This window comes from Halomonas sp. 141 (assembly GCF_002810305.1).
Taxonomy (GTDB): domain Bacteria; phylum Pseudomonadota; class Gammaproteobacteria; order Pseudomonadales; family Halomonadaceae; genus Vreelandella; species Vreelandella stevensii.
Map to the genome: position 1 here is coordinate 1 of NZ_PINZ01000018.1, position 54,520 is coordinate 54,520.

Genomic DNA, 54,520 nt, shown 5'->3' on the forward strand with positions numbered 1-54,520 from the left:
GGTGAAGGGTGAAGGGTGAAGGGTGAAGAATAGCGCATAGCCTGTGCCACCCTCATCTTATTGAGCCCTGCAAAAAGCCCCTGTGGATGTTATCCACAGGGGCTTTGTCTACTCGGCGCGACTGGCTCTTCACGCCTTGCCCTTCACGACTTACCCTTCACCGTTAGACAGCGTCTTTGCCGGTTTCGCCGGTACGGATACGAATCACCTGCTCCAACGGCATCACGAAGATCTTGCCATCGCCGATCTTGCCCGTATTGGCCACTTGGGTGATCGCATCGATGACCTGTTCGGCCATATCATCGTCCACGGCTACTTCCAGCTTAACCTTGGGCAGGAAATCCACCACGTATTCCGCCCCACGATACAGCTCTGTGTGGCCTTTCTGGCGACCAAAGCCTTTCACTTCCGTCACCGTAATACCCTGCACGCCGATATCGGAAAGCGACTCGCGTACGTCATCAAGCTTGAACGGCTTGATAATGGCTGAGATTAATTTCATGACCACATCCTCTGGTTATGCAACGGTTGTCTTGACCGGATACAAGGCGGCGCGACGTTGACCCTCCTCACGCCCGTTGCACTTAGCATACACCCGCCAGCCCCGAGAATAAAAAGCCCTTGTGCCTGGCACGTATATGCGCCGCTACATACGGCAAAAGGCCTCCCATCGGGGAGGCCTTGAGTAGCAGTGCCGCTTGCTATGGCACGGCGCTTATTTCTTGACGCCAAACTCAGGGTAGGCTTCCAGGCCACACTCTGCGATATCGACGCCTTCGTACTCTTCTTCTTCGCTGACACGGATACCCATGACCGCTTTCAGCACCAGCCACACCACCAGGCTCGCCAGGAACACCCAGCCGAAGATGCCCACGATACCGATCAGCTGTGCACCGAAGGACGCATCGCCATTGTTCAGCGGCACGGCCAGCACACCCCAGATACCCACGACACCGTGAACCGAGATAGCACCCACAGGGTCATCCAGCTTCAGCTTGTCCAGCGTGACGATGGCAGCGACCACGATCAGGCCACCGATGGCACCAATCAAGGCGGCACCCAGCGCAGAAGGCGACAGCGGGTCTGCGGTAATGGCGACCAGGCCTGCCAGCGCACCGTTCAGCGCCATGGTCAGGTCCGCCTTGCGGAACCACAGTTTGGCCAGCACCAGGGCTGCAATCACGCCACCCGCGGCCGCCGCATTGGTATTCACGAACACTTGAGCAACGTTGTTGGCCGACACGGCATCCGACATTTTCAGCTCGGAACCACCGTTGAAACCGAACCAGCCCATCCATAGGATGAAGGTACCCAGCGTGGCCAGCGGCATGTTGGCGCCCGGAATCGCGTGGATAGAACCGTCCTTGCCGTACTTGCCCTTACGGGGGCCCAGTACCAGCACACCTGCCAACGCTGCAGCGGCACCGGCCATGTGGACGATACCCGAGCCCGCATAGTCAGAGTAGCCAACGCCATCCAGCCAGCCACCGCCCCAGGTCCAGTAGCCAGACACCGGGTAGATGAAGGCGGTCATGACCACGGCAAACGCCAGGAAGGCCCACAGCTTCATACGCTCGGCCACGGCACCAGAGACGATCGACATCGCCGTTGCGACGAATACGACTTGGAAGAAGAAGTCCGAACGCATGGAGTAGTAAGGGGCATCCTCACCACCGGCCAGCACCGCATCGACGCTGTTCTCGGCACCGATCAGGAACCCAAGGCTGGGCAGGAAACCGCCTTCGCCGCTGGAGTACATGATGTAGTAGCCCACCAGCAGGTACATGGTGCAGGCAATGGCAAACAGCGCAATGTTCTTGGTCAGAATTTCAGCGGTGTTCTTGGAACGCACCATACCGGCCTCGAGCATCGAGAAGCCGGCGGCCATCCACATGACCAGTACGCCGCAAATCAGGAAGTAAAACGTATCGAGCGCGTAGCTCAATTCTGTAAGCTCGTTCATCAGGTGTTCCCCGTGATCCAAGAGAAGTTATTGGTGGGTCGTCGTTGTGTAGGCTGGCCTATACCGCGTCGGCGCCGCGCTCTCCGGTACGAATACGAATGACATCTTCCAGCGGCGTCACGAATACCTTGCCGTCACCGATCTTGCCGCTGTTGGCAGCGCTGCAGATGGCATCCAGCACGCTCTCCAGACGCGCATCGTCCACGGCCACTTCCACTTTCACCTTGGGCAGAAAGTCCACTACATACTCGGCACCGCGATACAGCTCGGTGTGGCCTTTCTGGCGACCAAATCCCTTGACCTCAGTAACCGTAATCCCCTGCACGCCGTTGTCGGCGAGTGCTTCACGAACGTCGTCAAGCTTGAAAGGCTTGATGATAGCGGTGATGAGTTTCATCCCGGATCTCCCCTGCTGGTTCAGTCCCACTCGGTGGAGAGCGGCGTGGCCGCCCGAATTTAGTGCTTGCCCTACTAATGCTCATACCGTGCCACTGGTTTTTTTCTTATTTAAATTCATGCCCTTAAACATTAAAAAATACGTTTCAAGAGCATCAGCAGGGCGACTATCCACCTCCTCCTACCCGCCACTGCACTAAAAAAGCACATCACCAAAAGCTCAATGCTTCTTTTTGATGCACGAGCGCATTGCAGGAGAAAACGCACGCGGGGCATGCGGATTGCCAAAGGGTTGCGTATCCTTACAGGTAAGCTATCCACATTTATGCGCCACCGTTTAAGGAGAGAGCCATGACGCCCCAGGATCGCATCAGCCGTTTAGCCCAGCAGATAGGCGACCGTTTACAGAACGCTTCCCAGGCCCCGGAAGACATTCAGAAAGGCGTGCAGCAAGTGGTGCGGGGAGCCTTCGACCGCCTGGAGCTGGTATCACGGGAAGACTTTGATATCTTGATGGATGTACTGCAGCGCACGCGCGCGCGCGTCGAGGCGCTGGAGCGTCAGGTAGCCAGCCTGGAAGCCACGGTGGAAGCAGCCAGCGCCGCACAGGCCACGCCCATGGAAGCCGAAGTACCACCAGCCCCCGCAGAGCCTGCCGAGCAAGACAAACCCACCCCAGGCAAGCCAGGCTGAAACAACGCTGGGTGCCTTTCCACAGGCCCCAGCATCTCCCTCCCCAAAAAATGAACAATAATCAATATCATTGACAGCATGAGCGAGCATGCTATCGTGCAGACTCGGCGTTAAATCTATCGGCGCTTTTTAGCACCATCACAGCGCATTTTTCAGGTCATTTAGCCCATCAGCTCATTGCCTCATGCTCCAGCCCTCCTGCGGTGCACCATCTGATATCACGCCATATCACGCCACACGCAGGTATATGACTTGGCTGGGCATCGCCCACCTTCGCCAATCACAAGGCGCTGCAGGCAATTCCGACGCCCCCTTGGTGACCGTTGACCCACTGCCTGCCCTCCGCCCTCCGCCCAGCGCTTTGCCCGCGAGCTGACCAACGCACTGTACGAACCGCGTGGCGAGCCAGGGTCATTGGCGTCTTACCCTAGGCGGCTTTTCCGGCCACTCCGGTAAAAAAATTTCGCCCTCAATCGTATCAATGACCTCATCAAACTGCTCAGGCGCGTGTTTCACCCCACACTCCCACACCACCACGACTCGCCACCCTATGGCCTCCAGCTCAGCCCGTTTACGCGCATCTCTACGCACATTCTCAGCGAGTTTGGTTTGCCAAAACTGCTTGCGGCTCGATGGGGTGGTGGCATAGAAGCACCCTTCATGCCGATGCCAGAAGCACCCGTTGACGAAGATGGCGACCTGATAGAGCGGGATGGTGATGTCGGGCTTGCCGGGAAGCTCAGTCGAATGAACGTCAAAGCCGATATGACGCTGCTCCAGAGCGGCCTGGACAAACCGCTCTGGAGCCGTGTTCTTACCCTGAATGGAAGCCATCATGCGTGATCGAGTCAAGCGATCGACAATATCAGCCAAGGTACTCGCCCTTTCATCTGAAGGATAGAACCGCTGCAAAAGACGATGGCCCGCTCCCCCGGCACCGATCGTTTAGGCCAGGCAATCACAGCGCAAGGGGCATCTCGTACTGTTGCGGGTCGTCATCCGCTTGAAGGGCTACCGTCTTGGCGGCGGCAGCCAGTATCCGTGGCTCCATCAACCTTGCCACGGCTTCGAACACAGGCACCACTACCGAATTGCCAAACTGACGGTATGCCTGCGTATCGGACACCGGGATGACGAAACGGCTTTCTCCCGGCTGGTCAAAGCCCATCAACCTGGCGCACTCCTGGGGGGTCAGTCGTCTGGGCCGATGCTTCTGATTATGGTCACTATAGAAGTCCATGGCGTCATCGAAGCCTCGATCCACCAGAATCTCCGAACCGTCCTTGTGATAACGGGCAGAGAGCGTACGGGCGACATCGTTGGGCCGCGTCAAGCCAAAACCGAAACCGTTGCCTTTTGCACGATGCTTCTGGGCGTACTTGTACAAGTACTCCCATAACTTCGGCGTCAGGATGTACTTGTCGTCGACCTCCGGGTCCAGCAGGTCACCAAAGGCTGGGCGCTCCTTTGGGTACATTTTATGGATATCCCTCAGGGTAAACCCTTCATGAACACCCAGATCTCGACGGAACCCCACCAGAACGATGCGTTCGCGATGCTGCGGCAGAAAGTGCCGCGCGTCGATGACCTTGGGATCCTGCCCTTTGGGCGAGTTCACATCCGCCACGTCATAGCCTAGCTCATCCAGCGTCTCACAGATGATCCTGAACGTTTTGCCTTTGTCATGGCTCTTGAGGTTCTTGACGTTCTCCAGCAGGAAAGCGGCGGGCTGCTTGGCGGCCAGAATACGCGCCACATCGAAGAACAGCGTTCCCTGCGCATCACACTCGAAACCGTGCTTTCGACCAAGGGAGTTTTTCTTCGACACACCGGCCAACGAAAACGGCTGACATGGAAAGCCCGCCAGCAGTACGTCGTGATTGGGAATCTGCCGATCGATGTGCCTGTACGCCGTCTCTTCGTCGATGCTCAGGTCGCCGCTCAGCGTGACTTCACGAATGTCCTCATTGAACCGGTGCTTGCGCGGGTCACAAAAGTGATTGGCCTTGTAGGTACGAACGGCATATTTATTCCACTCCGAGGTAAAGACGCACTCGCCTCCAATCGCCTCGAACCCCTTGCGTATGCCACCGATCCCGGCGAACAGGTCGATAAACCGAAAGGACGGCTGAAGGTCACTGGGCCGGGGAGCAGGCAACATGGACACCATTTGCTGATAAGCCGCACGCGTTACTTTCGGCTCCGCCTTACCCTTGGCCCAGCGGTTGATGGTCTCGCGACACCAGCTCCCCTTGTCAGCCATGGCGAGCGCCTCGGCGATGGCGCCCTGATCATAAATCTCCAGAAGCTTATCCAGCAGTGCTCGCTCGCTGAGCGCCTCGTAAGGCGACGGAGAGGCGCTCGGCAGGCTGGCAACCACGCCAGAACTTGCACCTGTTTGGACATCGATAAGGTGAGACATGCAAACCTCTGGGTCAAATCTGTGACAATGGCGCACGATTGTATCCCAAAAAACGAGATCCGCGAAGCGTTTACGGATGAATTCGGCTGTCGTACAACATCTGCTCCGTCACTGGCTGGTCAAGCTCCCCCATCGCCGCAAGGCGAATGTTTTTGGCGACGTCATCGACCGCATCATCCAGGGTTCCCAGCAGCTGGAACTCGGCGGCATTCACATAGCGAGCCTTCTGGCGGTCCGTGCCGGTAAACGACTGCTCAGCCCCCGTCTGCCATGACGGACGCTCACGTATCTGGCGCAAGGTGGGCGTGTCCAGCAGTTTCGCCAACAGCAACACGCGCTTACGCTCACCGATACGGTTAAGCAGGTAGCCCGTTCCGCGCTGTTTGTCCCAGATCGGTTTGACCATGATCATGTGCAGCGTCTTGATCCCTTTACGCGCCAAGTCCTGCATGACCTGTAACTGGCCATTATTAATCCCAAAGAAGAGGCCGCCACGACCTCGCTCGACGTAGGGAAACTTGTGTTTTACCTCCAACTGCATGAGCGCCCCATTGGGCAGTCGCGCCACACTATCGATATCCCAAACGCCATCGAAAAAAGGCTGTATCGCGCAATTTTTAAACAGTCGATGCAGGACGACATGTTTAAAAATATCGCGGCTGTAATGACTAAAAATGCCTGACCAAAAAGCTTGTTGCGAGCGGTGTTCGTCAATGACCGCGCTGGTTGGCATCCTGAAACGGGGGGAGTCATATCCACGACTTTTCAACATGAACGATTGAATCGGAATATGCGTCCTGCCCTGCCACTCCTTGATGAAGAAGTCTCTGGCGCTCTCGTCGTAATAGCAATCGAATAGAAACTCATCCTTGCCCGACGCAGGGAGCAGGTGGCGACTCAGGTCAGTGGCGGCCTCGCCAGCCCCCGAGTGATCCCATAGCCACCACGCGTTGACGTAGCGGGTGCGGGGCCGTCGCTTGATGGTCAGTGTTCTGACCAGAGACACGGGCAACACGTGCACCTGCTGGGTCATCAACCGGTCCAGATAGTCATTGAAGACCGCTTCAATGACCAACCCTTCCAACATCCGGCTCTTGTCGGACCGAATCAGTATTTCCTTTAATTGTTCAAGATTGTCCAGCGGGATATCCCGCAACGGACCAAAAGGAGTCAGCAAGCTCATGTTGTATCACCTCTGCACTGCCTATCAGAGTTTGATCCTGGCCAGGCAAGGAAAAATTAGCAACGTTGGGCTGCGTTGATCTTGCCGTTGCCCCGTCATGGTAGTCCTCGGCACCCCGAATAAAGTAGGCTTAGCCAACGAGCAGGCTCATTAAACTGAATGAGCCGATTGAGAGACGTTGCGAGGGAGCGCCATGAAATTAGCGATTGTGGCCACGCGGGCGGGCGTGGGGTTGGAAGCCCCAGCGGATCTGCCCAAAAAGATCTAGTATGATTTAGTTATCGTTGTTATCTGCCGCTAAAAGTAAATGGATTCGTTCAACTTCGCTCACTGAGGCTTTCTGTAAGGCTGTCCAACTATCCGGTGGGTTGCCACTGCTGAGCATTTTCTGAAAGACAGAGTAAGCATCATGCTTACTGCCATAAGCACGTTTTGTAGCGTCATCATTGACCCATGCATAAATAATGATTTTGCTCGCAGCATCGTAGCGAAAGAACAGCCGGTACTGCTGGTAGAACTTTGCTCGTTGCCAATGAGTGTGCTCTGTGCCAAGCGTGCTCCCTTGGCGGTATTGAGTGCCTGATGGATCCTGCGGAATATCATTCAAGGCTAGCTTCATGATCGCTGCTAGGCGCTTGGTGGCCGCCTTGTTGCGATAACCGGCAGGATCTTTCGATTGAAGATGTCTCACCTTCAAGGTGAGTGCTTCGACTTGTTCCAAGAACAACGGATGGGCATAAATCGTCCATCCATTAACCTCCAGAGGCTTCATTCGTCGTCATCATCCTCTTCCAGCGCCTCTTCGAGGTCTACCTCAATACCTGCGGTAAGCCGTTCGGCCTCGGCAAAGCTACTGGCAGTCACCGGGCGAATATTTTCTGGATGCGCCAGAAGATCGCGCTCTAGAAAATTGAGGAAGTTGACCATCACAGGGTCGTGCTTGGCCTCATCACTCGCCTTGGAAAGCACCACTTCACCATCAGGACGAACGGTATAATGAATACGGTCTCGGCGCTTCAGCTTTAGTGCCCGGCGAACCGATGCAGGAACAGTCGTTTGATAGCGATCCGTCAGAGTTGAGTCGTCTTCGATAAGCGTGCTCACTGTCGCTCTCCGCTTGATAGCAATGCAAAGGTAATGCATACAAAGGTAATGCAAGCGCATTACTTCGTCAAGCTGTCTCCGCTACTTGAACCGGTTGCTTAATCGCTACCAAAGCCTTCTTAATTACGTTAGGTTAAATACTTAAGCTAATGTAGCTTTATCCTACATTGGAGTAAGTGACAACTGCAGAGGAAAGGCGATGACGCTAGCCATTGTGGCCACGCGGGCGGGCGTGGGGTTGGAAGCACCGGCGGTACATGTCGAAGTACATCTGGCGAATGGCTTGCCGGGCCTGACACTGGTGGGCCTGCCGGAAACCGCCGTAAAGGAGAGCCGCGAGCGGGTGCGCAGCGCCTTGATCAACGCGGGCTTCGATTTCCCCAACACCAAGCGCATTACCCTCAACCTCGCCCCGGCGGACCTGCCCAAAGAGGGTGGCCGTTTCGATTTGCCGATTGCGCTGGGCATTCTCGCGGCGTCGGGCCAAATCCCGGTGGATGCGCTGGAAGGCATGGAGTGCGCAGGTGAGCTGGCCTTGGATGGCAAGCTGCGGGCGGTGCCCGGCATACTCCCCTTTGCCCTGGCCACCCGCCGCGCCAACAAGGCGTTGATCGTGCCCCGCGCCTGCGCCGATGAAGCCGCCCTGGCAGGCGATCTACAGGTGCTGCCCGCCGACTCCCTCTGGCAAGTCGTCGCCCACCTGCTAGGCCAGGAAAAGATCCCACCCCACCAGCTCTCGGCATCGGCCAAATCGACCACGCCCATGGCCGACCTGGCCGATGTGCGCGGCCAGCACCAGGCCCGCCGGGCGCTGGAAGTGGCCGCCGCCGGGGGCCACAACTTGCTGTTTGCAGGCCCGCCCGGCACCGGCAAGACCATGCTGGCCAGCCGCCTGCCCGGCATTCTGCCACCGCTCTCCGAGGACGACGCCCTGGAGGTAGCAGCGGTGCGCTCGGTATGTGGCCTGCCGTTGGAGGCCGACTGGGGCCAGCGGCCCTTCCGCCAGCCCCACCACAGCGCCAGCGCCGCCGCGCTGGTTGGCGGTGGTTCGAAGCCCAGGCCAGGGGAAATCTCGCTAGCGCACCACGGCGTGCTGTTTCTGGATGAGCTGCCGGAGTTTTCGCGCCACGTGCTGGAAGTGTTGCGTCAGCCGCTGGAGACCGGCGAAATTCACCTCTCCCGCGCCAGCCATGAACGCCGCTACCCCGCACAGTTTCAGCTCGTTGCCGCCATGAACCCCTGCCCCTGCGGGCACCTGGGCGACCCGCGAAGCCGCTGCCAGTGCAGCGCCAGCCAGATTCAGCGCTACCAGGCGCGGCTTTCTGGCCCGCTGCTGGACCGCATCGACCTGCAGGTGGAAGTACCCGCGCTGCCACCGGAGCAGCTCACCGCACAAACCCAGGGCGAGCCCTCCAGCGCGGTGCGCGAACGGGTGATGGCCGCCCGGGAGCGGCAGATGGCAAGAGGTGCGCTCAACAGCCAGCTCAGCGGTAAAGCGCTGGAAGCCGCCTGCGCCCTCAACGATGAAGAGCGCGCCTGGCTCGCTGGCGTGCTGGAAAAGCTCAAGCTCTCCGCCCGTGCCTACCACCGGGTACTGCGCGTGGCGCTGACGCTGGCCGACCTGCAGGGTGAACCCAAGCCCTCTCAGCCCCACTTCATCGAAGCCATCGGCTACCGGCAGCTGGATCGTCTGCTGAAGGGGGCTTAACGCTGGAAAATATAACGCGCCACGTTATACTAAATACAAGTGCCAGTGGGATATATTGGGCATGATAAAAAGCTTCAAAAGTCGACAAACTGCTTTGATTTCGGGAGGCAACTCCTCGCGCAAGCTGCCACAAGATATGCAGCGTAATGCGCTCAAAAAATTACGCCAGCTTGATGCTGCCGCCACAATTGATGACCTACGGATTCCACCAGGTAATCGTTTGGAAGCGTTGCGAGGCGACCGCGAAGGCCAGTACAGCATACGCATCAATGATCAATGGCGTCTGTGTTTCCGCTTCCACAATGGCGACGCTTTCGATGTCGAAATCGTCGATTACCACACATAAAGGGAGGCCACAAAATGGCCAAACTTCCTAACATCCACCCCGGTGAAATTTTGTACGAAGATTTCATGCAGCCAATGGCAATGAGTAAAAATGCACTGGCCAAGCAGATGGGCGTCCCAGCGACCCGCATTGGTGAAATCACCCTGGGCCGCCGAGCGATTACCGCAGATACTGACTTACGCTTAGCCAAGGTCTTCGGCACCAGCGAAGGTTACTGGTTACGCCTGCAGAACGCCTACGACCTGGAAGAGGCCCGCCGTCACCAAGTGGCGTGACCCACTATCTCATTTAACGACTCAAGCAACTGTACCTATATCGAAACCCTCGGCTACCGGCAGTTGGATCGTCTGCTGAAGGGGGCATAAGCCCCCTGTGGTCAGTGCGTTGCCGCGAGGGAATCCACCAGTCGTTGGCACAGCGCATCCAGCTTCTGGCCCGTGGCGTCATCGCTGAGCGCACCGCTGTCGTCGAACGCACTGCCCGCCTTGGGGAGCGAGAGCGGCTGAGGCAGCACGGTGAGGCTTAAGTTTGCCAATAGCTGCTGGCCCAGCGGCAACGCGCGAATGCCGCCTAAACTACCGGGGGAGGCAGCCACCAGGGCGGCCCATTTACCGGCAAACAGTCCCAAGCCGGGGGTATCGCCGTAGGGGCGGGACAGCCAGTCCAGGGTGTTTTTCAAAAGCGGGGTGATAAAGCCGTTGTACTCTGGCGAGGCGATCAAAAGCGCCTGGTGCTCTGCCAGAATCTCGCGCAGCTTCAGTACGTTCTCCGGCATACCCTGGGCTTCGATGTCTTCATCGAACAGTGGGCAGGGGTACTCTTTCAAGTCGATGAACGTGGCCTGACCACCAAGCGCTTCGATGCGCTGGGCGGACAGTTTGGCCAGCTGTTTATTCAGCGAGCCTTCACGGGCGCTGCCCGCAAAAACCAGTACTTTGGGCGATTGAGTGGCGGTCATGGCTGCTCCTTGGTGGGGGCTTCAGGTACGTTCTCGATAAAGTGGTCCAGGGCTTCGAACAACACCTGGCGAATCGGCTCGGCTTCGTTCACCAAATGATGGCGCGCCTCCGGGTGGCGGTGTATCTCGGCGTTGGGAAACTTCTCCGCCAGAATGGTGAGATTCCACTCCCAATCGACGGTGAGGTCCTGCTCGCCTTGAAGAATCAAGGTGGGTAGCGGGCTGGGCTCCAGCGCCAACAGCCGGGGCATCCAGCGGCGCATGGCGGTAATCCACGCCACGCTCAACCGTTCAGGTTGCAGCGGGTCCTGGTCACGCAGGAATTCGGTGAACTGCTCATCGGTAGAGTTGGGCCGATACTTGCGCGGCAGCTCCTTGACGAACGGACTGGCGATCAAGTGAAGCCAGCTGGATTGGCTCCAGCGCCAGGGCCGCACCAAAGGTGCCAACAGCACGATGCCTGCCCAGCCTGCCTCGTCCTGGCGCGTCAACGCATCCGTGGCCAGAATGGCCGCGCCGGTACTCTGCCCGACGCCTAGCCACGGCGTAGGCGCCATGCCATACACCTGCAGCGCTTCTTGCAGGTAAGTCAGGCAGTGCTGGTAGTCGTCGAAGTCTTCGATCTCGGCCCGGGGGCCGCTGGAGAGCCCATGGCCCGGCAAGTCCCACAGCACCACGCGCCAGCCCTTGGCCAGCAAGCAGCCCAGCAAATGGCGATACAGCCCCAGGTGGTCGAAATAGCCGTGAATCACAAACGCCGTGCCCACCGGTGCAGGCGGGCTCCACACCTGGCACCAGAGCGCAAACCGGCCGGTATCGATGAAACCAGCGTGCACCTCGTGGTTGTCACTCAATAAGGCCGCCAGACCGTAATGGCAGAAGTAGTCGTGCATGGCGTCCATGAGTGCCTCGCCCGGCCTCAAGAGAGAGAACGGCGAATCGCCGGATGCCTGGCGAAACAGGCCTTCCAAATGCTGGAAATTATGCATCAACGTCTCTCCGTGAACATGACACATCCATGGGCTGCCGAAACAGCGCTTGATCGCAGCGGCAGCGGGGCCACTCTCATCATTTGGTCGAGCATTTTACCGCTTTCGGGTCTACCCTGTTTACATGCCACCGCAGGTGTGGAAGTATTTTCCATAAATCACCTTTCACCCGAACCGTGGCACTAGAACAATCCACGGGCACCTTCACAGGAGATCCCCATGAGCGAGCGTATCACGCGCCACCGTTTACAGGTGGCAGCCGACCTGGACCGTTTCATCAACGAGCAGGCTCTGCCGGGCACCGGCGTCGACGAAAGCGCCTTCTGGGCCGGTGTCGATGCTCTGTTCCACGAGTTGACCCCCAAAAACCGCCAGCTGCTCGAAGAGCGCGACACCCTGCAAGAGAAGCTGGACGCCTGGCATCGGGAAAACCCAGGCCCGGTCAGCGACATGCCCGCCTACCGTCGCTTCCTGAAAGAAGTGGGCTACCTGGTAGAGCCACCGAACAGCGTGAAGGCCACCACCGCCAACGTCGACCGTGAAGTGGCCATTCAAGCGGGCCCACAGCTGGTCGTCCCGGTGAGCAACGCTCGTTACGCCCTGAACGCGGCCAATGCGCGCTGGGGCAGCCTGTACGATGCGCTGTACGGCACCGATGCCATCTCAGAAGAAGACGGCGCGGAAAAAGGCACCAGCTTCAACCCGAAGCGCGGCGAAAAAGTCATCGCTTACGCCCGTGGCGTGCTGGACCGTGCCGCCCCGCTGGCCACAGGATCCCACCGGGATGCGGTGAAGTATGTCATTCGTGATGGTCACCTGGTGGTCAGCCTGGAGGGCGGTCGTGAAACCGGCCTGCAAGATGCCAGCAAGCTGATTGGCTTCAACGGCGACGCTTCGGCCCCCGAGTCGATTCTGTTGGCCAACAACGGCCTGCACCTGGAAATCCAGATCGATGCCAGCCACCCCATCGGCAAGACCGACCCGGCACACGTCAAGGACGTGGTTGTCGAAGCCGCGCTGACCGCCATCATGGACTGCGAAGATTCCGTGGCAGCGGTAGACTCCGAAGACAAGGTCGGCGTGTACAGCAACTGGCTCGGCCTGATGAAGGGCGACCTGGAAGAGAGCATCGAGAAAGGCGGCAAAACCTTCACCCGCAAGCTGCACGCCGACCGCACCTGGCAAACCACCGACGGCAACAGCGTCACGCTGCCGGGCCGTTCGCTGATGTTCGTGCGCAACGTGGGCCACCTGATGACCACGCCTGCGGTGCTGGACGAAAACGGCAACGAACTGCCGGAAGGCATCCTGGATGCGGTCGTGACCTCGCTGCTGGCGCTGCACGATCTGCAGAAAGACGCCGACCAGCCGCGCAACTCCCGCGCGGGTTCGGTGTACATCGTCAAGCCGAAGATGCACGGGCCAAAAGAAGTCGCGTTTGCCAACGAACTGTTTGGCCGCGTGGAAGACATTCTGGGCATGAGCCGTGACACCCTGAAAATGGGCATCATGGACGAGGAGCGCCGCACCACGGTCAACCTCAAGGCGTGTATCGCCGAAGCCACCTCGCGCGTGGTATTCATCAACACCGGCTTTTTGGACCGCACCGGCGATGAAATGCACACCGCCATGGAAGCCGGCCCGATGGTTCGCAAGGGCGACATGAAGAGCGCCGCCTGGATCACCGCCTACGAGAAGAACAACGTGCAGGTCGGTTTGGCCTGTGGCCTGCGTGGCCGCGCCCAGATCGGTAAAGGCATGTGGGCCATGCCCGACCTGATGCACAGCATGCTGGAGCAGAAGATCGGCCATCCGAAAGCCGGTGCCAACACGGCGTGGGTACCGTCACCCACGGCGGCTGCCCTGCACGCCCTGCACTACCATCAGGTCAATGTCGCCGATATTCAGCGCGACCTGGAAGCCCAGGGCGAGCCGGATCTGCTCGACGACCTGCTCACCGTGCCGGTAGCAGAAAACGCCAACTGGTCGGATGACGAGATTCAGCAGGAGCTGGATAACAACTGCCAAGGCATTCTGGGTTACGTGGTGCGCTGGGTAGAGCACGGTGTTGGCTGCTCGAAGGTGCCGGACATTCACAACGTCGGCCTGATGGAAGACCGCGCCACGCTGCGTATCTCCAGCCAGCACATTGCCAACTGGCTGCACCATGGCATCGTCGATGCGCCGCGTGTGGAGGAGACCCTCAAGCGCATGGCAAAAGTGGTCGATGAGCAGAACGCGGGCGACCCAACGTACACCGCCATGAGTGCGGATTTCGCAGGCTCCACAGCGTTCAAGGCAGCCTCCGACCTGATCTTCAAGGGCCGCGTACAGCCCTCTGGCTACACCGAACCGCTGTTGCACGAGTGGCGTCAGGTACATAAGGCTAAGTAAGCACTACTGCTGAATGGCCTGCCAAGCCCCAAGGCTCGCGCCTTGGGGCTTTTTTATTTATGCTGACTTACGTTAACGTCAAGGAGAACAACAACAATGACCGTCATGACCGTCGAGCAGATCGAGCACTTTCTGGATGAGGTCTTTCCCCAGCGCATGGGCAAGATAGAGAGCGTAGGAGAGATGTGCGCCACCCTGCGTCTAACTATTGGCCATGAGCACTTGCGCCCTGGCCCTCGCGTGTCGGGCCCTACCATGATGGGCTTTGCGGATGTGGCGCTCTACGTGGCGATACTGGCCCAAATAGGCCCTGAAGCGATGGCCGTGACCAGCGATCTGAACTGCCACTTTCTACGCGCGGCCTCCGGCGATCACGACATCGTCGCCCACGCTAGGCTGATCAAGCTAGGCCGCCGCCTGGCGGTGGGCGAAGTGCAGATTTTTTCGGTCAACGATGCATCGCGCCCCGTGGTGCATGTCACCGCCAGCTATGCGCTGCCGGATAAACTCTAGGCAGCCGAACAGCGCGGTCGTTCACGCTTTAACGCGCTCAACTCACTTTGGGGAGCTGGTCGATCAGCCGATCCAGCGTCATCGGGTAGTCCCGTACGCGAATACCGGTGGCGTTAAGGAAACGCTGCACAAACCCCGCCACAGCCACCTGGCAGCCGCCACCATTATCGCCCTAGCAGAGAGCCTAGGGCTTGATGTGATTGCCGAGGGTGTGGAAACCGCCGATCAAAGTACAGTACTGGCTCGCTTGGGGTGCCATGTCTATCAGGGCTACTTCTTTAGCAAGCCAGCACCCGCAGCAGAGTTTGCGCGACGCAACGGCGCTTCTTCGCCTACAGCGTCATAAACGGCTGGGCGTCTTGATCGCTGAATAGGTAAACGTTGTAAGGCTCGCTTTGGGGCCCTGGCATGCCCGGTGTGCCAATTGGCATACCGGCTAAGCCGATGCCATCGACATCCGGTTGCTGTTCAAACAGTGCCTCAACCGCTTCCATCGGCACGTGCCCTTCGATCCAGTAGTTGCCTATCTCGATGGTGTGGCACGAGCCCATGCCGTAAGGCACGCCCGCCTGCTGCTTAATATCACCCAGCTCGACGTCATCGATGATGGTGACGTCTACGCCAAGTTCTTCAAGATGACGCGCATACTCATCGCAGCAGCCACATTGAGGGTTCTTATACAGCGTCGCCTCATCCGGCAGCGCGGCGTGGGCGGTCGCAGCGCCGAACATCAAAGCACCGGATACCAGCAGCGCAGTGGCATGTCGTTTCATATCGCTCTCCTATGACACCGTTTTTTGCAAAGCTTACCACCTTGGGGCTACCCACAGGTCAAGGACCAGACAACGGTCTTTCCCTCTCATTTGACCTATGGGTGGCACCGGGTTCTACGCTAAAAGGTGGACGTTGATCGTAAGACGACAAGGAGGCTGATGATGGCAGCAACGACCCACCACACCGCACAGGTGTATCGGATGAAAACCGCCGAGCACATGTGCCCGTTCGGCTTGAAGACCGTCGACCTGCTCAGGCGCAAAGGCTACGCGGTGGATGACCACACCCTCACCTCTCGTGAGGAGATCGACGCGTTCAAGGAGCAGGAGAACGTCGATACCACGCCACAGGTGTACATAGATAACCAACGTATCGGCGGCTACGAAGAGCTGCGTGAGCATCTAGGGATGAGCGTTCCCAATGCCAAAGAGACTACCTACCGCCCGGTGCTGGCCATTTTTGCCATCGCGCTATTGATAGGCCTGGCGATGAGCTGGACGACCCAGGGCACGCTGCTCACGGCGCGCATGCCAGAGTTTGCCGTAGCGACCGCGATGGTGCTGCTGGGCCTGCAGAAGCTGCAGGATATCGAAAGCTTCAGCACCATGTTTCTCAACTACGACCTGCTCGCCCAGCGCTACGTGCCCTATAGCTACGTTTACCCCTACGCCGAAACCGCCGCCGGGCTGTTGATGCTGGCTGGTACACTGATTTGGGTAGCCGCGCCGCTGGCGCTATTCGTCGGCACCGTGGGCGCGGTATCAGTCTTCAAAGCGGTTTACATCGATAAGCGCGAACTCAAGTGCGCCTGCGTGGGTGGCAACAGCAACGTACCGCTCGGCTTTGTGTCGCTCACCGAAAACCTGGTGATGATCGGCATGGGCCTGTGGATGCCGCTGCGCATGCTACTGGGCTAGCATCGATTAAGAGCGGCTTAGCAGCGCCGTGACGCCCAGGGCCAGCCAACCGGCCATCAGCAGCAGCCCGCCGATCGGCGTCACGATACCTACGCTCAACCCGGCCAGCGCCATCAGGTAGAGCGAACCAGCAAAGGCCAGCACACCTAACGCCCATAGGGCGAGTACGACCTGCTGACCGGGGAGCGGACGTTGGCTGCGCCAAGCAAGCACCGCCAGCATGGCCAGCGTGTGCCACGCTTGGTAGCGCACGCCGGTTTCTACGATATCTACCATGGCAGCGCTGGTGCGTGCCGAGAGCCCATGGGCCGCGTAAGCCCCCAGCATCACCATGGTTGCCCCTAAAAGCGCCACCACACACCACCACAGCTTGTCGATTCGCTGCACGCCTGACTCCTTTTCACCTATGTTGGCGGCGCATCGCCACCCCGTTAATCATGAGATATTCACCCCGCTGCATACCTTGCACGGGTCGAAACCGCTACAATAGAGGCCGTTTTGCCTCCTCCACCAGGGTGCTTACTGTTTATGCCTACCCCCAATGAGTCGATACAGCTTACGCTCAATGGCGAAGCCTACGCCATTGCCCCGGACCTGACCGCCGCTGATCTGGTCGCCCAACTGGGCTTGAGCGGGCGGCGAATCGCCGTCGAGATCAACGAACAGATCGTGCCCAAGAGCCAGCTGGCCGCCACCGCGCTCGCCGAGGGCGACCAGGTCGAAGTCGTCCACGCCATTGGTGGCGGCTAACGGCCATCGCGCTTTTTCAAGGAATCGCCATGACGCAACTGACCGACACACCGTTCACTATTGCCGGACGTGATTTTAGCTCCCGCCTGTTAGTGGGTACCGGCAAGTACAAAGACTTTACCGAAACCGGTGCTGCCATTGCCCAGAGCGGTGCCGAAATCGTCACCTTTGCCGTGCGCCGTACCAACCTTGGCCAGGATGCCGATGCACCGAACCTGCTCGACGTCATCTCGCCCAAGCAGTACACCCTGCTGCCCAATACCGCTGGCTGCTACAACGCCAAAGATGCCGTGCGCACCTGCCGCTTGGCCCGCGAACTGCTGGATGGCCACAACCTCGTCAAGCTGGAAGTGCTGGGCGATGATCACACCCTCTACCCCAACGTGGTCGAGACGCTAAAAGCCGCAGAAACCCTGCTGGCCGATGGCTTCGAAGTCATGGTGTACACCAGTGATGACCCCATCGTGGCACGCGAGCTGGAAGCCATGGGCTGCTGCGCCATCATGCCGCTGGGCTCGCTGATTGGTTCGGGCCACGGCATTCAGAACCCGCACAACGTGCGCCTGATCGTCGAGCAGAGCAAAGTTCCCGTACTGGTGGATGCCGGTATCGGGACGGCCTCGGATGCCGCCATGGCCATGGAGCTAGGGTGCGACGGGGTACTGCTGAATACCGCGATTGCCCACGCACGCGACCCGCTGCGTATGGCCAACGCCATGAAGCTGGCCGTGGAAGCTGGCCGCGACGCCTTTTTGGCCGGGCGCATGCCGCGCCGCCAAAGTGCCGACCCCTCTTCGCCTTTTGCAGGCCGAATCAACGGCTGATACAGAGACACCATGACCGACACCAACGACACTGTGCCGAACGGCAACACCACTGGCCCGGAGAGCGCAGATGCGCCGCTGCACCGTCGCGGCATCAAAAGCTACGTGATCCGTGCCGGGCGCATGACCCAAGCCCAGCAGCGCGGCCTGGAAGAAGTATGGCCACGCCTGGGCTTGACCATTGCCGATGGCCGCCAGGATCTGGATGCCCTGTTTGGCCGTCAAGCCCCCCGCGTGGTGGAAATTGGCTTTGGCATGGGTAATTCGCTGATCGAACAGGCAGAAACCCACCCGGATACCGACTTCATCGGCATCGAAGTACACGCCCCTGGCGTGGGCAAGCTGCTGGACGAGGTCGACAAGCGCGGTTTGACCAACCTGCGGGTGTACCGTGAAGATGCGCTGGCCGTCCTCGAGCAGTGCTTGCCGGAAGCCTCGCTGACGACCCTGCAACTCTTCTTTCCCGACCCATGGCCAAAGAAAAAGCACCACAAGCGGCGCATCGTCCAGCCGGCCTTCGTGGAGCTCATTCGCACGCGCCTCATGCCCGGCGGCACCTTCCATATGGCCACCGACTGGGAGGCCTATGCCGAATGGATGGCCGACGTGATGGAGGCCGCCCCTGGCTACGCCAACACCGCCGATCAAGACACGGCACCCTATGTACCGCGCCCGGCCTTCCGCCCGCTCACCAAGTTCGAAGCGCGCGGCGAAAAGCTCGGCCACGGCGTATGGGACTTGATCTACCGCCGGGAAGCCTGACGCCCGGTCTATGCCGCGACTGACCCACCAAAAAAGAAAGCCGCTCCAAGGGAGCGGCAAAAGACCGTGACTAGCAATGAGAGGGAGAAACCATGACAGGAAACTGGCGGTTTCTGTCTTGGTCTGTGGCGTCTCATCAAACGCCACACCCACAATGTAATAGTTCTCATTTACTACGTCAACACAAATGCGAATACTTTTTATTTATTTTTATCCTCCTACCCATTGCAGCCACATCGGCAGCGTCAGCATCGCCAATAGCGTCTGTCCAGTGATGATCGCCGCCATGAGCTCGGCATCGCCGCCCAGCTGTCGCGCCAGGATATAGGCCGATGTGGCCGTGGGCAGCGCCGCAAAGAGCAGCGCCACGTCTCGGCTGACGGGGTCCAGTCTCAACGCCCAGGCCAACACCAGCACCAATACAGGCATCAGCACCAGCTTGATGGTATTGGTGGCCAACACACCGCGGTCAAAGCGCAGCAACGCACGCGGGCGCAGCGCCACCCCGACCGCCACCAGTCCCAACGGCAAGGCAGCACCCCCCAGCAGCGAGACGGTGTCTTCGCTCCAGCCGGGCAGGCCGATGCCGCTCACGTTCAAGGCAATCCCCACCAGACAGCCCAGAATTAGCGGATTCTTGATCAGCGCCAGGGCGCTTTTGCCCACGCTGGCACTGCCCAGGGTGCCCGCAGCCACAAAGCTGGCGACGCACATCACGTTGACGATAGGCACCATCAGCGCCACGGCCACGGCGGCCGTCGTGGCTCCCAGGCTGCCATGCAGTGCGGCGGCCCCCGCGACACCCACATAGGTATTGAAGCGCACGGCCCCCTGGAAGACGGACGTGAACGCCGCTGGCTCCAAAGCCAACCAGCCCCGAAAATGCCAGAGCGCCATACCAAACAGCGCCATCGCCCCCAGCAGCACCAGCGCCAGCCGCCCGACAGGCACCTGACTGACGTCCGCGGTAGCCAACGTGCCCACCAGCATGGCGGGGAACAGCACGAAATAAATCAAGCGCTCCATCTGTACCCAGAACTCACTGCTGGGCCAGCGGCGGTTGCCCAGTAACGCTCCCAGCAGAATCAGTAGAAACAAGGGACCAAGCGCGCCCGTAATACTCTCCATTTGTTTTCCTTATCAAGTGCGACATCCCAGCACAGCGACATCCGCTGGATAGCTGTTACCATGAATCCAACTTCCCCGCCTCACGGCTTGCGTAGCGACTATTCTGCCATGAAGAAATTGCCTGAACCCGTCGAGCTGACGGGTTTTCCAGCGCAGAAAGTGTTGATACTGGTCACGGGCCTCGCGCTGGCGGCTTGCACCTGGTATGCCTTTGCCAACTGGCTGAAGGGCGACAGCGATGTGGTCTGGTTCTCGCCCAGCGGTGAGTGCAACTTGCATACTAGCCAATGTTCGGCAACGCTGGGAGACAAGGGGCACCTATCCCTCTCCATCGATGCCCATGGGCGTATCCAGGCGCTGGAAGTGCTGCCTCTGGACGTCGAAGTGGACGGCGTTAGCGCCAACCAGGTGACCGTCGACTTCGTGGGCCGAGACATGGACATGGGCTTGCACCGTTTCACGCTCACCGAAACGGCGCCCGGCCATTTCCACGGCCAGGGGCAGGTAGGCATTTGCACCCAGGACGTCATGCCCTGGCGGGCTCGGGTCATTCTCGATACGCCCGAGGGCAAGTTGGGTAGCTGGTTCGATTTCGATGTCACAAGGAGCTGAAGGCATGGCGGCAGCAAATAAACGTAAACCGCTGGTGTGGGGGTTGGCACTGCTGGGTGTACTGCTGACGATCAGCGCCGTCGGGATGTATCAATTGGCCACCCCTTCGAACGACGGCGAGCCGCAAGGCGGCCCCATTGCCATGCCCTCCACCCACGGCGACTTTACGCTGACCCAACTGGATGACGACGAGATCGCCGTGGTCTCTTTCGGTTACACCTACTGCCCGGACGTCTGCCCCATGAACCAGGCCGTGAAGCGCCAAGTGCTGTCACAGCTGGACGAACAGCAGCGTGAGCGTGTAGTACCGGTGATGATCACCGTGGACCCGGAACGCGATACGCTGGAGCGCATGAATGAATACATGCAGTTTTTCGGCGAGGAATTCGTGGGGCTGGTGGGCAGTCAGGAGCAGTTGAGCGATGTTGCCGAGCGCTATGGCGTCATCTGGCGCCGTGTCGAAGCGCCGGATTCCGCCATGGCCTATACCATCGACCATAGTGCATCACTGTTTCTGGTGAACCGTGAGGGAACCATTCTGCAGCGGGTGCTCTACTCGCCCACCCCCCATGGGTTGAAATCTGCCCTGGAGAGCGAGCTGGGTGGCTAGTCCGCCTCCCGCGTGCTTTCCTCTGCGGGAGCGTCGGGCGCCTCTTGAAGCCGCTCGACCATGGCCATCAGGGCTTTGGCCTGCGTGCCTTCACGGGTGTCATGCAAAGGGTTGATTTGCCATGTGCTTTCGGCAAACCCCCACCAGTCCCAACAGGCTTGCGGGTTGGCCATGCTGCTTTCGGTCTGTGGGTAGAGGATAATCTGTCCGTGCTCCTCGGCCCAGCGGTTCAGGCCGCTGTAGCGAGCAAATGTGTCGCCAATCGCTTGGTCATTCATCTGGCAGCCATGCAACGCCACGGTAACGGGGCAGCCTCCCGCGTCACACGCCTCGGGCACGAAGACATAGCCCGTATCAGCCAAGCCCTTGACGGCAAACTCGGACTGATCGAAGCGCCGTAACTCGCCTTCACTCTCCTGCACGGGCCGCTCGGGATAGAGCCAGGCCAGCATATCGGCGGCCACATTGTCACCACAGGCCAGTACGTGACTACCGCCGCCCAGATGGCAGTCGCCCAAGGATTGGGGGTCGATGGGGGCATCCTTGGGCATCGCCACCGGCCAGCCGTGTCCGGTGTTTTCACGCTGCACATAGCGCAGCTGCTCGTCGGGCTCTGCCAACCAGCGCTGCCACTGCTTGGCCAACAGATCACCCAGCGCGGGAGATACCGTTGCGTCGGATTCGCCGTGCCACACGTAGGCTCTGAGCTGGCGCAACGCGTCACGACTGCCTACTTGCTCCAGCGCCGCATAACGCTCATGGCGCTGTTCCAGCGTATCCAGCGCGGGCAAGCCTCGGCGAGTCATCATGCACTGGTTGAGCGCCAGGCTCAGCGCCCCCTGGGCGCAGCCCCAGGGGCCTGCGCCCAGCACCCCCAGGCCACTGAAATGCTCTGGCCAGGCAACGGCCAGCTGCGTGGCCATGTAGCCCCCCGACGAAACGCCCACCACCGACGCAGCTTCGGGCATCGCACCCAACGCAGGCAGGTCAGCTGGCGGCGTGTCCGCCTGCACATGGGCAGCACTGCCACCCATGAGCATCAATACGCCCAGCAGGCGATAAGCAATGGCGGCAGGCATGGGTTACTCGACGCCCAGCAGTTCAACGCGGAAGGTAAGCATCTCATTCGGACCAATCGGCCCTTGGCCACCCTCACCGTAAGCCAGCTCGGCAGGGATGTAGAGCATCCAGCTGTCGCCCACGCTCATCAGTTGCAGCGCCTCCTGCCAGCCTTCGATGACCTGATTCACCTGGAAACTGACCGACTGGCCACGCTCGAAAGAGCTATCGAACACGGTGCCATCCAGCAGCATGCCTTCGTAGTTCACTTCTACGGTGTCTTCTGCGCCAGGCGTGGCCCCATCGCCAGACTCCAGCACTTCATATTGAAGGCCCGACTCGGTGACTTCGACACCCTCACGCTCGGCGTTCTCTGCCAGGAAGGCCTGGCCTTCTTCCAGGTTCAGCTGGGCAATTTCAGCGGCCTGCTGTTCGCGGGCCTCCATGGAGCTCTCCTGGAAGGTCATCAGCGCTTCCATCATCTCTTCTTCGCTCATCGCCAGCTCATTGCCGTCGAACACGTCGCGCATACCATCGGTGAAGGCATCGAGATCCAGGTCTTCGATATCGGCCTGCATGCTCTCGCCCAACGTTACCCCCAGGCTGTAAGCCAAGCGTTGCTCGTCGGTCTCGGGGGCCGCGGCGGCGAACGGTGCTACCAGCAATAAACCCGTCAGGGCAGTAGAAGTCACAAGTGCTTTCATGGAAAAACCTTATCCAGCGGCGCAGCGCGCCAACGTGTTGTCGAATCCCTAAAGACTAACACCCGCCGCGTCAGGCTGCATTACCTGACGCGGCGGGTGTTGTTCAGGCGTCCCCTTCAGACAGCAGGATGCCGCAGAGGTTTACACCACTAGTGTAGGGCAGTGTGCCGCCCCAGCCACGCGCTGGGACACACTGCCCAACAGCAGGTTCTTCTCGCCATTGGTGCCCTGGGCGCCGATCACGATCAAATCGCACTCACGCTTGCGCGCAAAGCGCACGATGGTACGCGAAGGGCGCCCGCCCTTGACGAAAGCGCGCACGCGCAGGCTATCGGCACCCAGTTCGATGGCATGCGACTTGGCGTGCACCGCAATTTCGGTGGCGTACTCTTTCAAGGCATCGTCCGGCAGGTCCAGCTTGTTGGGCCGAACCATGGAGAGCGAGGCCTCCAGCAGGCTGTGGTGCTTGAACACGCACAGCAGGTAGAGCTCTGCGCCGGTGAGCATGTGCAGGCCAACGGCCTTCTCCAGTGCCTTGATGGCCCCCTTGGAGCCATCGACAGGAATCAAAATGCGGTTGAACATAAGCGCTCCTGTGGCTAGCGGAAAGCAAGGTCGCGCAGGAACAGCGCAATTTGCGGGAACATGATGACCAGAGCCGCGGCCAGGATCAGCATGAAAATGAACGGCGGCGTGCCGCGGATCACTTCCAGGTAAGGCCGCTTGAAAATCGCAATGGCGGTAAAGATGTCACACCCAAAGGGCGGCGTCGCCGAGCCAATGGCCACCTGCAGGGTGATCAGTACCCCCACCAGTACCGGGTCCAGCCCCGAAGCCGCAATCGCCGGTGCAAAAATGGGGGTCAGCACCAGAATCACCACGATGGGATCGACGAACATGCAGGCCACGAAGAAGGCGATCGAAATGGCCACTAGCACGCCCACGGGCCCCGCTTCGTTGATCCCGAAGGTACCCAGGATCGTCTGCGGGATCTGGGCAAACGAGATGATCCACGAGAAGCCGTTGCCTGCCGCCACCAGGATGAACACCACGGCGGTGATCAAGCCCGTGGACTTGGCAATGGTGAACATGTCCGGCAGCTTTAGTGAGCGGAAAATCACGAATTCCAGCAGGAAGGCGTACAGTACGCAGACCGCCGCCGCCTCGGTCGGGCTAAACACCCCGCCGTAAATACCACCGACGATCAGCACCGGAAAACCTAGTGGCCACAGCGCCTTTTGCACGGCCACGGCGCGCTCTTTCCAGCTGGCCTTGGGCTCGGTGGGCACCTTGTTGACGATGGCGTAAATAATGCAATACGTAGAGAACATGGCCAAAATCAGTAGGCCCGGACCGATACCAGCAATGAACAGCTCGGCAATCGACGTTTGTGATACCACCCCGTAAATAATCATGCCGATACTGGGCGGTATCAAAAAGGCGATGTCGCTGGAGTTGATGATCAGCGCCAGGGTGAAGGGATCTTTATAGCCAGCCTTCAGCATGCGCGGGCGTAACGGAGAGCCGACGGCCACCACAGTCGCCTGGGTAGACCCGGACACGGCACCAAACAGCGTACAGGAGACCGCCGTACTGACGGCCAGGCCGCCTTTGATATGGCCCACGAAGGTCATCACCATGTCGATCAATCGGTTGGCCGACTGCCCACGGGTCATGATGTCGGCTGCCAGAATGAACATGGGCACCGCAATCAGCGCGGTGGGGCTGATACCGCGCATCATCTGCTGGATGAGCGTTTCCATCTGCCCCAAGCCGCCGAAGCTCATGAAAAAGCCCACGAAGGCCGCGGTCATCAAGGGAATCATCATCGGGAAGCCGAGCAGCAGCAGCACGATCATGATGGTAATTATCGTTGCAGTCATGCGTGTTTCCTCGCTGCCTAGACTTCGGTTTCGGTGTCCTTGTAGCCGTCCACCACATGCGTGGACAGGTACACATCCTTCGAAAGCAGGTTAGTGATCGCCGTCATGACGTATTGAATGCCGGTGACGGCAAAGCCCACGGGCACCCAGACGTACATCCACCAGGCCGGAATACCTGTAGAGGGCAGGCTGCGGCCGCGGCCCATGATGGTGTCGATGTAACCAATCGAGAAGTAGCACAGCACGAACATCACTAGCGCCGTGAACAGGCTGATGACAATCATCAGCGCGCGGCGCCCTCCTGTGGGCAGCGCATCGTAGATCGCCGACATGCGGATATGCCGACCATGCCGAGCGGCATAGCCAATCCCGGCAAAGGTCACCAGCACGATCAGCATACGGTTGACCTCTTCGGAAAAGTGCAGACTCTCACCGAACACGAAGCGACCAATGACGTTGGCCACGGTATTGATCGCCATCAGAATGACGCCCGTCGCCAGAATCACGGCCTCCATTTTACTGATCCACGTATCAACGGTACCCAGCAGCCCAGGCAGCATAGAGCGATACTGTTTTTCAGCAACATCATCTTCGCTCATATCCATTGGAGTTGTTCCTCTCTGTTCCCGTTAAACTTGTCGGTCTACCTTGCTACTGTAGCGGCTTGAAACAACACACCATTCAACGCTGATTAGCCGCACCCGCATCACGGTAGATGGGTGTTTCTCTTCACAAAGGGGTGAACAAAAAAGGGGCAGCACTTGGCCACCCCTTTTGCTTTCACGCATTTGCGGGCATTGCAGGCATCACTCCTGCCAGGCCCTCGCCATGAATCAGTTGCTGGTCACGGCTTCGAGGTCTTCCTTGAACTGCTCGAGCAGTGCCGCACCGCGCTCGCCAGTCATCTCCACGAAGCGCTCTTCTACCTGGGGCGCACGCTCGCGGAAGGCTTGAATCTGCTCTTCATTGAGACGCGTCACGGTCACGTCATCCGAGGCGGCCTGGATTTTCTCCAGCGACTCGTCGGCCAAACCAGAGATATGCTCCATGGTGTGCTCGTAAGCCGCTTCCGTGGCATCACGCACCAGCTGCTGATCATCTTCCGAGAGGCCTTCGAAGAAGTCCTGGTTGGCCATCATGGCCGTGGTGAACCAGCCATGACCGGTGAACACCAGGTTGGGGGAAACTTCATACAGGCCGCCCGACTCGATCCAGAAGATGGGGTTTTCCTGGCCCTGCAGAATGTTGGTTTGCAGGCCACCGTAGACCTCACCCCAGGGCAGCGGCGTGGGGCTGGCGCCGAAGGCACGGTAGGTTTCCGCCAGCAGCGGGTTGGTCATGGTGCGGATGTTCTTGCCACGCAGCTCGTCTGGCGAGGTAAACGGCTCGTCGAGGGTGACGACCATCTCACCTTCTGGGTACATCTTGAGCAGCTCCAGCCCCTGCTCCGCATAGAGCTCCGGGAAGGTTTCATGGATCGCGGTGCTGGAGTTGAAGAACTCGATGACCGTTTCTTCATCGGTGGGCAGCAGGTAAGGGACGAAGAAGATTTGCGCTTCAGGGATCAGTGCGCCCGTGAAACCAGGCGACTGGTTGACGAACTGCAGAATGCCCGCCTGGGTCTGCTCCATGATGTCGTCAGACTCGCCCAGCTCGCCAAAACGATATACCTGGACGGTGTGGTCGGAGTTCTCTTCCACGTACTCCTTGAACGCCATGGCGAAGACGTCCTGAACGTCGCCTTCATACTCTTCGTGGGCATAACGCCAGTTATCTGCCTGCGCAGCAGCGCTTAGGCCCAGCAGCAGAGCACCTACGCTCGCGGACGTGATGAGTTTCGTGGTGAGTGAGCGGGTCGAAACAAACTTGTTTGGCTTCATACAGAGTTCCCTGACAGTGGTAGCGCGCTCCAAGAGTGCGCATGAAGTTAGTGTTGTCTGTCCAGTGCTGTCCTGATCAACCGCTAACACGCAGAAACGCTTTCACCTATCGATTAATGGCTGCTGGTGATTTATGGCTGCTGGATTCATTGCTGTGGGTTAGCGGGCGATTGCCACACAAGTGGTCACAGGTTATTCAAAAACAGCTTAATTTCAGGCTAGCGTGGTGATTTACAGTGGTCAAGCTGACTTGCCAGACATTCAAGCGCAGGGGAGATGCCATCGCATACGCGTGAACCACTCAACGAAGCGCTGTCAAATTTGGCAAAAAAGAGCCTATTCTGCAGCCAAATGCTACGATCTTGCATGCTATCATCAACTTCCTCCAAACGCTGTGAGACATACTCGGAAGCCTGCGCCCACTGCTGCCAACGTTGAAGATTTACACGCTCGGCCTGCAGCTCGGCAGTTTTGATGCTCTTGCGCAACGTATCGATGGCCTCATCCTCAGCCGCTTGAGGCTTCAATTCACGGCGCAGGTGACGTAACGGCTCGGTAAACTGGCGCTGCCAGTGCGCTCGCTCACGGCTAATATCGGCAAGCACCTCACGTTTGGCCTGGAGGCCGTGGCAATACAGCCATCCGTGAAACAGCAATTCGCAGACATCGACATCGGCGGCGTCCTGTAGCGTCAAGCACGCCTGCTCCACACCGGGCTGGGCGTAAAAGGCCAGCGCAAAATCCCACAACGAACGATGCTGCAAAGCCTGCTGCAAGTCCTGCAATCGGTTAGAATCCATGAATTTACCCACTGGTTTCGGGAGAAAGCATGATCGCACTGCGCCAAGTCGCCCTGCAACGAGGTACGCAAACGCTCCTGGAAAGCGCCGACCTGACCCTGCACAACGGGGTCAAGGCAGGCATCATCGGGGCCAACGGGGCGGGTAAGTCGAGCCTGTTCAAGCTGCTGCTGGGCGAGCTGGGCCCGGACCAGGGCGATGTAGAGATGAGCGGTGGCCAGCGTATCGCACACATGGCTCAGGAAGTGGAAGCGCTGGACCGCCCCATCGTCGAGTACGTGCTGGATGGCGATCATGCCCTGCGCCAGGCCGAAGCCGACCTGCTGGCCGCCCAGCAGGCGGGGGATGCCCACCGTGAAGCCGAGTTGCACGGCCTGATCGAGACGCTGGATGGCTACAGCGCTGCCTCGCGCGCCGCCCAGCTGCTGGTGGGGCTGGGCTTCATACAGGCCGACCTGCAGCGCCCGCTTTCCGATTTTTCCGGTGGCTGGCGTATGCGGGTCAACCTGGCCCGCACCCTGTTCATGCCTTCCGACCTGCTGTTGCTCGACGAGCCGACCAACCACCTGGACCTGGATGCACTGCTGTGGCTGGAGCAGTGGCTGGTACGTTACCCGGGCACACTGCTGCTGATCTCCCACGACCGCGACTTCCTGGATGCCGTGTGTGACCATATCGTCCACATGCATCAGCAGACCCTGGAGCTTTACCGGGGCAACTACTCACGCTTCGAGCGTACCCGCGCCGAGAAGCTCGCGCTCCAGCAGGCCGAAGCCGCCAAGCAGCAGGCGCGTCGTGAGGAAATAGAGCGTTTCATCGCCCGCTTCAAGGCCAAGGCGACCAAGGCTCGCCAGGCCCAGAGCCGCATGAAGATGCTCGAGCGCATGGAAGATATCGCCATGGCGCACGTGGACTCGCCCTTCCACTTCACGCTGCCCGCCGCCGACAAAACCTCTCACCCCCTGCTGGTGCTGGACCAGGCAACCCTGGGATATCGCAGCGAAGCGGCCGATGTCGCGCAGCTGGAAAAGGTCAATATCACCCTGCTACCCGGTAGCCGCATTGGCTTGCTGGGGCCCAACGGCGCGGGCAAATCCACGCTGATCAAATCGCTGACCGGCGAGCTGGCCCTGTTGCAGGGCAAGCGGGTGCCCGGCGAGCATCTGGCGATTGGTTACTTTGCCCAGCATCAGCTGGAAGGGCTGGACGTGACCACCACCCCGTTTGTCCACGTCCAGCGGCTCTCTCCTACCGCCAGCGATCAGGAAATCCGCAACTTCCTGGGCGGCTTCGGCTTCAAGGGCGATGACGCCTTCGGCGAGGTGGCGACCTTCTCGGGGGGCGAGAAGGCGCGCCTGGCGCTGGCGCTGGTGGCTTGGCAAAAACCCAACCTGCTGCTGCTGGACGAACCGACCAACCACCTGGACCTGGAAATGCGCGAAGCGCTCACTGAAGCGCTGGCCGCGTTCGAGGGCACCGTCATCCTGGTCTCCCACGACCGTCACCTGCTGCGCGCCACGGTCGATGAGTTCTGGCGTGTGGCCGACCATCGGGTCGAGCCGTTCGATGGCGACCTGGAGGATTATCGCGCCTGGCTGAAAGCACGCCTGGAAGAGAGCCGCCGCGACGCACGCAGCGAGAAGAGCGAGCGCCAGGGGCAGCAGCCCACCACTGACCGCAAGGCCGCTCGCAAGGCTGCCGCCGAGCTGCGTGAAAAGCTGCGACCCTTGAAAAAGGTTCGTGATCAGGCCGAAAAACAGATGGAGAAGGCCCAGGCGGCGCTGGAGGAAGTCGAAACCGTGCTGGCCGATGCCACGCTGTATACCAACAGCGCCCGCAAGGCGGAACTGACCCAGGCACTGGCCCGGCAAGCCGATGCCAAGGTCGAGCTGGAGCGCACCGAGCAGGCCTGGCTAGCCGCCGAAGAGGCGCTGGAAGCCATGGAAGCCGAACTGCTGGCCAGCGAAAACGCCTGAGGTTTTTCCGCTACCCTTCCAGCATGAAGGTCACCGGGCCATCGTTGACCAGCGCCACCTGCATGTCGGCGCCAAACTGCCCAGTGGCCACCGGTGGGCCCGCTTGCTGCGCGCGCGCCACCAGGTAATCGAATAGCCGCTCGCCTTCCTCCGGCGGTGCGGCGCTGGAAAAACCCGGCCGCAGCCCCTTGCGGGTATCGGCGGCCAGCGTGAACTGGGACACCAGCAGCAAGCCCCCCTGGGCCTGCTGCAGGTTATGGTTCATCTTGCCCGCCTCGTCACTGAACACGCGGTAATTCAGCAGCTTGTGCAACAGCTTGTCGGCATTAGCCTCGCTGTCGCCTCTTTCGACGCCGATCAGCGCCACGAGCCCGTGATCGATAGCGCCAATGGCCTGCCCCTCCACCGTCACGCTGGCGGTGGTTACCCGTTGAATCAAAGCCTTCACGTTACGGCTACCCTTGGAATGGCTGAAAGGCAAGAGTCTAGCGCAGTTCAGCGGCGCCCTAACAGGGCATCCCGAAAACCTTCGCCCAGCGGTTGCGGCTCGTTTTCGCCTTCCAGCTGGTAGTAGGCCCCCGCGCAGGCCGTCCAGATCATGTAGCGGAACACGCCACTGCCTAGCAGGATGTAGCGTTGGCCCTGGTCTTCGACCACACGGTCGAACTGCTAGCCGCGCTGTGGTGAACGGAGTGGATTGCTTGAGTCGCCGCGCGGTGTTTTCCTCCCAAGGCAGACGGAACAGAAACCCCTACGCTATACATGCCCATGTTATGCGTAAAGGTTCCGTACAACCAAAGGACTGGCGGCGCTACCAGGGGCGGCAGATCATCACATCGCAGTGCGGCTCGCTCAGCAGCATCTCGGTAAGCGGGTTGGGCTGCTGGGGTCGGCTGCGGCTTCCCAGCATCACCAGGTCAGGCGAATGGCGCTTGATATAGTCGCCGAGCACATCGCAGGGGTTGCCCGGCTCCAGTACCAGCTGCGTATCAGGCACGCCCTGCAGTTCGTCCATCAGGCTATCGACTTCGTTGTCCAGCGCCGTGCGCAGCCGGTTGACCTCATGGTCTCGCCACTGGGCGTAGAAGGCCTGATTACCCACCTCACGCTCGCCCGGCAGGCTCCAGGCATGCAGCAGGGTGATATGCGCCTCCGGGAAGCGTATCAGGGCTTCCTTGAGTGTCTGGCGTGCGGTCAGTGAAAAGTCGATGGGCACCACAATATGCTGCCAGGCCTGCGTAGGCGGGGTGAACGCGATGACCACCGGGCACGGCGCGCTGCGCAGCACGCGCATCATGGTGGTGCCCTGCAGTAGCTCCTTCTGGCCGCGCTTGCGATGCATACCCAGCACGATCAGCGATGCGTGACGCTCGTGGGCCTCGCGGACGATTTCCGCATGGGGCTCGCCCACCACGGTCTGGATCATCAGCGGAGGCAGCGCCAGAGCGTAGTCTTCACTTAAATCCGTCAGCGTGGCGCTGATATCATCACTGATGGCCTGCTCCAGGTCATGCAGGGTGCGATGCGGCAGATAAGGGTCGAGCACGTGCAGCGTGTTCAGGGAAGCACCTTGCTCCTGGGCAAGGCGCAGCGCGCGTGCGAACGCGGCGCGATTTTCCCGGGAAAGATCGGAGGCAAACAGCAGCGAGCGAGACATGGGCATGCTCCTTGGCCGAATAGCGCAGTCGGTTGGATGAAACGGGCACCCTTCAGCATGGTGCCCGTTTGCGCATCTCGCAAGCCGACTTTATCCGCGCATGCCCCAGATCAAGCTGCCCCCCAGCGCCGTTACCACCAGGCGTGGAAGTGGTGAACCGGCCCTCGCCCCTGGCCCACGTTGAGCCGCTCGCTGGCAGCCAGGGCGTCGTGCAACCACTGTTTGGCGGTGGTGATCGCCTCGATGGGAGCTTCGCTGCTTGCCTGAGCGGGCAGCCTCGCCAGGCACGCCGTGATCGCCGATGACAGCGCACAGCCGGTGCCGTGCAGGTTGTCGGTAGCAATCCGCTCGGCGGCCAGCCAGCGCTGGCCCTGAGGGGAGGCCAGCAAATCCGGACAGGTTTCGCCCCGTAGATGCCCCCCCTTGAGCACCACGTAAGGCGCGCCCAAGGCCACCAGCGCGGGCAGCAGCGACTCCATGTCCTCCAGCGACGCGGGCCGCGCGCGGTCCAGCAGCACTGCGGCTTCGGGGAGGTTGGGAGTGATCACATCCGCCAGCGGCACCAGAATATCGCGCACGGCGCGGATGCCAGCATCGTCCACCAGCACGTCACCGCTCTTCGCGACCATCACCGGGTCCAGCACGATCCAGCGCGGGCGACGCTGCTGCAGCACGTCGGCAATGGTCTGTGCCACGTCGCGGCTGGCCACCATGCCAATTTTTACGGCATCGATGTGCACATCGGCCAACAGGTGCTCCAACTGCTGGCGAATGGCCGCCACCGGGACGCCATGCACCCCGGCGACACCGCAGGTATTTTGTGCCGTCAGCGCCGTGATCACGCTAGTGCCATAGGTGCCCAGCGCCGAGAAGGTCTTCAGGTCCGCTTGAATGCCCGCCCCGCCCGAGGGGTCGGAGCCAGCGATGGTCAGTACGTTTGCAATCATGTCGCCAATCGCTCGCTACAGGACAGAGGGCAGCCAGGTGGCGATGCCCGGAAACAGCGCCAGCGCCAACAACATGCCCAGCTGCAGAATGATGAACGGGATCACGCCCTTGTAAATGGCCGAGGTCGGCACGCTGGCCGGGGTCACGCCGCGCAGGTAGAACAGCGCAAAGCCGAACGGCGGGGTCAGGAACGACGTTTGCAGGTTGACCGCGATCATGATGCCCAGCCAGATGGGGTCTACGCCCATGGCCAGCAGAACGGGCCCAACGATGGGCACCACCACGAAGGTGATTTCGATGAAGTCGAGAATGAAGCCCAGCAGGAAGATCACCAGCATGACCACCAGCGTGGCTCCAACGACCCCGCCCGGCATGGCTTCGAACAGCTCGGTGACCAGCTCTTCACCACCGTAAGCGCGAAACACCAGTGAAAACAGCGCAGCGCCAATCAGGATCAGGAACACCATGCTGGTGACCTGCGCCGTGGAGTGGAGTGTCTTCTTGAGCATCTTGATGCTCAGCTGGCGATTGGTCGCCGCCAGCACTAGCGCGCCAAACGCCCCTACCGCCGACGCTTCGGTAGGCGTTGCAAAGCCCCCCAGAATCGAGCCAAGCACCGCCACGATCAGCAGTACCGGAGGCAGCAAGCCTTTCAGCAGCAGCGGCCAGATGCTGCCGGTGTGCCCCAGCTCGGCCTTTAGAGCCTCACGGTCCGCCGCCGGTGCCGCGTCCGGTTTCCACCACGCCACCACCAGCAGGTAAATGATGTACACCCCCACCAGCAGCAGGCCAGGCACCAGTGCACCAATGAACAGGTCACCAATGGAGAGGGTTTTCGGGCTCCACACGCCCATGGAGAGCTGCGCCTGCTGGTAGGCGTTGGAGAGCACATCGCCCAGCAGCACCAGCGCAATCGAAGGAGGAATAATCTGCCCCAGCGTACCCGTGGCACAGATCGTGCCCGTGGCCAGCGCGGGCGAGTAGCCGCGCTTCAACATCGTGGGCAGCGACAGAAGCCCCATGGTGACGACCGTGGCCCCGACGATCCCCGTGGAGGCCGCCAGCAACATGCCGACGATGACCACCGCGATACCCAGGCCGCCGCGCAGCGCGCCGAAGGCCATGGCCATGGCGTCCAGCAGCGTTTCCGCCACCCGCGACTTCTCCAGCAGGACGCCCATGAGCACGAACAACGGCACCGCCAGCAGCGTGGCATTGGTCATGATGCCGTAAAGCCGGTTGGGCATGGCGTTCATCATGCGCGCTTCGAAGGGTACATCGACGCCCATGGACTGCAGCAGCAGCCCGATCCCGGCAAAGGCCAATGCGGTGCCCGCCAGCGAAAGCGCCACCGGATACCCCAGCATCAGGACGATACAAACCGCAGCAAAGAGTACCAGCGGCATCATGTCTAATAAGGTCGCCAGCACTAGATGATCTCCTCATGAGTAGGGGGCGTGGTGGTCAGTTTGCCGCGCAATATCAAGGTCTGGCGAATCAGTTGCGCCACCGCCTGCAGTAGCAGTAGCGCCACCATCACCAGCATGAGCGTTTTCAACAGATAAACACCGGGAATGCCGCCATCCGGCGAGCGCTCCAGGATGGCCCAACTGCTACGCACGTAACGGTAGCTACTGAACGCAATGAAGAGCGACACCGGAATCAGCAGCAGCAGCGTGCCCAACAGGTCGATCCAGGCCCGCCCACGCGCCGATAGGCGGCGATAGAAAATATCGACCCGCACATGGCCATCGCGCTTGAGAGTCCAGGCGGCGCCGAGCATGAACACTGCGGCATGCATGTACATCACCGACTCCTGCATGACGATGCTGTTGATGCCCAGCCAGTAGCGCATAATGACAATGGCAAACTGGACCAGCATCATGATGATCACCAGCCAAGCAATGGCTCGGCCAATCCCCTCGGTTACGCAGTCCAGCCAACGCAATAAACGTGGCTCTTGAGCACTCGTCGGCATAGCAGATGTCCCAGCATGAATAAAAACGGCCCAGAATCATCGCTGATTCTGGGCCTGACGTCATCCCTATTCACGGGATTAAACGCTTATCCATCCGTCTGGGCCGTACGTCTGGCTATGGGCGCCCATGGGTTTGCGCGTGCTCGGCCTCTGCCAGCGCACTGACGCAGGCTGCGGGCAAGGGCAGGTCGACCGCGATGGGCAAGTGATCGGAAAACAGATGATCCAGCACGCGCACTTCTGCGGCTTCCAGCGTTTGGGACAGCAGAATATGATCCAGCGCCCTACGCGGCTGCCAAGAGGGGTAGCTGAGCAGCGGCTTCACCGGATGTAGCGGCAACGACGTGCTGAAACGCTCGTGGGCATGCAGTTGATCCGGCGTACAGTTGAGATCCCCCATCACGACCACATGGCGCAGCGGCTGAATGATGTCGCTGAGGTAGTCCAGTTGGCGTACTCGGCCACGGTGGCTCAAGGCCAAGTGGGCCACGAAGATGTGCAGGGCATCGGGGCCATCGCCATAGCGGGCATGAATCGCGCCTCGCCCTGGCAGCATCCCGGGCAGCCGATGCTCTTCGATACGGCTCGGCACCAGCCGCGACAGCAGCCCGTTGCTGTGCTGAGCGAACTGCCCCAGGTTGCGGTTCAGCTGCTGAAAATAGTGCGGGAATTTTGCCTGGGCGGCGAGAAACTCCACCTGGTTGACACGGCTGGAGCGAAAGCTGCCGCCATCCACCTCCTGGAGGCCCACCACATCGAACTGCTCGAGCACGCTGCCCATCATCGCCAGGCGCTTCAAGCGCTGGGGATGCGGCAAGAAGTGTTGCCAGCTGCGGGTGAGGTAATGGTGATAGGCAGAGGTCTGGATACCCACCTGCAGATTGAACGTCAGCAGGCGCAGGTGCCCCCGCTCCAGCAAGGGAGCGGCGGGCGCCTGTGGTGAGCCCGCAGGCTCACCGGTAGTGCCGTGTTCGAGCACGGTTATTGAGCGCGCTCGTTACGCACTTTTTCCACCAGGGCATCGGCAATGCGAGGCATGTTCTCGAGACTGCCTGCGGTTTGTGGCGATACCACATAGCGACCATCCACCACGATGGCCGGAACCCCCATCAGGCGCATTTCACGCATGCGGCTGTTGGCCTTGTTGACATCGCTGCGTACGCTGAAAGCGGTCAACGCCTGCCTGGCTTCTTCTTCACTGACGCCGTAGTTGGCGAAGAACTCGGCAATATCGTCCGGGTCGGTCAGAGAGCGGCCATCCTGATGGATGGCATCGAAGAAGTCGCCATGCATTTCTTCTTCGATACCCAGCGACTGAGCGGCGTAGAAGGCCGTGGCGTGGGTATTCCAGTCACCGCCCATGGTGGCCGGCATGTGGATCACACTGACGTCGTCTTCCAGCGTGGCGTACCAGTCGTTGACATGCTCTTGCAACCGGTAGCAGTGCGGGCAGCCAAACCAGAACGCTTCGGTCACTTCAATTTGGCCTTCTTCCACCTGCGTGGCGACCGGAGACGCCAGCAGCGTGTAGTGCTGGCCTTCCACCAACTCCTGGGCACTGACCGTAGCGGAAAGACCTAGACCAGCCAGGGCGACCATCAACGTTTTCAACATAGCGAGAACTCTCCAGAATAAGCGAGCCAACAAGGGCGAGGCTAAGACCACCGCTTGCACAGGCAGGTTCCCCACCCTGCCGGTTCAGCGCAGGATGGGGCACGGCATCGAGCGCTTAGTTCAGGCCCAATACGTAGTTCGCAACCGCTTCCATGTCACGATCGCTCATCTTGGAAGCGATATCGCCCATCAGGTTGTTGGGGCTGTTGGTACGCTCGCCTGATGCGAAGTCCTGCAGGGTGGAGATGGTGTACTCCACGTGCTGACCCGACAGCGCCGGATAGACGGCACTGCCGATCCCGACACCGGTGGGCGTATGGCATGCGCTGCAGGCAGGAATGCCCTTGCTCATGTCGCCTGCGCGATACAGCTCTTCACCGCGGGCGAGCAGCTCGGCATCTTCATCGCTGGTTTGACCCAGGTTGGCGTCCTGACCGGCGAAGAAGGCCGCTACGTCCCAGGCGTCCTGGTCGGAGAAGTCGTCTACTTGACCTGCCATGGTGGGCACCAGGCGGTCGCCGTCACGAATGTCCATGATTTGCTTGGCCAGATAGGACATCTGCTGCCCGGCCAGGTTGGGGAAAGCGCCCGAAGGGCTGATACCCGCTTGGCCATGACAGGCGGCGCAAGTTTGTGCCATTTCGCGGCCTGCGGCCGCATCTGCGTCGGCTTCATAGTCCGTTTGGGCGTGAGCGGTGCCAACGGCACCCATGGTAATTGCCAGGCTTGCCAGTAACTTTCTCATTGCTATTCCACTATGCCGTTTGATTATTGACTGGTACGCACCCTGGGCGCTGCCCAGGCTCTGCACACTACCAGGGTCAGCTCCGCCGAAACGAACAACAGGTTGTTGGTCGCTGCTGGCTAGAACGCGATGGTACACTAGCGCCCCAGGTCGCAGTTATAAACCTCATGCATTATAACGAATCACCCAAGCGGCGGGAATGCAAGTCCATGTCTGCTTTTGGGGTAATTCGTCGCGGTACCTTGGCGATCCCTGCAGGATGGCTCGATGAGCCCTCTTTCATGTCTGTTTTCAGGAACACCATCATGTCTACCCTTCATGATAGCCCAGTCCCACGACTGAACTACCCTACTGCGCGATTCTTGATCAGCGCCCCCACGCTGGCCCTGTGCCCGGACGACACCGGCGCCGAAGTGGCATTTGCCGGGCGCTCCAATGCGGGCAAGTCTAGTGCCATCAACGCGCTGACCCAGCAGAGCGCGCTGGCACGCACCTCGCGCACCCCTGGGCGTACGCAACTGATCAACTTTTTCAGCGTGATGAACGATGAAAGTCGCCGCCTGGTCGACCTGCCCGGCTATGGCTATGCCAAAGTGCCGGAAGCGGTCAAGATCGAGTGGCAGCAGCACCTCTCCGAGTACCTGCGCGGCCGCTTCAGCCTGCGCGGCCTGGTCCTGCTCATGGATGTACGTCACCCGCTCACCGAATTCGACCAGATGATGCTGGAGTTCGCCGACCAGCGGGGCATGCCGGTGCATATTCTACTGACCAAGGCCGACAAGCTGAAGAAAGGGCCTGCCAGCGCGGCGTTGCAGAAGGTGCGTTCACGCCTGAAAGAGTGGGAAGACCTGGTCTCGGTACAGCTCTTCTCCTCCCTCAAGCGTCAGGGCGTGGACACGCTTTCCCAGACCCTGGACCGCTGGCTGCACACGCCCGAGGAAACCGAACACTGAGCGTGCGTCAGGTGCGTCTTCAACGGCGCTGCTCCAGCCAGGCAATCAGCGTTGGCAACTCCTTCACGTGGGCAATGCGATGCACTCGGGCGGGCAGCGCCTGATCGCCACGTTCGGCCACCCAGGCCGCGTGCATGCCCAACTGCTGCGCGGGCAGCACGTCCTCTTGCCATGAATCGCCCACATGCATGGCCCGGGCAGGAACGGTACCGAGCCGTTCGAGCGCGGTCAAAAACGGCTTGGGGTCCGGCTTGGGGGCGAGTAACTCACCGGCCGCAATCGCTATGGGAAAGTGGGCGGCCAGCGGCTGGCGCTTGAGATGAATGTTGCCGTTGGTGATGGCGGCCAGCCGATAGCGCTGAGCCAGCGCGGCCAGCAAGCCATCCGCCTCCGGGTGAGGCGTGACTTGCACCCGTAGACGGTGAAACTCGTTCATCGCGGCGGCGGCCCACAGCAGCGCCGCGCTGCGCGGTAGCCCGCTGGCCTCCAGCTGCGCTTCCAGCGCCCGTAGCCGCAGCCAGGTGAAGTCGCCGCGACGCTCGGGCACCTGGCGGGCCCACTGCTGGCGGCGCTGCAGATAGTCTGCCACGCCTGCATCGTAGTCCAGTGCCAGCGGCGGCTCCTGGCGGGCCGCTCGCCAGGCCGCCAGCGCCGTCAATAACCAGCGGTAGTGGCCCTCTTCAGTGGTGAGCATGACGCCGTGGTTGTCCCACAGGGTGTCGTCCAGATCAAAGGTGATGGCGTCTAACGTGACCATGTTTCGATTCTCACCTCAACTTTCACTCTCGCGGGAACGTCGTTTGGCGCGTGGGTGGGCAGCATCGTAGCTCTCGGCCAGATGCTGCCAGTCCAGCCGCGTGTAGACTTGGGTAGTCGATAGATGGGCATGCCCCAGCAGCTCCTGTACGGCCCGCAGGTCCTGACTGGACTCCAGCAGATGGCTGGCAAACGAGTGGCGCAGACGGTGGGGGTGAAGATGCTCTGGCAGGCCACGCAGTACCGACAGCTGGGCCAGTCGCTTTTGGATGCCGCGATGCCCTAGACGTCGCCCGCGCAGGCCGACAAACAGTGCCTGCTCTTCACTGGCAGCCACCCCGTCACGGCAGCCCAACCAGGCTTCCAGCGCCTGCCGAGCCCGGGCTCCCACTGGCACCTGGCGGGGCTTGCTGCCCTTACCCATGACCCGCACGTAGTGGCCCGCCAAGTGGGCGACATCCAGCGCAGCCAGCTCGGCCAGACGCAGCCCGCTGGAGTAAAACAGCTCCAGCATGGCCTGATCCCGCAGCGCCAGCGGCGTGCCATCGTGGGGCGTATCCAGAAAACGGGCCAGCGCATCGACATCCAGCGGCCGGGGCAAGTGGCTGGGCTGCCTGGGGGTGCGCAGCAGCGCGACGGGGTTGTCCGCCCGTACCTGGCGCTCCACCAGCGCATCGGCAAACCGAGAAAGCGCCGCTCGGCGGCGAGCCAGGCTGCGGGGCGCAAGGCCACGGCTGCGCTCGGCCCCCAGGAAGGCCCGCGCCAGCGCCGTGTCCCAGCCATGGGGCTGAGTGACGCCGCGCTGCAGGGCAAACTGGCAGAACGCGTTCAGATCCTGCCGATACGCGGCCACCGTCGCCGGGCTGGCATGGCTGGCCAGATGGGCCAGATAGCCCTCTATCGCCTGCGCCAGCGGAGAGTCACTCTCCATGGGGTACCGAACCCAGCGGCCCCAGGCGCAGCAACAGCCGAGCAACGATATCCCCCAGATACTCGGTAAACAGCGTATCCATGCTGGCGCGGTAGCACTCGGGGTCGGGGCTGGCGAGCAGCAGATAGCCCAGGGATTCGCCTGCGGAGAGCCGCGTAATCGCACAAGAGCCCGCCTTGCGCGGGGGCTTGGCATGGGGCAGCAGGCACTTCCAGTCGCTGACGCTGAGCTTGGCGCAGCGGCTGGTGCGACCATCCAGCAACGCCGCCAGGCGAGCACCGGCGTGCTGGTCCAGCACATGCCGGGGCGCTTGCGGCGGCGCGGGCTCTGCGTCACTCAAGGAGGCCGGGCACCACAGCGCCATGGCGGGCGTCTGGAAACGCTCGCTCAATTGGGTCGCCAGCGCTTGCGCCAAGGCATCGCGGTCTTCTGCTTCTACCAGGCTGAGCAGCGTTTCGCGCAGGCGGCGGTACTGGGTTTCGTTATGGCGGGCGGTTTCCAGCAGGTGCTCCAGGCGGCCCTCCGCCGTTTCGGCCCGCTGGCGCAGGTCGATGACCAGCCGTTCGAGCAGCGACACCGCTCCCTCGATATGCGGGTGCGGGACTTTCAGCTGTTGCAGCAGCCCCTCACGACCGATGAAAAAATCGGGATGGCGGGCCAGCCAGAACGCGACCTGGTCCGGGTCCAGCGTTTTACGCGGCTCAGGGGCTTGAGACATCACCGTTCTCCTCGAATCAGTTGAGTGATACCCGACCGTCGAACACTCGGGTAGCGGGCCCCACCATGACCAGCGAGGCTTCTGGGCCAGGCCACTCGATACTCAGCTGGCCACCCGGCAGGGAGACCTTGACCGGGCTTTTCAGCAGCCCCTGACGAATGCCACTAGCCACCGCCGCACAGGCCCCGGTCCCGCAGGCCAGCGTTTCACCGCTGCCTCGCTCGAAGACCCGCAGGCGAATCTCGTTGGGCGACACGACCTGCATGAAGCCCACGTTGACGCGCTTGGGAAAGCGAGGATGCGACTCCAGCAGCGGACCCAGCCGTTCGACGGGCGCACGCTCGACATCCTCGACCTGGAGCACGGCATGGGGGTTGCCCATGGAAACCACTCCAAGGGAGAGCGTTTCACCGTCTACCTCCACCTCGTGGAGAGGCTGGTCGCCGGTGGCTTCGAAGGGCAGCGTGGCCGGATTGAAGCGCGGCGCGCCCATGTCCACCCGCACCATGCCATCGTGCTGGACGTTGAGTACCAGCGGGCCGCCAGCGGTCTCCACGTGAATTTCGTGCTTGTGGGTCAGGCGCTGGTCACGCACGAAGCGGGCAAAGCAGCGCGCTCCGTTACCGCAGTTTTCCACCTCGCTACCGTCGGCGTTGTAGATACGATAACGAAAGTCCATGTCCGGGTCGCGCGGGGGTTCGACGATCAGCAGTTGATCAAAACCGATACCAAAGCGCCGATCCGCCAACTGGCGGATCTGCTCGTCGCGCAGGCGGGCACGCTGGGTGACCAGATCGATCACCATGAAGTCGTTGCCCAGCCCGTGCATCTTGGTGAAGTGCAGCAGCATCAGCGCGCCCCTTCCGGCAGCAGCGCTTCGCCCGCCCACAGGCTCTCCAGACTTTCCCGCGCACGCACCACGTGGTAGCGGTCACCGTCCACCATCACTTCCGGCGGGCGTGGGCGGCTGTTGTAGTTCGAGGCCATCACGAAACCGTAAGCGCCCGCAGAGCGCACCGCCAGCAGGTCGCCTTCGGCAATCGCCAGTTCCCGCTCCTTGCCCAGGAAGTCGCCGGTTTCACACACCGGGCCGACCACGTCGTAGGTGGCCGGCTCACGGGGCGTGCGGGTATCCACCGGCACGATGGCCTGCCACGCCTGATACAGCGCCGGGCGAATCAGGTCGTTCATGGCCGCATCGACGATGGCAAAGTTCTTGGTTTCACCAGGCTTCAGGAACTCCACCCGGGTGAGCATCAGGCCCGCGTTGGCCGCAATGGAGCGGCCCGGCTCGAACAGCAGCGTCAGGGTCTCGCCGCCTTCCCAGCGGGAGAGGCGCGCCAGCAGCTGGCTGGCGTAGTCGAAGGGCTGGGGCGGCTTCTCGTCGCGGTAAGGCACGCCCAGACCACCTCCCAGGTCCAGTTGGTCGATCTCGATACCCTGCTCGCGCAGGCGCTCCATCAGCAGCAGCAGGCGCTCCAGGGCATCCAGGAACGGGGCGGTTTCGGTCAGCTGTGAGCCGATGTGGCAATCCAGACCGGTCACACGCAAATGGGGCAGGCTGGCAGCCAGTTGATACACGTCCAGCGCATCATCGACGGGAATGCCGAACTTGTTGTCCTTCAAGCCGGTAGAGATGTACGGGTGGGTACCCGCATCGACATCCGGATTGACGCGCAGCGAGACCGGGGCGATTTTCCCCAGCTCACCCGCCACGGCGTTCAGGCGCTCCAGCTCCGGGCGCGACTCGACGTTGAAGCACTTGATCCCGACTTCAAGGGCCCGAGCCATCTCATGGGGCTGCTTGGCCACGCCGGAGAACACCACCCTGGCAGGGTCGCCTCCCGCCTTGAGCACCCGCTCCAGCTCACCCACGGAGACGATATCGAACCCGGCCCCCAGACGTGCCAGCAGGCCCAGTACCGCCAGGTTGGAATTGGCTTTCACCGCATAGCAGATCAGGTGCGGATGGCCGCCCAGCGCTTCGGTGTAGGCTCGGAAGTGGCGCTCCAGGGTGGCTTTGGAGTAGACGTAACAGGGCGTGCCCAGCTCGGCGGCCAGCGTCGTCAGCGGGACGTCTTCGGCATAGAGCACGCCATCGCGATAGTTAAAGTGATCCATTACCCCTCCTGCTCGGCGGCCGAATCGGATGTGTCGTCAGGCAAGTAGAGCGGCCCTTTCTGGCCGCAGCCCGCCAGCAGCAGAGCCACCAGCAGCAGCGCGCCGAAGGCAGTGGCCGCGCGCATCATGAGGCACCCTGGAGCGCTTTCAGCGCGTCACGGGCACGGTTGGCGGCTGCACGCACCTGGTCCGGCGCCGTGCCACCAATGTGATTACGCGCCGCCACCGAGCCCTCCAGTGTCAGCACCTCGAAAACGTCCTGCTCGATGATCGCGGAGAACTGCTGCAGCTCTTCCAGCGTCATTTCCGAGAGGTCTTTCTTGCTCTTCAGGCCGTAGGCCACGGAGAGGCCGACAATTTCATGAGCATCACGGAAAGCCACGCCCTTGCGTACCAGATAGTCGGCCAGGTCGGTGGCGGTCGAGAATCCACGCCGCGCCGCCTCGTACATGCTGTCTTTCTTCGGCTCGATGGCGGGCACCATGTCGGCAAAGGCTTTCAGGCAGTCGCGCACGGTATCGACGGCATCGAACAGCGGCTCCTTGTCTTCCTGGTTATCCTTGTTGTAGGCCAGTGGCTGGGACTTCATCAGCGTCAACAGCGCCATCAGGTGGCCATACACGCGGCCTGTCTTGCCACGCACCAGCTCGGGTACGTCGGGGTTTTTCTTCTGCGGCATGATCGAGGAGCCGGTGCAGAAGCGGTCAGGCAGGTCGATGAAATTGAACTGCGCGCTGGTCCACAGCACCAGCTCTTCGCTCATGCGCGAGAGGTGCATCAGCAGGATACTGGCGAAGCTGGTGAATTCGATGGCAAAGTCGCGATCCGACACGGCATCCAGTGAGTTTTCCGATGGGCGCTCGAAGCCCAGCAGCTCGGCGGTCACGTGGCGGTCGATGGGGTACGTGGTGCCCGCCAACGCTGCCGAACCCAGCGGCATCACGTTGACCCGCTTGCGGCAATCCAGCAGGCGCTCGTGATCGCGGGCCAGCATTTCCTGCCAGGCCAGCAGGTGGTGGCCGAAAGTGACCGGCTGTGCCGTCTGCAGGTGGGTAAAGCCAGGCATGATGGTATCGGCTTCCCGCTCGGCCAGCGTGATCATGCCATCGCGCAGCCTTGTCAGTTCGGCCTCGATCACATCGATTTCATCACGCATGAACAGGCGAATATCGGTGGCCACCTGGTCGTTGCGCGAACGGCCGGTGTGCAGTTTCTTACCAGTGATGCCGATCTTGTCGGTCAGCCGCGCTTCGATGTTCATGTGCACGTCTTCCAACGGCACCGACCACTGGAACTCGCCGCGCTCGATCTCGCCCTGAATCTCGGTCAGGCCATTGATGATGGCGTCACGCTCGTCCTCGGTGAGTACCCCCACCCGCGCCAGCATGGTAGCGTGGGCAATCGAGCCCTGGATATCCTGGCGCGCCAAGCGCTGGTCGAAATTCACAGACGCAGTGAAGCGTGCGACAAAGGCATCGGTAGGCTCGCTGAAGCGGCCGCCCCAGGACTGATTCGTAGCTTGGCTCATCGGTGATATATCCTGCTGACAAAACTAAAGGAGTCGTTACCGGAAAGTGTACCAGAGTCACCCCGCCGAGCGGCATGCCGTTTTAGCACTCTGCTCAGTGTGCTCGGCAGCCCTCACCTTCACGGCCGTTCAGCAGGGGCATCCAGGAAGCCAAGCGGCGTGCGCAAGAAGTCTTTCAGCGCCGCCAGGCTCATCGGGCGGGCGAAGTAGTAGCCCTGAAAATGGTCGCACTGGAGCTGGCGGAGGTAGGCAAACTGTTCGCCCGTTTCCACCCCCTCGACCAGCACTTCAAGGCCGAGCTTGTCGGCCATGGTCACCACCCCCTCGACGATAGCGGCGTCGCGGGTATCGTTGGCCACATCACGTATGAAGGAGTGATCCACCTTCAGCTTGTTGATCGGCAAGCGCTTGAGGTAACTGAGGCTGGAGAACCCGGTACCAAAGTCATCCAGCGCAATGTGTACGCCCAGCCGCCGAATGGCGCTCAATGCCTGGATGGTGGTTTCGGCGCTATCCATCAACACCCCTTCGGTCAGTTCCACCTCCAGCAACCCCGGCGGCAAGCCACTGTCGGCCAGCACCTGCTCTAGCGAATTGAGAAACCCCGGGCGCTGAAACTGCATCGGCGAGACGTTGATGGCCACGGTGATTGGGGTGTCGTTCAGCGCATTGAGTTCCAGCGCATCGCGGCATGCGGTGGCCAGCACCCACTCGCTGATCGGAATGATCTGGCCCGTGTCTTCGGCCAGGCTGATGAACTGGGTAGGCGGGATATTGCCCCGCACCGGGTGATGCCAGCGAATCAGCGCCTCGACCCCCGCCACTCGCCCACGGTGATCGATTTGCGGCTGGTAGTGGAGCTCGAACTGGCGCTGCTCGATGGCTTGCTGCAGTGCATGACGCAGATTGACGCGCTCGGTCACCTTGCGGTTCAGTTCGTCGGTGTACCACTGGAAGGTGTTGCGCCCCCGCCGCTTCGCCTTGTACATGGCGAGGTCGGCTTGCTGAATGAGCTGGCGCGGCTCCTTGATGGTGCCGTCGTCGGTGGCAATGCCAATGCTGGCGGTCATGCGCAGCTCGCTGCCGCGATACCAATAAGGTGCCGACACCCGGGCCAGCAGCCGCTCGACCACCTGCAACACATCGTGCTCATGGGCGAGGTCCGGCAACAGCACGATAAACTCGTCACCACCAAAGCGCGCCACGGTATCCCAGGGCCGCAGCTCTCCCTCCAGCCGCTTGGCCACTTCCAACAGCATGAAGTCGCCCACTTCGTGACCCAGAGTGTCGTTGATGGGCTTGAAATCATCGAGGTCGATAAACAGTACGGCCAAATAACGGTGATAACGCTTGGCCAGCAGGCACCCCTGGGCCAGCCGCTGATCCAGCAGCAGCCGGTTGGGCAGCCCTGTCAACGCATCATGGTTGGCGTTATGACTCAGCTGGGCCTGATACTCGCGCTGGGCGGTAATGTCGTTTTGAGCGCCGATGAAATGGGTCACCACGCCGTCGTCGTCACGCACGGGGGAAATGTACAGATCGTTCCAGAATGGCGCGCCGTTGCGGCGATAGTTGCGGATCACCACGTGCACGTCCCGCTGCTCCTGGATGCCCTTGCGTAACAGTGCCAGCGTTACCGAATCCGTCTCTTCGCCCTGCAGGAAGCGACCGTTGCGCCCCAGCGCCGCATCCCTGGAGTAACCGGTGATGCGCTCGAAGGCGGCATTCACGTAGACCATCGGCAGGTCCGGCTGCTGCGCATCGACGATCACCACACCGTTGGTGCTGGACTCCACGCTGCGCTCCAGCAGGGTCAACTGGCGTTCGGTAGCCTTGCGCTGGGTAATGTCCTGGCTAGAGCCCTGAACCTGAATGATCTGCCCCTGCTCATCGCGCACGGCTCGGCCAATGGCACGCACCCAGCGCCGCTGCCCTTGGCGGGTGATGACTTCATACTCGCCGTCGAAGCTGACACCCTCCGCCGCACAGGCCTGAAAATCGCGCTTGAGCCGCTCACGGGACGTCGGCGCGTAGAATGCAAACGCCTCGTCCGTGGAAGGTTGAAACCTGGCAGGCATGCCGTGGATATGACACAGCTCATCGGACCACACCGGCACATTGTTGACCGTATCGACATACCAGCCACCGATATGAGCGGTTTCACCGGCAATCCTGAACAACCGTTGGTTACGTCTTAGCTGCTTCTCTACCGTCTTGCGCTGGGTAATATCCCGAGCAATGACGTAGATCACCCGATCGCCGGTAGAGACGGTGACTTCGATCCACACCCGGCGCCCATCGGCGGTCAGTGCACACACCGAAAAGGCGTCGAGCTTGTCGCCACGACACAGCCGCGCCAGGGCCTCCTCGATGGCCGGATGGTCACGGGGCTCCACCACGACGCCGCAGGGCTTGCCCAGTAGCGCCGACGCCTCATAGCCCAGCAAGGTCTCGAAGCGTGGGTTGACGCTGAGCAGCTTGCCCGCAAAGTCGATGCAGCAGAACAAGTCCTGGGAAAGCAGGAAGAACTGGTCTAACTTGCCTTGCGGTTCATCAACGGACATGGGCATTCCAGGCAGGGTTGGGCGCATCTCGTGCGAGTCTTGAATGTACCGGTTATTTTTACTGTGTGGCCGGGTGCTTTATGATGAGAATTATCACAGTTCGACGCGCCGTGTCAGCGGCAAAGGGAGTATAACGTGTTACCCATCACGAAATTGCGCATCGCCACGCGAAAAAGCCAGTTGGCCATGTGGCAAGCCGAGTATGTTCGCGACCGCCTGATGGCGGCCCACGATGGTCTGGAGGTCGAGCTTGTTCCGCTGTCCACCAAAGGCGACAAGATCCTCGACACGCCGCTTTCCAAAATCGGCGGTAAAGGATTATTCGTCAAGGAGCTCGAAGACGCCATGCTGGATGGCCGCGCCGATATCGCCGTGCACTCCATGAAGGACGTGCCGATGTACTTCCCTGAAGGGCTGGGGCTGTCGGTTATTCTGGAAGGCGCCGACCCAACCGATGCGTTTGTCTCGAACCACTACGCCAGCGTCGAGGAACTGCCGGAAGGCGCTCGCATTGGTACCGCCAGCCTGCGCCGAGGCCTGCAGCTTCGTGAAGCGCGCCCAGACCTGCAGATTCTCAACCTGCGCGGCAACGTACAAACTCGTCTGGCCAAGCTGGACGACGGCGAGTTCGAAGCCATCATCCTGGCAACCTCAGGCCTGCAGCGCCTGGGGCTGGACGCCCGGATCGCCCAGGCGCTTCCACCGGAAGTATGCTTGCCTGCCTGCGGCCAGGGGGCGCTGGGCATCGAATGCCGCCTGCACGATCCCGACCTGATTGCACTGCTGGCCCCGCTGGATGACCCGGACACCGCCACCCGTGTGCGCGCCGAGCGCGCCATGAATACCCGCCTGGAAGGCGGCTGCCAGGTGCCCATCGCAGGCCACGCCGTACTGGACAAGTCCAATGACACGCTCTGGCTGCGCGGCCTGGTGGGCAACCCGGAAGGCACCGAGGTACTGCGTGCCGAAGGCCGAGGCTCCATTCACGAACCGGAAGCACTGGGCATTCGCATCGCCGAAGAGCTGCTGGATCAGGGGGCTGGTGACATCCTGGCCGAGGTCTACGGCAGCAACGTATGACGCTACCGGTGCTGATTTGTCGCCCCGGTGAACGCGGCGACGCACTGACCTACGCGCTAGGCGAGCAGGGGTGGGAGGTTGCACCTCTGGACGTCATGCGCCTGGAAGCACTGGCGGAAGATGCGACGCAGCGCCAAATCTGGCTGGATATCGATCAGTACCATAAGATAGTAGTCGTCAGTCCCTTTGCCGCTTACTGTTTGAGTGAAGCGCTGGATCGCTACTGGCCGCAGTTGCCAATCGGCATCGATTATTACAGCGTGGGCCGCAGTACTGCCAGTGCACTGCATGACCAGCTTGGCGTACGAGTGCGTGTTCCCCCGCCCCAGTGGGGGGAAGACACCAGCGAAGCACTCCTGTCGTTGGCCTCGCTGGCCCGCCTGGACCATCAGCGGGTGCTGCTGGTCGCTGGAGAAGGCGGACGCACCCTGCTCGCGGACACGCTGACCGAGCGGGGCGCCTGCGTCACTCGGCTGGCCGTTTATCGGCGCGTATACCAGCCGCCCTCGGCGGCCATGCAGCAGTGTCTGGCAAACGGCCATTACCGAGCGTTAATCGTCACCAGCGGCGAACTACTTGAATATCTGGCAAAATGGTGCGGTCCAGCTGCGTTGAACCAACCGCTAATCGTTTCCAGTCGCCGTTTAGCTACACTGGCCGGTAGACTGGGTTTTTGTGACCTCAAGGTGGCGTCGGGAGCAACGCCGGCTGCGCTGGTGGCCGCGTTGGATCAGTCCTGCAACCCCTAGGGTGCCGATGTCGATCAAGGAACTTAATAAGGGCTAGCGACAGATGAGCAAACAACCAACTGATCAGGAAGGCGTCAACCAGGCGTCTACCGATGCATCCAAGGGCAGCACCCCTGCTGGTGACGCCACCGCGCCCCGAGACTCGGGCACCCACGGCTCTTCGTCTTATGCCGCCAAGAACAGCCGTTCACGGCGGCGGCATAAAAACACCAGCAATACGGCAGCGACCCCTGCGGCAACCGCAGCGGCCGACACCCCGAAAGAGAGCGTCACAGATACCAAACCCACCGCCAAACCGGCAGATGAAAAGCCTGCCAGGCACAGCGGGCCTGCTCCAGCAGGCGGCGGCGCGAAGCCCACGCCGCCGCCCTCCAACAACGGTGGCGGAAACGGCAAGGGTGGCGGCATTGCCATTGCGCTGGTGGTTATCCTGGCACTCGCCCTGGGTATCGTTGCCTGGCAAGGCTGGCAGCGCCTGGATAGCCAGCAGCAGCGCATCGACGAGCTGGCCCAACAGACCCAGAACAGCGCCACACAAGCCTCGGTCAGCGACCTGGAAGCACGTTTAGAGTCCGGTGAGGCCGAGCGCAGTCAGGCGCTGGAAAGCACCATGAGCGAACTGCGCAGCGAGCTGGACAGCTACCGCAGCGACGTCAACAGCACTTTGGATGAGGTGCTGGCCCAACTGTCACAAGAGCAGGAAACCGACGAACGCGACTGGCTACACGCCGAAGCCGCCTACCTGCTGCGTCTGGCGAACCAGCGTCTGCAGCTCGAAGGCGATGTGGATGGTGCCGCGGCCCTGCTGCGCACTGCCGACGCTCGCCTGGTCGATGCCGACAACCCGGCACTCACCTCGGTGCGCCGAGAAATCGCCAGCGAGCTGGCCGCTCTGGATGCCGTGCCCCGTGTCGACCGTACCGGTATCTACCTGGCGCTCAACGCGCAGCAGGAGCGCATTGCAGGCCTGCGGCTCTCCCAAGAGATCGAAGAGCGCGCCGTAACATCAGGAATCGAGCAGCCGCCGACCGGCACTTTCCAGCGCCAGCTGGCCCGCTTCGGTGAAGAGCTGAAAGACCTCGTGGTCATTCGTCATCACGATGAAGCCCTCGAAGCGCTGATCACACCGGAACAAGAGTCCTATCTGCGTCAAAGCCTGCGTCTGGTGCTGGAGCAGTCGCAGCTGGCCCTGCTGCAAGAAGAGCAGGAACTGTATGAAGCCAGCCTCGACAAGGCGCTGGAACTGCTGAATGGCTACTACGCCACCGAGCGCGAAGAAACCCAGAGCGTCATCGCGCGTCTGCAGGAGCTCAAGCAGGTTCAGGTCAAGCCCGAGCTGCCGGACATCAGTGCTTCCCAGCAGGCACTGGCCAGCTTCATCGAAAACCGCTTCGAGTCGCGCCGCCAGGGCGGAGGTGATGCATGAGAAAACTTATCCTGCTGATCATTGCAGGCCTGGCGGTTGGCGCACTGCTCGGGCACCTGATGATGTCAGTGCCCGGCTACTGGCTGATTCGAGTGGGCGACACCTCGGTCCAGACGTCGTTCTGGTTCGGTCTGGTACTGCTGCTGGCGGCCTTCATCGTGCTGCACTTCATGCTGCGCCTGCTGACCGGTATCATTCGTCCCGTGGGGCGCTTTCGCACCTGGAATAGCCGCGCCCGCAACCGCCGCGCCATGAAGCGCACCGTACATGGGCTGGTGGCGCTCACCGAAGGCCGCTGGAAAAAAGCCGAGAAGACCTTGGTGCGTGCTGCCGATGACTCCAGTACCCCGCTGGTGAACTACCTGGCAGCCGCCCTGGCAGCCCACTATCAGGGCTACCACGAGAAATCTCAGGAGCACTTGAATCAGGCGCAACTCACCACCGACGGCGCCGACACCGCCATTGGCCTGATGCAGGCCCAGCTGATGATCGACCGCCAACAGCCCGAAGAAGCGCTGGCGATCCTCAACCGACTGGACAAGCAGCTCTCCAACCATCCTCAAGTGCTGAAACTGCTCAAGCAGGTGCATTTGAGCGTCAACGACTGGGAAGGGCTGCGTCGCCTCATTCCACGGCTGGCCGCGCAGAAGCTGATTACCCAGCAAGAGCGCGAGCAGCTGGAGTACAAGGCCTACCGGGAGCTGATTCTGTTCGAAGCCAAGAACCCGTCCAATATCGAGCGTGTGCGCGGGCTATGGGCCGACATGCCCGACTATCTACGGGCCAACACCGAGCTGATCGTGCTCTACACCGAAGCCCTGCTGCAATCCAACGAAGAACCGATTGCCGAGCGGCTGCTCAATCACTCCCTGGACCATCATTGGGATGCGCGTCTGGTCAAGCGCTATGGCCTGCTGAACGTCGATGCCGCGCGCCAGCTGGCCAAGGCACAGAAATGGCTGCAAGAGCGCCCCAACGACCCGGAACTGCTGCTGGCCTGCGGCCGCCTGTCGCTGCGGGTTGGCCAGTGGGAAAAGGCGTTGGAGTATTTCGAGGCCAGCCAGCGCCAGCGGCCGAACGGTGAGGTCTGTGCCGAGCTTGCACGCTTGTATGCCAGCCTGGGCGAGCACAACAAGAGCCAGCTCTACTACCGGCACAGCGTGGACATGCTGGCCAAGTCGCTGCCTTCACTGCCACAGCCCAGCGATGCCAGTGACAACACGCAAAGCGATAAGAAAGCGGCGAAAAAGACGGCATAACCGCCTTCTGTAACGCAAAAAGGGTGCCCACGAGCACTAATGCCAGTCAGTTAAGAGTTTCATCAATGAGCTGACAATGCGATATTCCGGTATCAGTGATTCTCTGATACCGGATTTTTATGCATTTTAGTCAGGCCATTGATGCCATCACTCGCGTTTCACCTGAACACTTCTCCAGCCTCGCGGATGTTCTCTCCCCCGAGCTGATTGACGAATGCCTAGCGCACGCCGGTGTAGCCACCTTGCGTAAGCGCCGTTTACCGCTTGAGATGGTGGTCTGGTCGATTGTCGGCATGGCCTTGTTCCGGCACATCCCGATGGGGCAAGTCGTTCATCAGCTTGATATTGTCTTACCCGGCCAACGTCCTTTCGTGGCACCCAGCGCCGTTGTCCAAGCACGTCAACGCCTCGGGGTAGAGGCTGTCAAACGTGTGTTCGAGCAAACGCAGGACCTGTGGCACGAACAAACCCCTCACCCTCATTGGTGTGGTCTCAGGCTGCTAGGCGTAGACGGAGTGGTATGGCGAACGCCTGACACGCCTGACAACCAAGCGGCTTTTACACGTACGCGTAACGCCTACCGAGAAGCGAGCTACCCGCAGGTGCGGATGGTGTGTCAAATGGAGCTGACGAGCCACCTAATCACGGGCGCCGCGTTTGACAGCATCTCGACGGGCGAAGTGGCGTTAACGACAGACCTGATCGCCAGTACACCTGACCACTCACTGACGTTATTTGACCGTGGGTTTTATTCGCTGGGTCTGCTGCATGCGTGGCAGCAAGCAGGCGAACAGCGCCACTGGATGATCCCGTTACGGAAGGGAGCGCAGTATGAAGAGATCTACTCGCTGGGACGTCAGGATCGACTGGTTCGTCTGACGACATCCCATATCAATCACGTTGCCCTTAACAGCAAACTCGCGGAATTCCCGAAAAAATTTAACCATACCCCACCTATCCTTACCAAGCCAATGAAACGCCAAGGGCTAAGTTGCCCTGAGAGAAGAATGGGCCAAGGTTAAAAGGGCGGCAAGAGCTAACGGTACAAGGGAGTTATATTATTGATGGGAGGCAGCCATCACTGCCTCTAATGCCGCTTTATATCCCTGCACGCCTAAGCCCGCAATCACGCCGTCTGCCCGTAGCGAGACATAGGAGTGGTGGCGAAACGACTCGCGCTTATGCACGTTAGAGAGATGAACTTCGATGACCTTGCCGTCAAAGGCGTTCAACGCATCGAGAATCGCTACCGAGGTATGAGTATAGGCCGCCGGATTGATAATGATGGCCTGCGTGCCATCTACCCTCGCTGCGTGAATGGCGTCGATGAGCGCACCTTCATGGTTACTTTGCAGGCAGCTGATCTCCCAGCCTGCCATTACCGCTTTTTCGCGCAGCAGGTTATTCACGTCGTCTAACGTTTCGTACCCGTATATTTCGGGCTGGCGAGTGCCCAGCAAATTTAGATTAGGGCCATGAAGCACCACTACTTTTCCCTGACTCATTCTCTTTTCCACCCAGCACGTTGGCGTATGAATTAACGATACTGCCTGTTCTATCACTTAACCCGCGCACTGCGCCAGCGCCCGTTCAAGCGAGGCGTGCTGGCGCTGGGTAAAAAGCCACTACTGCTCGGCGTAGACACCGCTTTCTAGCTCTAAATGCGCAGCCCAGGAAACGATATCAGACATGCCTAACGTGGCGGCACCTATACGGGGGCTCATATCCGGCAGCTCGTGGGCGATGCCTTTGTGGCAATCGATACAGGTCGACTCACCCGAAGCAAGGTTGGTGGAGTGGGCACGGGCGGCACGCGTGCTTTGCTGGGTAAAATCCATCGAGTCAAATTCGTGGCAGTTACGGCACTCTAGCGAGTCATTGGCCTGTAGCCGCGACCATTCACGTTCGGCAAGCTGGCGGCGCTTTGCCTCAAACTGCTCTTCGGTGCGAATAGAGCCAAACACCCAGCCCCATACTTCTTTAGAGGCCTCCATTTTGCGCGCCACTTTATGCGTCCAGCTGTGGGGAACGTGGCAATCTGAGCAGGTCGCCCGCACTCCAGAACGGTTGGAGTAGTGAATGGTGGTTTTGAGCTCCTGCATCGGGTTGCGCTCCATTTCATGGCAGGAGGTGCAAAACTGCTCGGTGTTGGTTACTTCCATGGCCGTGTTAAAACCGCCCCAGAAGATAATGCCGGCGATAAAACCGCCTAGGGTTAAAAACCCTAGGCTGTAGTGAACACTCGGGCGGCTTAAAATACGCCAGTAGCGGGTGAAAAAGCGTTTCATTGCCCACCCTCCTGGCGCTCACGTAGCGCCTCGGTCATTACCTCTTCCACGGACTGAAAGCGATTGGGAACCAGCGGTTCGGCATCGGTTTTAGGCACGTGGCACTGGGTGCAGAAGTAACGGTCCGGCGATACGGCGGCCAACACCTGCTTATGGCGATCCATAAAGTGGGTAATGCTCACCATCGGCGCGCCCGCACTGACGGCCTGTTCACGGCTATGGCAGTTTAAGCATTGGTTAACGCGCATATCGACTTGATAATCGCGGATTGAGTGCGGAATCACCGGCGGTTGCTCTGGGTAATTGCGCACTTCACGGCCGCTATCCCGCGGCTCGCCGGCGATAGGCGCTGCGGGCTGGGTCTGGCTAATGGTGCCACCAGGGCGCAAGCCATCCGGAGCCGAGGCATCGCGTGTTTCATCTGCACTGACCGTGCTTCCCAGCAAAGCCGTGAATAAACAGAGAGGAAAAAGCCATTTCATGATTGTTCTCCTTAGTCTGTTTACGCCAGATTGACGAGATCAAGGCGCACCGCGCACTTCTTGAAATCGGTCTGTTTGGAAATGGGATCAGTTGCATCCAGCGTGACCTTATTGATCAAGTAGGAGGCATCAAAAAAGGGCACGTACACCAAGCCGCGGGGCGGTTTAACCCGCCCACGGGTTTCTACCCGCAGGTTCACATCGCCACGCCGGCTGGCCACTTTAACCTCGCTTCCCCGCCGGAACCCTTCGGCTCGGGCATCTTCTGGGTGCATATACAACAGCGCGGCAGGCACTGCCCGGTGCAGTTCCGGCACGCGGCGGGTCATGGAGCCGGTGTGCCAATGCTCCAACACGCGCCCGGTGCAGAGCCAATAAGGGAAGTCGGCGTCAGGGGCCTCGGGGGGTGGCTCGTCCGGTACGGCGAAAATTAACGCGCGATTATCCGGCTTCGCGTAGAACTGCCAGCCGCTACCGGGCTCTACATAAGGATCAAGCCCTTCTCGATAGCGCCATAGGGTTTCCTTGCCATCCACCACCGGCCAGCGCTTGCCCCGGCTGGCGTGGTAAGCGTCGAAGTGGTCCAAGTCTTTGCCTTTGCCACGGCCAAAGCGGGCGTACTCTTCAAACAGCCCTTTTTGGATATAGAAGCCAAAATCGTCTGCCTCGGCGTTGGCGTAGCCCTCTTCCATATCGGAGGTGGGGAACTGGTCGACCTGCCCATTGGCGAACAGTAAATCAAACAGGGTTTTATCACGCATCTCTGGGGCGGCTTCCAGCAGTTCCTCTGGCCAGACGTCTGCCACGCGGATGCGCTGGGAGAGCGCCACGGTCTGCCATAAATCCGAGCGCGCCTCGCCAGGGGCATTGACCAACTGATGGAAAAACTGAGTGCGCCGCTCGGAGTTACCAAAGGCGCCCTCCTTTTCTACCCAGGACGCCGCAGGCAAAATCAGATCCGCCGACTGTGCTGAAACGGTGGGGTAGATGTCGGAGACCACCACAAAGGCTTCGGGGTTGCGCCAACCAGGCAAAATCTCCTGCATAACGTTGGGCCCGGCCTGCATATTGTTGGTCACCTGGGTCCAGTAGACCTTAATGTCACCGTCCTTGAGGCGGCGACTTTGGGCTACCGCATCAAAGCCCACCCACGAAGGGATAGTGCCCTCAGGGAGTTTCCAGATCTCCTCCGCATCACGGCGATGCTCGGGGTTGGTGACCACGCGGTCGGCAGGCAGGCGGTGAGCAAAGGTGCCCACCTCTCGCGCCGTGCCACAGGCAGACGGCTGGCCAGTGAGGGAGAAAGGACTGTTGCCCGGCTCTGAAATTTTGCCGGTGAGCAGGTGGAGGTTGTAAATCAGATTGTTGATCCACA

At 60.7% G+C, this 54,520-nt stretch carries 60 protein-coding genes and 1 pseudogene (1 of these 61 cut by a window edge); 20 read left to right on the forward strand and 41 right to left on the reverse strand.

Annotated elements, in window-relative coordinates; all coding sequences use genetic code 11:
• Positions 1 to 163: 163 nt before the first annotated feature.
• The 3 genes from glnK to CWI66_RS09770 all read right to left on the reverse strand — a co-directional run bounded on the left by glnK (position 164) and on the right by CWI66_RS09770 (position 2,360).
• Entirely contained in the window at positions 164 to 502 is a 339-nt protein-coding gene (gene glnK / locus CWI66_RS09760) for a P-II family nitrogen regulator (protein WP_009098335.1), read from the reverse strand.
• A gap of 213 nt (positions 503 to 715) precedes the next feature.
• On the reverse strand, positions 716 to 1,963 hold the full coding sequence (locus tag CWI66_RS09765; RefSeq protein WP_100731557.1) for an ammonium transporter: 1,248 nt from the start codon (positions 1,961 to 1,963) through the stop codon (positions 716 to 718).
• A 58-nt stretch (positions 1,964 to 2,021) separates the two neighbouring features.
• Entirely contained in the window at positions 2,022 to 2,360 is a 339-nt protein-coding gene (locus CWI66_RS09770) for a P-II family nitrogen regulator (RefSeq protein WP_007112359.1), read from the reverse strand.
• A gap of 350 nt (positions 2,361 to 2,710) precedes the next feature.
• On the opposite strand from CWI66_RS09770, the gene CWI66_RS09775 reads away from it, so the two are divergent.
• Positions 2,711 to 3,052, forward strand: a complete 342-nt coding sequence (locus tag CWI66_RS09775; RefSeq protein WP_016915419.1) for an accessory factor UbiK family protein — start codon at positions 2,711 to 2,713, stop codon at positions 3,050 to 3,052.
• A 411-nt stretch (positions 3,053 to 3,463) separates the two neighbouring features.
• Here the strand turns inward: CWI66_RS09775 and CWI66_RS09785 are convergent, their stop codons facing one another.
• The 5 genes from CWI66_RS09785 to CWI66_RS09805 form a co-directional block, all read right to left on the reverse strand.
• Positions 3,464 to 3,925, reverse strand: a complete 462-nt coding sequence (locus CWI66_RS09785; RefSeq protein WP_016915423.1) for a very short patch repair endonuclease — start codon at positions 3,923 to 3,925, stop codon at positions 3,464 to 3,466.
• 85 nt (positions 3,926 to 4,010) lie between these two features.
• On the reverse strand, positions 4,011 to 5,474 hold the full coding sequence (gene dcm, locus CWI66_RS09790) for a DNA (cytosine-5-)-methyltransferase (RefSeq protein ID WP_232710826.1): 1,464 nt from the start codon (positions 5,472 to 5,474) through the stop codon (positions 4,011 to 4,013).
• Positions 5,475 to 5,544: 70 nt separating this feature from the next.
• Positions 5,545 to 6,657, reverse strand: coding sequence for a hypothetical protein (locus CWI66_RS09795; protein WP_100731559.1), 1,113 nt, complete (start codon positions 6,655 to 6,657; stop codon positions 5,545 to 5,547).
• A gap of 274 nt (positions 6,658 to 6,931) precedes the next feature.
• Positions 6,932 to 7,429 (reverse strand): type II toxin-antitoxin system YhaV family toxin, encoded by a 498-nt coding sequence (locus CWI66_RS09800; protein WP_016915426.1) that lies wholly within the window; start codon positions 7,427 to 7,429, stop codon positions 6,932 to 6,934.
• Positions 7,426 to 7,761: a type II toxin-antitoxin system PrlF family antitoxin gene (locus tag CWI66_RS09805; protein WP_016915427.1), complete on the reverse strand. Its 336-nt coding sequence runs from the start codon at positions 7,759 to 7,761 to the stop codon at positions 7,426 to 7,428. The genes CWI66_RS09800 and CWI66_RS09805 overlap by 4 nt, the downstream gene beginning before the upstream one ends.
• A 199-nt stretch (positions 7,762 to 7,960) precedes the next feature.
• Between CWI66_RS09805 and CWI66_RS09810 the strand changes: the two genes are divergently transcribed.
• From CWI66_RS09810 to CWI66_RS09820, 3 genes are all read left to right on the forward strand, one after another.
• A complete protein-coding gene (locus tag CWI66_RS09810; RefSeq protein ID WP_100731560.1) occupies positions 7,961 to 9,469 on the forward strand; it encodes a YifB family Mg chelatase-like AAA ATPase in 1,509 nt (502 codons plus the stop codon).
• Positions 9,470 to 9,530: 61 nt separating this feature from the next.
• Positions 9,531 to 9,815, forward strand: coding sequence for a type II toxin-antitoxin system RelE/ParE family toxin (locus CWI66_RS09815; protein WP_081138640.1), 285 nt, complete (start codon positions 9,531 to 9,533; stop codon positions 9,813 to 9,815).
• A 14-nt stretch (positions 9,816 to 9,829) separates the two neighbouring features.
• Complete coding sequence (locus CWI66_RS09820) at positions 9,830 to 10,090, forward strand: HigA family addiction module antitoxin (protein ID WP_100731561.1); 261 nt, start codon at positions 9,830 to 9,832, stop codon at positions 10,088 to 10,090.
• Positions 10,091 to 10,191: 101 nt separating this feature from the next.
• On the opposite strand, the gene CWI66_RS09825 is transcribed toward CWI66_RS09820, so the two are convergent.
• Positions 10,192 to 10,773 carry an NADPH-dependent FMN reductase gene (locus tag CWI66_RS09825; protein WP_100731562.1) on the reverse strand — a complete coding sequence of 194 codons (582 nt, stop codon included), beginning with the start codon at positions 10,771 to 10,773 and terminating at the stop codon, positions 10,192 to 10,194.
• Positions 10,770 to 11,762, reverse strand: a complete 993-nt coding sequence (locus CWI66_RS09830; RefSeq protein ID WP_100731563.1) for an alpha/beta hydrolase — start codon at positions 11,760 to 11,762, stop codon at positions 10,770 to 10,772. The genes CWI66_RS09825 and CWI66_RS09830 overlap by 4 nt, the downstream gene beginning before the upstream one ends.
• Before the next feature lie 219 nt (positions 11,763 to 11,981).
• Here CWI66_RS09830 and CWI66_RS09835 point away from each other — a divergent pair, with 219 nt between their 5' ends.
• From CWI66_RS09835 to CWI66_RS18335, 3 genes are all read left to right on the forward strand, one after another.
• Positions 11,982 to 14,156: a malate synthase G gene (locus CWI66_RS09835; RefSeq protein WP_100731564.1), complete on the forward strand. Its 2,175-nt coding sequence runs from the start codon at positions 11,982 to 11,984 to the stop codon at positions 14,154 to 14,156.
• A 96-nt stretch (positions 14,157 to 14,252) separates the two neighbouring features.
• A complete protein-coding gene (locus tag CWI66_RS09840; RefSeq protein ID WP_100731565.1) occupies positions 14,253 to 14,669 on the forward strand; it encodes a PaaI family thioesterase in 417 nt (138 codons plus the stop codon).
• A 166-nt stretch (positions 14,670 to 14,835) separates the two neighbouring features.
• A complete protein-coding gene (locus CWI66_RS18335) occupies positions 14,836 to 15,015 on the forward strand; it encodes an EAL domain-containing protein (protein WP_371317434.1) in 180 nt (59 codons plus the stop codon).
• Here CWI66_RS18335 and CWI66_RS09850 read toward each other — a convergent pair.
• Entirely contained in the window at positions 15,002 to 15,442 is a 441-nt protein-coding gene (locus CWI66_RS09850) for a DUF411 domain-containing protein (RefSeq protein WP_054640755.1), read from the reverse strand. The two genes, CWI66_RS18335 and CWI66_RS09850, sit on opposite strands and share 14 nt — an antisense overlap.
• Before the next feature lie 162 nt (positions 15,443 to 15,604).
• Between CWI66_RS09850 and CWI66_RS09855 the strand changes: the two genes are divergently transcribed.
• Positions 15,605 to 16,360: a glutaredoxin gene (locus CWI66_RS09855; protein WP_198517525.1), complete on the forward strand. Its 756-nt coding sequence runs from the start codon at positions 15,605 to 15,607 to the stop codon at positions 16,358 to 16,360.
• A gap of 6 nt (positions 16,361 to 16,366) precedes the next feature.
• Here the strand turns inward: CWI66_RS09855 and CWI66_RS09860 are convergent, their stop codons facing one another.
• Entirely contained in the window at positions 16,367 to 16,747 is a 381-nt protein-coding gene (locus tag CWI66_RS09860; protein WP_054640754.1) for a DUF423 domain-containing protein, read from the reverse strand.
• 141 nt (positions 16,748 to 16,888) lie between these two features.
• Here CWI66_RS09860 and thiS point away from each other — a divergent pair, with 141 nt between their 5' ends.
• From thiS to trmB, 3 genes are read left to right on the forward strand one after another with little or no spacing between them, the layout of a single operon-like run.
• Positions 16,889 to 17,110 (forward strand): sulfur carrier protein ThiS, encoded by a 222-nt coding sequence (gene thiS, locus CWI66_RS09865; RefSeq protein ID WP_100731566.1) that lies wholly within the window; start codon positions 16,889 to 16,891, stop codon positions 17,108 to 17,110.
• Between the two features lie 29 nt (positions 17,111 to 17,139).
• Entirely contained in the window at positions 17,140 to 17,934 is a 795-nt protein-coding gene (locus tag CWI66_RS09870) for a thiazole synthase (protein WP_100731567.1), read from the forward strand.
• A 12-nt stretch (positions 17,935 to 17,946) separates the two neighbouring features.
• Positions 17,947 to 18,696: a tRNA (guanosine(46)-N7)-methyltransferase TrmB gene (gene trmB, locus CWI66_RS09875; RefSeq protein ID WP_100731568.1), complete on the forward strand. Its 750-nt coding sequence runs from the start codon at positions 17,947 to 17,949 to the stop codon at positions 18,694 to 18,696.
• 210 nt (positions 18,697 to 18,906) lie between these two features.
• On the opposite strand, the gene CWI66_RS09880 is transcribed toward trmB, so the two are convergent.
• Entirely contained in the window at positions 18,907 to 19,824 is a 918-nt protein-coding gene (locus CWI66_RS09880) for an AEC family transporter (protein WP_100731569.1), read from the reverse strand.
• A 60-nt stretch (positions 19,825 to 19,884) separates the two neighbouring features.
• Between CWI66_RS09880 and CWI66_RS09885 the strand changes: the two genes are divergently transcribed.
• Together CWI66_RS09885 and CWI66_RS09890 are read left to right on the forward strand one after the other, a co-directional pair.
• The gene (locus tag CWI66_RS09885) at positions 19,885 to 20,436 is read left to right on the forward strand and encodes a hypothetical protein (protein ID WP_232710827.1); all 552 of its coding nucleotides are present in this window, start codon (positions 19,885 to 19,887) and stop codon (positions 20,434 to 20,436) included.
• 4 nt (positions 20,437 to 20,440) lie between these two features.
• Positions 20,441 to 21,046: an SCO family protein gene (locus CWI66_RS09890; protein ID WP_100731570.1), complete on the forward strand. Its 606-nt coding sequence runs from the start codon at positions 20,441 to 20,443 to the stop codon at positions 21,044 to 21,046.
• On the opposite strand, the gene CWI66_RS09895 is transcribed toward CWI66_RS09890, so the two are convergent.
• From CWI66_RS09895 to CWI66_RS09925, 7 genes are all read right to left on the reverse strand, one after another.
• Positions 21,043 to 22,125, reverse strand: coding sequence for a PHB depolymerase family esterase (locus CWI66_RS09895; RefSeq protein WP_100731571.1), 1,083 nt, complete (start codon positions 22,123 to 22,125; stop codon positions 21,043 to 21,045). The genes CWI66_RS09890 and CWI66_RS09895 overlap by 4 nt on opposite strands.
• A gap of 3 nt (positions 22,126 to 22,128) precedes the next feature.
• Complete coding sequence (locus CWI66_RS09900) at positions 22,129 to 22,809, reverse strand: FKBP-type peptidyl-prolyl cis-trans isomerase N-terminal domain-containing protein (protein ID WP_016915441.1); 681 nt, start codon at positions 22,807 to 22,809, stop codon at positions 22,129 to 22,131.
• A 141-nt stretch (positions 22,810 to 22,950) separates the two neighbouring features.
• Positions 22,951 to 23,394: a universal stress protein gene (locus CWI66_RS09905; protein ID WP_016915442.1), complete on the reverse strand. Its 444-nt coding sequence runs from the start codon at positions 23,392 to 23,394 to the stop codon at positions 22,951 to 22,953.
• 14 nt (positions 23,395 to 23,408) lie between these two features.
• The gene (locus CWI66_RS09910; protein WP_100731572.1) at positions 23,409 to 24,692 is read right to left on the reverse strand and encodes a TRAP transporter large permease; all 1,284 of its coding nucleotides are present in this window, start codon (positions 24,690 to 24,692) and stop codon (positions 23,409 to 23,411) included.
• Positions 24,693 to 24,709: 17 nt separating this feature from the next.
• A complete protein-coding gene (locus CWI66_RS09915; protein ID WP_016915444.1) occupies positions 24,710 to 25,297 on the reverse strand; it encodes a TRAP transporter small permease in 588 nt (195 codons plus the stop codon).
• Between the two features lie 228 nt (positions 25,298 to 25,525).
• Positions 25,526 to 26,572, reverse strand: a complete 1,047-nt coding sequence (locus CWI66_RS09920; RefSeq protein ID WP_016915445.1) for a TRAP transporter substrate-binding protein — start codon at positions 26,570 to 26,572, stop codon at positions 25,526 to 25,528.
• Positions 26,573 to 26,790: 218 nt separating this feature from the next.
• Entirely contained in the window at positions 26,791 to 27,384 is a 594-nt protein-coding gene (locus CWI66_RS09925) for a TIGR02444 family protein (protein WP_232710829.1), read from the reverse strand.
• A 17-nt stretch (positions 27,385 to 27,401) separates the two neighbouring features.
• Here CWI66_RS09925 and CWI66_RS09930 point away from each other — a divergent pair, with 17 nt between their 5' ends.
• Positions 27,402 to 29,348: an ABC-F family ATP-binding cassette domain-containing protein gene (locus CWI66_RS09930; protein ID WP_100731574.1), complete on the forward strand. Its 1,947-nt coding sequence runs from the start codon at positions 27,402 to 27,404 to the stop codon at positions 29,346 to 29,348.
• Between the two features lie 10 nt (positions 29,349 to 29,358).
• Here the strand turns inward: CWI66_RS09930 and dtd are convergent, their stop codons facing one another.
• The 9 genes from dtd to CWI66_RS09970 form a co-directional block, all read right to left on the reverse strand.
• Entirely contained in the window at positions 29,359 to 29,796 is a 438-nt protein-coding gene (gene dtd / locus CWI66_RS09935) for a D-aminoacyl-tRNA deacylase (protein ID WP_081138643.1), read from the reverse strand.
• Positions 29,797 to 29,843: 47 nt separating this feature from the next.
• Positions 29,844 to 30,005 carry a hypothetical protein gene (locus CWI66_RS18020; RefSeq protein ID WP_016915449.1) on the reverse strand — a complete coding sequence of 54 codons (162 nt, stop codon included), beginning with the start codon at positions 30,003 to 30,005 and terminating at the stop codon, positions 29,844 to 29,846.
• Positions 30,006 to 30,159: 154 nt separating this feature from the next.
• A complete protein-coding gene (locus CWI66_RS09940; protein WP_081194911.1) occupies positions 30,160 to 31,005 on the reverse strand; it encodes a universal stress protein in 846 nt (281 codons plus the stop codon).
• A 131-nt stretch (positions 31,006 to 31,136) separates the two neighbouring features.
• A complete protein-coding gene (gene thiD, locus CWI66_RS09945) occupies positions 31,137 to 31,952 on the reverse strand; it encodes a bifunctional hydroxymethylpyrimidine kinase/phosphomethylpyrimidine kinase (protein ID WP_100731575.1) in 816 nt (271 codons plus the stop codon).
• Positions 31,953 to 31,967: 15 nt separating this feature from the next.
• A complete protein-coding gene (locus CWI66_RS09950) occupies positions 31,968 to 33,383 on the reverse strand; it encodes a TRAP transporter large permease (RefSeq protein WP_100731576.1) in 1,416 nt (471 codons plus the stop codon).
• Entirely contained in the window at positions 33,383 to 33,931 is a 549-nt protein-coding gene (locus CWI66_RS09955) for a TRAP transporter small permease subunit (protein WP_081194915.1), read from the reverse strand. The genes CWI66_RS09950 and CWI66_RS09955 overlap by 1 nt, the downstream gene beginning before the upstream one ends.
• 115 nt (positions 33,932 to 34,046) lie before the next feature.
• The gene (locus tag CWI66_RS09960; RefSeq protein ID WP_100731577.1) at positions 34,047 to 34,910 is read right to left on the reverse strand and encodes an endonuclease/exonuclease/phosphatase family protein; all 864 of its coding nucleotides are present in this window, start codon (positions 34,908 to 34,910) and stop codon (positions 34,047 to 34,049) included.
• A 2-nt stretch (positions 34,911 to 34,912) separates the two neighbouring features.
• Entirely contained in the window at positions 34,913 to 35,545 is a 633-nt protein-coding gene (locus CWI66_RS09965; RefSeq protein WP_100731578.1) for a thiol:disulfide interchange protein DsbA/DsbL, read from the reverse strand.
• A gap of 115 nt (positions 35,546 to 35,660) precedes the next feature.
• Entirely contained in the window at positions 35,661 to 36,290 is a 630-nt protein-coding gene (locus CWI66_RS09970; RefSeq protein WP_081194921.1) for a c-type cytochrome, read from the reverse strand.
• A 305-nt stretch (positions 36,291 to 36,595) separates the two neighbouring features.
• Between CWI66_RS09970 and yihA the strand changes: the two genes are divergently transcribed.
• Positions 36,596 to 37,243: a ribosome biogenesis GTP-binding protein YihA/YsxC gene (gene yihA / locus CWI66_RS09975; protein WP_081138598.1), complete on the forward strand. Its 648-nt coding sequence runs from the start codon at positions 36,596 to 36,598 to the stop codon at positions 37,241 to 37,243.
• Positions 37,244 to 37,262: 19 nt separating this feature from the next.
• On the opposite strand, the gene CWI66_RS09980 is transcribed toward yihA, so the two are convergent.
• From CWI66_RS09980 to CWI66_RS10015, 8 genes are all read right to left on the reverse strand, one after another.
• Positions 37,263 to 38,000 carry an HAD family hydrolase gene (locus CWI66_RS09980; protein WP_100731579.1) on the reverse strand — a complete coding sequence of 246 codons (738 nt, stop codon included), beginning with the start codon at positions 37,998 to 38,000 and terminating at the stop codon, positions 37,263 to 37,265.
• Positions 38,001 to 38,015: 15 nt separating this feature from the next.
• A complete protein-coding gene (locus CWI66_RS09985) occupies positions 38,016 to 38,930 on the reverse strand; it encodes a tyrosine recombinase XerC (RefSeq protein WP_100731580.1) in 915 nt (304 codons plus the stop codon).
• Positions 38,920 to 39,648, reverse strand: a complete 729-nt coding sequence (locus CWI66_RS09990; RefSeq protein WP_100731581.1) for a DUF484 family protein — start codon at positions 39,646 to 39,648, stop codon at positions 38,920 to 38,922. The genes CWI66_RS09985 and CWI66_RS09990 overlap by 11 nt, the downstream gene beginning before the upstream one ends.
• Before the next feature lie 16 nt (positions 39,649 to 39,664).
• Positions 39,665 to 40,498 carry a diaminopimelate epimerase gene (gene dapF, locus CWI66_RS09995; RefSeq protein WP_016915460.1) on the reverse strand — a complete coding sequence of 278 codons (834 nt, stop codon included), beginning with the start codon at positions 40,496 to 40,498 and terminating at the stop codon, positions 39,665 to 39,667.
• The gene (gene lysA / locus CWI66_RS10000) at positions 40,498 to 41,769 is read right to left on the reverse strand and encodes a diaminopimelate decarboxylase (protein ID WP_081138593.1); all 1,272 of its coding nucleotides are present in this window, start codon (positions 41,767 to 41,769) and stop codon (positions 40,498 to 40,500) included. Before lysA ends, dapF begins: the two co-directional genes overlap by 1 nt.
• Positions 41,769 to 41,894 (reverse strand): LPS translocon maturation chaperone LptM, encoded by a 126-nt coding sequence (gene lptM, locus CWI66_RS10005; protein ID WP_081194929.1) that lies wholly within the window; start codon positions 41,892 to 41,894, stop codon positions 41,769 to 41,771. The genes lysA and lptM overlap by 1 nt, the downstream gene beginning before the upstream one ends.
• Positions 41,894 to 43,297, reverse strand: coding sequence for an argininosuccinate lyase (gene argH / locus CWI66_RS10010; RefSeq protein WP_100731582.1), 1,404 nt, complete (start codon positions 43,295 to 43,297; stop codon positions 41,894 to 41,896). The genes lptM and argH overlap by 1 nt, the downstream gene beginning before the upstream one ends.
• A 119-nt stretch (positions 43,298 to 43,416) precedes the next feature.
• Entirely contained in the window at positions 43,417 to 45,861 is a 2,445-nt protein-coding gene (locus CWI66_RS10015; RefSeq protein ID WP_100731583.1) for a sensor domain-containing protein, read from the reverse strand.
• Between the two features lie 135 nt (positions 45,862 to 45,996).
• On the opposite strand from CWI66_RS10015, the gene hemC reads away from it, so the two are divergent.
• The 5 genes and pseudogenes from hemC to CWI66_RS10040 all read left to right on the forward strand — a co-directional run.
• Entirely contained in the window at positions 45,997 to 46,941 is a 945-nt protein-coding gene (gene hemC, locus CWI66_RS10020) for a hydroxymethylbilane synthase (protein WP_081138584.1), read from the forward strand.
• Positions 46,938 to 47,690 (forward strand): uroporphyrinogen-III synthase, encoded by a 753-nt coding sequence (locus CWI66_RS10025; RefSeq protein WP_100731584.1) that lies wholly within the window; start codon positions 46,938 to 46,940, stop codon positions 47,688 to 47,690. The genes hemC and CWI66_RS10025 overlap by 4 nt, the downstream gene beginning before the upstream one ends.
• A gap of 43 nt (positions 47,691 to 47,733) precedes the next feature.
• Positions 47,734 to 49,116: a uroporphyrinogen-III C-methyltransferase gene (locus CWI66_RS10030; RefSeq protein WP_232710832.1), complete on the forward strand. Its 1,383-nt coding sequence runs from the start codon at positions 47,734 to 47,736 to the stop codon at positions 49,114 to 49,116.
• Positions 49,113 to 50,375 (forward strand): heme biosynthesis HemY N-terminal domain-containing protein, encoded by a 1,263-nt coding sequence (locus tag CWI66_RS10035; protein ID WP_081138578.1) that lies wholly within the window; start codon positions 49,113 to 49,115, stop codon positions 50,373 to 50,375. The genes CWI66_RS10030 and CWI66_RS10035 overlap by 4 nt, the downstream gene beginning before the upstream one ends.
• Before the next feature lie 119 nt (positions 50,376 to 50,494).
• Positions 50,495 to 51,262: pseudogene (locus CWI66_RS10040) on the forward strand (IS4 family transposase); the annotation flags it as partial.
• A 171-nt stretch (positions 51,263 to 51,433) separates the two neighbouring features.
• On the opposite strand, the gene aroQ reads toward CWI66_RS10040, so the two are convergent.
• The 4 genes from aroQ to napA all read right to left on the reverse strand — a co-directional run.
• Positions 51,434 to 51,880 (reverse strand): type II 3-dehydroquinate dehydratase, encoded by a 447-nt coding sequence (gene aroQ, locus CWI66_RS10045; protein WP_081194935.1) that lies wholly within the window; start codon positions 51,878 to 51,880, stop codon positions 51,434 to 51,436.
• 120 nt (positions 51,881 to 52,000) lie between these two features.
• Positions 52,001 to 52,663: a NapC/NirT family cytochrome c gene (locus CWI66_RS10050; protein ID WP_062359247.1), complete on the reverse strand. Its 663-nt coding sequence runs from the start codon at positions 52,661 to 52,663 to the stop codon at positions 52,001 to 52,003.
• Positions 52,660 to 53,145, reverse strand: coding sequence for a nitrate reductase cytochrome c-type subunit (locus CWI66_RS10055; protein WP_100731586.1), 486 nt, complete (start codon positions 53,143 to 53,145; stop codon positions 52,660 to 52,662). The genes CWI66_RS10050 and CWI66_RS10055 overlap by 4 nt, the downstream gene beginning before the upstream one ends.
• A 20-nt stretch (positions 53,146 to 53,165) precedes the next feature.
• Positions 53,166 to 54,520, reverse strand: partial view of a nitrate reductase catalytic subunit NapA gene (napA, locus tag CWI66_RS10060; RefSeq protein ID WP_100731587.1) — the 3' portion only. 1,150 nt of this gene lie beyond the right edge of the window; 1,355 of the gene's 2,505 nt are visible here — the last part of the coding sequence; its start codon lies off the right edge, out of view; it ends in the stop codon at positions 53,166 to 53,168.

What these genes read in the sequence shown, in the direction of transcription:
- glnK (WP_009098335.1), bottom strand. Translation starts at nt 502, where the DNA reads ATGAAATTAATCTCAGCCATTATCAAGCCGTTCAAGCTTGATGACGTA.
- CWI66_RS09765 (WP_100731557.1), bottom strand. Translation starts at nt 1,963, where the DNA reads ATGAACGAGCTTACAGAATTGAGCTACGCGCTCGATACGTTTTACTTC.
- CWI66_RS09770 (WP_007112359.1), bottom strand. Translation starts at nt 2,360, where the DNA reads ATGAAACTCATCACCGCTATCATCAAGCCTTTCAAGCTTGACGACGTT.
- CWI66_RS09775 (WP_016915419.1), top strand. Translation starts at nt 2,711, where the DNA reads ATGACGCCCCAGGATCGCATCAGCCGTTTAGCCCAGCAGATAGGCGAC.
- dcm (WP_232710826.1), bottom strand. Translation starts at nt 5,474, where the DNA reads ATGTCTCACCTTATCGATGTCCAAACAGGTGCAAGTTCTGGCGTGGTT.
- CWI66_RS09795 (WP_100731559.1), bottom strand. Translation starts at nt 6,657, where the DNA reads ATGAGCTTGCTGACTCCTTTTGGTCCGTTGCGGGATATCCCGCTGGAC.
- CWI66_RS09800 (WP_016915426.1), bottom strand. Translation starts at nt 7,429, where the DNA reads ATGAAGCCTCTGGAGGTTAATGGATGGACGATTTATGCCCATCCGTTG.
- CWI66_RS09810 (WP_100731560.1), top strand. Translation starts at nt 7,961, where the DNA reads ATGACGCTAGCCATTGTGGCCACGCGGGCGGGCGTGGGGTTGGAAGCA.
- CWI66_RS09815 (WP_081138640.1), top strand. Translation starts at nt 9,531, where the DNA reads ATGATAAAAAGCTTCAAAAGTCGACAAACTGCTTTGATTTCGGGAGGC.
- CWI66_RS09820 (WP_100731561.1), top strand. Translation starts at nt 9,830, where the DNA reads ATGGCCAAACTTCCTAACATCCACCCCGGTGAAATTTTGTACGAAGAT.
- CWI66_RS09825 (WP_100731562.1), bottom strand. Translation starts at nt 10,773, where the DNA reads ATGACCGCCACTCAATCGCCCAAAGTACTGGTTTTTGCGGGCAGCGCC.
- CWI66_RS09830 (WP_100731563.1), bottom strand. Translation starts at nt 11,762, where the DNA reads ATGCATAATTTCCAGCATTTGGAAGGCCTGTTTCGCCAGGCATCCGGC.
- CWI66_RS09835 (WP_100731564.1), top strand. Translation starts at nt 11,982, where the DNA reads ATGAGCGAGCGTATCACGCGCCACCGTTTACAGGTGGCAGCCGACCTG.
- CWI66_RS09840 (WP_100731565.1), top strand. Translation starts at nt 14,253, where the DNA reads ATGACCGTCATGACCGTCGAGCAGATCGAGCACTTTCTGGATGAGGTC.
- CWI66_RS09850 (WP_054640755.1), bottom strand. Translation starts at nt 15,442, where the DNA reads ATGAAACGACATGCCACTGCGCTGCTGGTATCCGGTGCTTTGATGTTC.
- CWI66_RS09855 (WP_198517525.1), top strand. Translation starts at nt 15,605, where the DNA reads ATGGCAGCAACGACCCACCACACCGCACAGGTGTATCGGATGAAAACC.
- thiS (WP_100731566.1), top strand. Translation starts at nt 16,889, where the DNA reads ATGCCTACCCCCAATGAGTCGATACAGCTTACGCTCAATGGCGAAGCC.
- CWI66_RS09870 (WP_100731567.1), top strand. Translation starts at nt 17,140, where the DNA reads ATGACGCAACTGACCGACACACCGTTCACTATTGCCGGACGTGATTTT.
- trmB (WP_100731568.1), top strand. Translation starts at nt 17,947, where the DNA reads ATGACCGACACCAACGACACTGTGCCGAACGGCAACACCACTGGCCCG.
- CWI66_RS09880 (WP_100731569.1), bottom strand. Translation starts at nt 19,824, where the DNA reads ATGGAGAGTATTACGGGCGCGCTTGGTCCCTTGTTTCTACTGATTCTG.
- CWI66_RS09885 (WP_232710827.1), top strand. Translation starts at nt 19,885, where the DNA reads ATGAATCCAACTTCCCCGCCTCACGGCTTGCGTAGCGACTATTCTGCC.
- CWI66_RS09890 (WP_100731570.1), top strand. Translation starts at nt 20,441, where the DNA reads ATGGCGGCAGCAAATAAACGTAAACCGCTGGTGTGGGGGTTGGCACTG.
- CWI66_RS09895 (WP_100731571.1), bottom strand. Translation starts at nt 22,125, where the DNA reads ATGCCTGCCGCCATTGCTTATCGCCTGCTGGGCGTATTGATGCTCATG.
- CWI66_RS09900 (WP_016915441.1), bottom strand. Translation starts at nt 22,809, where the DNA reads ATGAAAGCACTTGTGACTTCTACTGCCCTGACGGGTTTATTGCTGGTA.
- CWI66_RS09905 (WP_016915442.1), bottom strand. Translation starts at nt 23,394, where the DNA reads ATGTTCAACCGCATTTTGATTCCTGTCGATGGCTCCAAGGGGGCCATC.
- CWI66_RS09910 (WP_100731572.1), bottom strand. Translation starts at nt 24,692, where the DNA reads ATGACTGCAACGATAATTACCATCATGATCGTGCTGCTGCTGCTCGGC.
- CWI66_RS09915 (WP_016915444.1), bottom strand. Translation starts at nt 25,297, where the DNA reads ATGGATATGAGCGAAGATGATGTTGCTGAAAAACAGTATCGCTCTATG.
- CWI66_RS09920 (WP_016915445.1), bottom strand. Translation starts at nt 26,572, where the DNA reads ATGAAGCCAAACAAGTTTGTTTCGACCCGCTCACTCACCACGAAACTC.
- CWI66_RS09930 (WP_100731574.1), top strand. Translation starts at nt 27,402, where the DNA reads ATGATCGCACTGCGCCAAGTCGCCCTGCAACGAGGTACGCAAACGCTC.
- CWI66_RS09940 (WP_081194911.1), bottom strand. Translation starts at nt 31,005, where the DNA reads ATGTCTCGCTCGCTGCTGTTTGCCTCCGATCTTTCCCGGGAAAATCGC.
- thiD (WP_100731575.1), bottom strand. Translation starts at nt 31,952, where the DNA reads ATGATTGCAAACGTACTGACCATCGCTGGCTCCGACCCCTCGGGCGGG.
- CWI66_RS09955 (WP_081194915.1), bottom strand. Translation starts at nt 33,931, where the DNA reads ATGCCGACGAGTGCTCAAGAGCCACGTTTATTGCGTTGGCTGGACTGC.
- CWI66_RS09965 (WP_100731578.1), bottom strand. Translation starts at nt 35,545, where the DNA reads ATGTTGAAAACGTTGATGGTCGCCCTGGCTGGTCTAGGTCTTTCCGCT.
- CWI66_RS09970 (WP_081194921.1), bottom strand. Translation starts at nt 36,290, where the DNA reads ATGAGAAAGTTACTGGCAAGCCTGGCAATTACCATGGGTGCCGTTGGC.
- yihA (WP_081138598.1), top strand. Translation starts at nt 36,596, where the DNA reads ATGTCTACCCTTCATGATAGCCCAGTCCCACGACTGAACTACCCTACT.
- CWI66_RS09980 (WP_100731579.1), bottom strand. Translation starts at nt 38,000, where the DNA reads ATGGTCACGTTAGACGCCATCACCTTTGATCTGGACGACACCCTGTGG.
- CWI66_RS09985 (WP_100731580.1), bottom strand. Translation starts at nt 38,930, where the DNA reads ATGGAGAGTGACTCTCCGCTGGCGCAGGCGATAGAGGGCTATCTGGCC.
- CWI66_RS09990 (WP_100731581.1), bottom strand. Translation starts at nt 39,648, where the DNA reads ATGTCTCAAGCCCCTGAGCCGCGTAAAACGCTGGACCCGGACCAGGTC.
- dapF (WP_016915460.1), bottom strand. Translation starts at nt 40,498, where the DNA reads ATGCTGCTGCACTTCACCAAGATGCACGGGCTGGGCAACGACTTCATG.
- lysA (WP_081138593.1), bottom strand. Translation starts at nt 41,769, where the DNA reads ATGGATCACTTTAACTATCGCGATGGCGTGCTCTATGCCGAAGACGTC.
- lptM (WP_081194929.1), bottom strand. Translation starts at nt 41,894, where the DNA reads ATGCGCGCGGCCACTGCCTTCGGCGCGCTGCTGCTGGTGGCTCTGCTG.
- argH (WP_100731582.1), bottom strand. Translation starts at nt 43,297, where the DNA reads ATGAGCCAAGCTACGAATCAGTCCTGGGGCGGCCGCTTCAGCGAGCCT.
- CWI66_RS10015 (WP_100731583.1), bottom strand. Translation starts at nt 45,861, where the DNA reads ATGTCCGTTGATGAACCGCAAGGCAAGTTAGACCAGTTCTTCCTGCTT.
- CWI66_RS10025 (WP_100731584.1), top strand. Translation starts at nt 46,938, where the DNA reads ATGACGCTACCGGTGCTGATTTGTCGCCCCGGTGAACGCGGCGACGCA.
- CWI66_RS10030 (WP_232710832.1), top strand. Translation starts at nt 47,734, where the DNA reads ATGAGCAAACAACCAACTGATCAGGAAGGCGTCAACCAGGCGTCTACC.
- CWI66_RS10035 (WP_081138578.1), top strand. Translation starts at nt 49,113, where the DNA reads ATGAGAAAACTTATCCTGCTGATCATTGCAGGCCTGGCGGTTGGCGCA.
- aroQ (WP_081194935.1), bottom strand. Translation starts at nt 51,880, where the DNA reads ATGAGTCAGGGAAAAGTAGTGGTGCTTCATGGCCCTAATCTAAATTTG.
- CWI66_RS10050 (WP_062359247.1), bottom strand. Translation starts at nt 52,663, where the DNA reads ATGAAACGCTTTTTCACCCGCTACTGGCGTATTTTAAGCCGCCCGAGT.
- CWI66_RS10055 (WP_100731586.1), bottom strand. Translation starts at nt 53,145, where the DNA reads ATGAAATGGCTTTTTCCTCTCTGTTTATTCACGGCTTTGCTGGGAAGC.